General features: G+C 71.5%; 61 protein-coding genes. 29 read left to right on the forward strand and 32 right to left on the reverse strand.

Annotated features, from left to right (window positions below; translation table 11 throughout):
* Positions 1-359: 359 nt before the first annotated feature.
* Positions 360-1,001, reverse strand: coding sequence for a DNA-3-methyladenine glycosylase (locus IE178_RS24045; RefSeq protein ID WP_184763672.1), 642 nt, complete (start codon positions 999-1,001; stop codon positions 360-362).
* A 189-nt stretch (positions 1,002-1,190) separates the two neighbouring features.
* Between IE178_RS24045 and IE178_RS24050 the strand changes: the two genes are divergently transcribed.
* From IE178_RS24050 to IE178_RS24060, 3 genes are all read left to right on the forward strand, one after another.
* Positions 1,191-1,973 carry a sporulation protein gene (locus tag IE178_RS24050; RefSeq protein WP_184763671.1) on the forward strand — a complete coding sequence of 261 codons (783 nt, stop codon included), beginning with the start codon at positions 1,191-1,193 and terminating at the stop codon, positions 1,971-1,973.
* Positions 1,974-2,014: 41 nt separating this feature from the next.
* Positions 2,015-2,554 (forward strand): YbhB/YbcL family Raf kinase inhibitor-like protein, encoded by a 540-nt coding sequence (locus tag IE178_RS24055; protein ID WP_184763670.1) that lies wholly within the window; start codon positions 2,015-2,017, stop codon positions 2,552-2,554.
* Positions 2,555-2,763: 209 nt separating this feature from the next.
* Positions 2,764-3,270: an HNH endonuclease gene (locus IE178_RS24060; RefSeq protein ID WP_184763669.1), complete on the forward strand. Its 507-nt coding sequence runs from the start codon at positions 2,764-2,766 to the stop codon at positions 3,268-3,270.
* A 111-nt stretch (positions 3,271-3,381) separates the two neighbouring features.
* Here the strand turns inward: IE178_RS24060 and IE178_RS24065 are convergent, their stop codons facing one another.
* The 3 genes from IE178_RS24065 to IE178_RS24075 form a co-directional block, all read right to left on the reverse strand.
* The gene (locus tag IE178_RS24065) at positions 3,382-4,338 is read right to left on the reverse strand and encodes an SPFH domain-containing protein (protein WP_184763668.1); all 957 of its coding nucleotides are present in this window, start codon (positions 4,336-4,338) and stop codon (positions 3,382-3,384) included.
* A gap of 147 nt (positions 4,339-4,485) precedes the next feature.
* On the reverse strand, positions 4,486-4,917 hold the full coding sequence (locus IE178_RS24070) for an NfeD family protein (RefSeq protein WP_184763667.1): 432 nt from the start codon (positions 4,915-4,917) through the stop codon (positions 4,486-4,488).
* A gap of 98 nt (positions 4,918-5,015) precedes the next feature.
* On the reverse strand, positions 5,016-5,813 hold the full coding sequence (locus tag IE178_RS24075; RefSeq protein WP_184763666.1) for an ABC transporter ATP-binding protein: 798 nt from the start codon (positions 5,811-5,813) through the stop codon (positions 5,016-5,018).
* A gap of 162 nt (positions 5,814-5,975) precedes the next feature.
* Between IE178_RS24075 and IE178_RS24080 the strand changes: the two genes are divergently transcribed.
* Complete coding sequence (locus IE178_RS24080) at positions 5,976-6,764, forward strand: Rv1486c family protein (protein WP_318280222.1); 789 nt, start codon at positions 5,976-5,978, stop codon at positions 6,762-6,764.
* A 339-nt stretch (positions 6,765-7,103) separates the two neighbouring features.
* Here IE178_RS24080 and IE178_RS24085 read toward each other — a convergent pair whose 3' ends face one another.
* The 3 genes from IE178_RS24085 to IE178_RS24095 form a co-directional block, all read right to left on the reverse strand.
* On the reverse strand, positions 7,104-7,349 hold the full coding sequence (locus IE178_RS24085; protein WP_184763664.1) for a chaplin: 246 nt from the start codon (positions 7,347-7,349) through the stop codon (positions 7,104-7,106).
* 158 nt (positions 7,350-7,507) lie between these two features.
* Positions 7,508-8,149 (reverse strand): response regulator, encoded by a 642-nt coding sequence (locus IE178_RS24090; RefSeq protein ID WP_193513761.1) that lies wholly within the window; start codon positions 8,147-8,149, stop codon positions 7,508-7,510.
* Positions 8,142-9,287, reverse strand: coding sequence for a GAF domain-containing sensor histidine kinase (locus IE178_RS24095; protein WP_184763662.1), 1,146 nt, complete (start codon positions 9,285-9,287; stop codon positions 8,142-8,144). The genes IE178_RS24090 and IE178_RS24095 overlap by 8 nt, the downstream gene beginning before the upstream one ends.
* A gap of 256 nt (positions 9,288-9,543) precedes the next feature.
* Between IE178_RS24095 and IE178_RS24100 the strand changes: the two genes are divergently transcribed.
* The 3 genes from IE178_RS24100 (at position 9,544) to IE178_RS24110 (ending at position 12,362) form a co-directional block, all read left to right on the forward strand.
* Positions 9,544-10,242 carry an SDR family NAD(P)-dependent oxidoreductase gene (locus IE178_RS24100; RefSeq protein WP_193513762.1) on the forward strand — a complete coding sequence of 233 codons (699 nt, stop codon included), beginning with the start codon at positions 9,544-9,546 and terminating at the stop codon, positions 10,240-10,242.
* A complete protein-coding gene (locus tag IE178_RS24105) occupies positions 10,239-11,282 on the forward strand; it encodes an S-adenosylmethionine:tRNA ribosyltransferase-isomerase (RefSeq protein WP_193513763.1) in 1,044 nt (347 codons plus the stop codon). The genes IE178_RS24100 and IE178_RS24105 overlap by 4 nt, the downstream gene beginning before the upstream one ends.
* 345 nt (positions 11,283-11,627) lie before the next feature.
* Entirely contained in the window at positions 11,628-12,362 is a 735-nt protein-coding gene (locus IE178_RS24110) for a transglycosylase SLT domain-containing protein (RefSeq protein ID WP_184763659.1), read from the forward strand.
* Between the two features lie 90 nt (positions 12,363-12,452).
* On the opposite strand, the gene IE178_RS24115 is transcribed toward IE178_RS24110, so the two are convergent.
* Positions 12,453-14,999, reverse strand: coding sequence for an ABC transporter ATP-binding protein/permease (locus tag IE178_RS24115; protein ID WP_184763658.1), 2,547 nt, complete (start codon positions 14,997-14,999; stop codon positions 12,453-12,455).
* 241 nt (positions 15,000-15,240) lie between these two features.
* Between IE178_RS24115 and IE178_RS24120 the strand changes: the two genes are divergently transcribed.
* Complete coding sequence (locus IE178_RS24120; protein ID WP_193513764.1) at positions 15,241-17,232, forward strand: streptophobe family protein; 1,992 nt, start codon at positions 15,241-15,243, stop codon at positions 17,230-17,232.
* Between the two features lie 324 nt (positions 17,233-17,556).
* Positions 17,557-18,765, forward strand: a complete 1,209-nt coding sequence (gene serB / locus IE178_RS24125) for a phosphoserine phosphatase SerB (protein WP_193513765.1) — start codon at positions 17,557-17,559, stop codon at positions 18,763-18,765.
* Positions 18,766-18,891: 126 nt separating this feature from the next.
* Here the strand turns inward: serB and IE178_RS24130 are convergent, their stop codons facing one another.
* The 4 genes from IE178_RS24130 to IE178_RS24140 all read right to left on the reverse strand — a co-directional run bounded on the left by IE178_RS24130 (position 18,892) and on the right by IE178_RS24140 (position 21,619).
* Complete coding sequence (locus IE178_RS24130) at positions 18,892-19,410, reverse strand: SixA phosphatase family protein (protein WP_184763655.1); 519 nt, start codon at positions 19,408-19,410, stop codon at positions 18,892-18,894.
* 65 nt (positions 19,411-19,475) lie between these two features.
* Entirely contained in the window at positions 19,476-19,682 is a 207-nt protein-coding gene (locus IE178_RS24135) for a hypothetical protein (protein ID WP_184763654.1), read from the reverse strand.
* Positions 19,683-19,851: 169 nt separating this feature from the next.
* A complete protein-coding gene (locus tag IE178_RS36170; protein ID WP_268250119.1) occupies positions 19,852-19,968 on the reverse strand; it encodes an SGM_5486 family transporter-associated protein in 117 nt (38 codons plus the stop codon).
* Between the two features lie 301 nt (positions 19,969-20,269).
* On the reverse strand, positions 20,270-21,619 hold the full coding sequence (locus IE178_RS24140) for a CynX/NimT family MFS transporter (RefSeq protein ID WP_318280224.1): 1,350 nt from the start codon (positions 21,617-21,619) through the stop codon (positions 20,270-20,272).
* Positions 21,620-21,701: 82 nt separating this feature from the next.
* On the opposite strand from IE178_RS24140, the gene IE178_RS24145 reads away from it, so the two are divergent.
* The gene (locus IE178_RS24145) at positions 21,702-22,394 is read left to right on the forward strand and encodes a FadR/GntR family transcriptional regulator (protein WP_184763652.1); all 693 of its coding nucleotides are present in this window, start codon (positions 21,702-21,704) and stop codon (positions 22,392-22,394) included.
* On the opposite strand, the gene IE178_RS24150 is transcribed toward IE178_RS24145, so the two are convergent.
* The 8 genes from IE178_RS24150 to IE178_RS24180 form a co-directional block, all read right to left on the reverse strand.
* Positions 22,372-22,719, reverse strand: coding sequence for a hypothetical protein (locus tag IE178_RS24150; protein ID WP_184763651.1), 348 nt, complete (start codon positions 22,717-22,719; stop codon positions 22,372-22,374). The two genes, IE178_RS24145 and IE178_RS24150, sit on opposite strands and share 23 nt — an antisense overlap.
* A 173-nt stretch (positions 22,720-22,892) precedes the next feature.
* On the reverse strand, positions 22,893-23,660 hold the full coding sequence (fabI, locus tag IE178_RS24155) for an enoyl-ACP reductase FabI (RefSeq protein ID WP_193513767.1): 768 nt from the start codon (positions 23,658-23,660) through the stop codon (positions 22,893-22,895).
* A 6-nt stretch (positions 23,661-23,666) separates the two neighbouring features.
* Positions 23,667-24,371 (reverse strand): 3-oxoacyl-[acyl-carrier-protein] reductase, encoded by a 705-nt coding sequence (gene fabG / locus IE178_RS24160; RefSeq protein WP_184763649.1) that lies wholly within the window; start codon positions 24,369-24,371, stop codon positions 23,667-23,669.
* A 160-nt stretch (positions 24,372-24,531) separates the two neighbouring features.
* Positions 24,532-24,918, reverse strand: a complete 387-nt coding sequence (locus IE178_RS24165; protein WP_318280226.1) for a PIN domain-containing protein — start codon at positions 24,916-24,918, stop codon at positions 24,532-24,534.
* Positions 24,919-24,923: 5 nt separating this feature from the next.
* Positions 24,924-25,208, reverse strand: a complete 285-nt coding sequence (locus IE178_RS24170; RefSeq protein ID WP_185009723.1) for a type II toxin-antitoxin system Phd/YefM family antitoxin — start codon at positions 25,206-25,208, stop codon at positions 24,924-24,926.
* A gap of 77 nt (positions 25,209-25,285) precedes the next feature.
* Positions 25,286-25,414, reverse strand: a complete 129-nt coding sequence (locus tag IE178_RS36175; protein ID WP_268250117.1) for a hypothetical protein — start codon at positions 25,412-25,414, stop codon at positions 25,286-25,288.
* A 19-nt stretch (positions 25,415-25,433) separates the two neighbouring features.
* Entirely contained in the window at positions 25,434-26,348 is a 915-nt protein-coding gene (locus IE178_RS24175) for a helix-turn-helix transcriptional regulator (protein WP_184763647.1), read from the reverse strand.
* A gap of 549 nt (positions 26,349-26,897) precedes the next feature.
* Complete coding sequence (locus IE178_RS24180; RefSeq protein WP_193513769.1) at positions 26,898-27,371, reverse strand: ATP-binding protein; 474 nt, start codon at positions 27,369-27,371, stop codon at positions 26,898-26,900.
* A gap of 167 nt (positions 27,372-27,538) precedes the next feature.
* Between IE178_RS24180 and IE178_RS24185 the strand changes: the two genes are divergently transcribed.
* Both IE178_RS24185 and IE178_RS24190 read left to right on the forward strand, forming a co-directional pair.
* On the forward strand, positions 27,539-28,399 hold the full coding sequence (locus IE178_RS24185; RefSeq protein WP_193513770.1) for a helix-turn-helix domain-containing protein: 861 nt from the start codon (positions 27,539-27,541) through the stop codon (positions 28,397-28,399).
* Positions 28,396-28,596 (forward strand): DUF397 domain-containing protein, encoded by a 201-nt coding sequence (locus IE178_RS24190; RefSeq protein ID WP_193513771.1) that lies wholly within the window; start codon positions 28,396-28,398, stop codon positions 28,594-28,596. The genes IE178_RS24185 and IE178_RS24190 overlap by 4 nt, the downstream gene beginning before the upstream one ends.
* Positions 28,597-28,672: 76 nt before the next feature.
* On the opposite strand, the gene IE178_RS24195 is transcribed toward IE178_RS24190, so the two are convergent.
* The gene (locus IE178_RS24195; protein ID WP_193513772.1) at positions 28,673-28,861 is read right to left on the reverse strand and encodes a hypothetical protein; all 189 of its coding nucleotides are present in this window, start codon (positions 28,859-28,861) and stop codon (positions 28,673-28,675) included.
* A gap of 367 nt (positions 28,862-29,228) precedes the next feature.
* Between IE178_RS24195 and IE178_RS24200 the strand changes: the two genes are divergently transcribed.
* From IE178_RS24200 to tyrS, 3 genes are all read left to right on the forward strand, one after another.
* The gene (locus tag IE178_RS24200) at positions 29,229-30,752 is read left to right on the forward strand and encodes a TldD/PmbA family protein (protein ID WP_184763641.1); all 1,524 of its coding nucleotides are present in this window, start codon (positions 29,229-29,231) and stop codon (positions 30,750-30,752) included.
* Positions 30,749-32,143: a metallopeptidase TldD-related protein gene (locus IE178_RS24205; RefSeq protein WP_193513773.1), complete on the forward strand. Its 1,395-nt coding sequence runs from the start codon at positions 30,749-30,751 to the stop codon at positions 32,141-32,143. Before IE178_RS24200 ends, IE178_RS24205 begins: the two co-directional genes overlap by 4 nt.
* A 66-nt stretch (positions 32,144-32,209) precedes the next feature.
* Complete coding sequence (gene tyrS / locus IE178_RS24210) at positions 32,210-33,478, forward strand: tyrosine--tRNA ligase (protein WP_184763639.1); 1,269 nt, start codon at positions 32,210-32,212, stop codon at positions 33,476-33,478.
* Between the two features lie 116 nt (positions 33,479-33,594).
* Here tyrS and IE178_RS24215 read toward each other — a convergent pair whose 3' ends face one another.
* Complete coding sequence (locus IE178_RS24215) at positions 33,595-33,873, reverse strand: GlsB/YeaQ/YmgE family stress response membrane protein (protein ID WP_193513774.1); 279 nt, start codon at positions 33,871-33,873, stop codon at positions 33,595-33,597.
* A gap of 244 nt (positions 33,874-34,117) precedes the next feature.
* Between IE178_RS24215 and IE178_RS24220 the strand changes: the two genes are divergently transcribed.
* Positions 34,118-34,516, forward strand: coding sequence for a DUF3099 domain-containing protein (locus tag IE178_RS24220; RefSeq protein WP_184763637.1), 399 nt, complete (start codon positions 34,118-34,120; stop codon positions 34,514-34,516).
* Between the two features lie 245 nt (positions 34,517-34,761).
* A complete protein-coding gene (locus tag IE178_RS24225) occupies positions 34,762-34,983 on the forward strand; it encodes a hypothetical protein (RefSeq protein ID WP_193513839.1) in 222 nt (73 codons plus the stop codon).
* 71 nt (positions 34,984-35,054) lie between these two features.
* Here IE178_RS24225 and moaA read toward each other — a convergent pair whose 3' ends face one another.
* The 3 genes from moaA to IE178_RS24240 all read right to left on the reverse strand — a co-directional run bounded on the left by moaA (position 35,055) and on the right by IE178_RS24240 (position 38,231).
* Positions 35,055-36,044, reverse strand: coding sequence for a GTP 3',8-cyclase MoaA (gene moaA / locus IE178_RS24230; protein ID WP_184763636.1), 990 nt, complete (start codon positions 36,042-36,044; stop codon positions 35,055-35,057).
* A 205-nt stretch (positions 36,045-36,249) separates the two neighbouring features.
* Positions 36,250-37,878 (reverse strand): monocarboxylic acid transporter, encoded by a 1,629-nt coding sequence (locus tag IE178_RS24235; RefSeq protein ID WP_184763635.1) that lies wholly within the window; start codon positions 37,876-37,878, stop codon positions 36,250-36,252.
* The gene (locus IE178_RS24240) at positions 37,875-38,231 is read right to left on the reverse strand and encodes a DUF485 domain-containing protein (RefSeq protein ID WP_184763634.1); all 357 of its coding nucleotides are present in this window, start codon (positions 38,229-38,231) and stop codon (positions 37,875-37,877) included. Before IE178_RS24240 ends, IE178_RS24235 begins: the two co-directional genes overlap by 4 nt.
* Before the next feature lie 272 nt (positions 38,232-38,503).
* On the opposite strand from IE178_RS24240, the gene IE178_RS24245 reads away from it, so the two are divergent.
* From IE178_RS24245 to IE178_RS24295, 11 genes are all read left to right on the forward strand, one after another.
* Entirely contained in the window at positions 38,504-40,036 is a 1,533-nt protein-coding gene (locus tag IE178_RS24245; protein ID WP_193513775.1) for a S8 family peptidase, read from the forward strand.
* Between the two features lie 62 nt (positions 40,037-40,098).
* The gene (locus IE178_RS24250) at positions 40,099-41,625 is read left to right on the forward strand and encodes a S8 family peptidase (RefSeq protein WP_193513776.1); all 1,527 of its coding nucleotides are present in this window, start codon (positions 40,099-40,101) and stop codon (positions 41,623-41,625) included.
* A gap of 161 nt (positions 41,626-41,786) precedes the next feature.
* Positions 41,787-42,785, forward strand: coding sequence for a CopD family protein (locus IE178_RS24255; RefSeq protein ID WP_193513777.1), 999 nt, complete (start codon positions 41,787-41,789; stop codon positions 42,783-42,785).
* A gap of 100 nt (positions 42,786-42,885) precedes the next feature.
* On the forward strand, positions 42,886-43,875 hold the full coding sequence (locus IE178_RS24260; RefSeq protein WP_184763630.1) for a DEDDh family exonuclease: 990 nt from the start codon (positions 42,886-42,888) through the stop codon (positions 43,873-43,875).
* Between the two features lie 63 nt (positions 43,876-43,938).
* Positions 43,939-44,172 (forward strand): metallothionein, encoded by a 234-nt coding sequence (locus IE178_RS24265; protein WP_193513778.1) that lies wholly within the window; start codon positions 43,939-43,941, stop codon positions 44,170-44,172.
* A 51-nt stretch (positions 44,173-44,223) separates the two neighbouring features.
* Entirely contained in the window at positions 44,224-45,054 is an 831-nt protein-coding gene (locus IE178_RS24270; RefSeq protein WP_193513779.1) for an SURF1 family cytochrome oxidase biogenesis protein, read from the forward strand.
* A 207-nt stretch (positions 45,055-45,261) separates the two neighbouring features.
* Positions 45,262-46,824, forward strand: a complete 1,563-nt coding sequence (locus tag IE178_RS24275; protein ID WP_193513780.1) for a sodium:solute symporter family protein — start codon at positions 45,262-45,264, stop codon at positions 46,822-46,824.
* Entirely contained in the window at positions 46,821-47,432 is a 612-nt protein-coding gene (locus IE178_RS24280; RefSeq protein ID WP_193513781.1) for an RNA polymerase sigma factor, read from the forward strand. The genes IE178_RS24275 and IE178_RS24280 overlap by 4 nt, the downstream gene beginning before the upstream one ends.
* Positions 47,429-47,764 (forward strand): hypothetical protein, encoded by a 336-nt coding sequence (locus tag IE178_RS24285; RefSeq protein ID WP_184763625.1) that lies wholly within the window; start codon positions 47,429-47,431, stop codon positions 47,762-47,764. The genes IE178_RS24280 and IE178_RS24285 overlap by 4 nt, the downstream gene beginning before the upstream one ends.
* A 33-nt stretch (positions 47,765-47,797) precedes the next feature.
* A complete protein-coding gene (locus IE178_RS24290; RefSeq protein WP_193513782.1) occupies positions 47,798-49,579 on the forward strand; it encodes a glycoside hydrolase family 15 protein in 1,782 nt (593 codons plus the stop codon).
* Positions 49,580-49,584: 5 nt separating this feature from the next.
* Entirely contained in the window at positions 49,585-50,340 is a 756-nt protein-coding gene (locus IE178_RS24295) for an SDR family oxidoreductase (protein WP_184763623.1), read from the forward strand.
* 228 nt (positions 50,341-50,568) lie between these two features.
* Here the strand turns inward: IE178_RS24295 and amaP are convergent, their stop codons facing one another.
* Genes amaP through IE178_RS24320 form a run of 5 tightly spaced genes read right to left on the reverse strand, consistent with a single transcriptional unit; the run spans position 50,569 to position 52,870 of the window.
* Positions 50,569-51,147 carry an alkaline shock response membrane anchor protein AmaP gene (amaP, locus tag IE178_RS24300; RefSeq protein ID WP_184763622.1) on the reverse strand — a complete coding sequence of 193 codons (579 nt, stop codon included), beginning with the start codon at positions 51,145-51,147 and terminating at the stop codon, positions 50,569-50,571.
* A 2-nt stretch (positions 51,148-51,149) separates the two neighbouring features.
* Positions 51,150-51,794, reverse strand: coding sequence for a DUF6286 domain-containing protein (locus IE178_RS24305; RefSeq protein WP_184763621.1), 645 nt, complete (start codon positions 51,792-51,794; stop codon positions 51,150-51,152).
* Complete coding sequence (locus IE178_RS24310) at positions 51,791-52,174, reverse strand: hypothetical protein (RefSeq protein ID WP_184763620.1); 384 nt, start codon at positions 52,172-52,174, stop codon at positions 51,791-51,793. Before IE178_RS24310 ends, IE178_RS24305 begins: the two co-directional genes overlap by 4 nt.
* Positions 52,171-52,356, reverse strand: a complete 186-nt coding sequence (locus IE178_RS24315) for a hypothetical protein (RefSeq protein ID WP_184763619.1) — start codon at positions 52,354-52,356, stop codon at positions 52,171-52,173. The genes IE178_RS24310 and IE178_RS24315 overlap by 4 nt, the downstream gene beginning before the upstream one ends.
* 25 nt (positions 52,357-52,381) lie before the next feature.
* Positions 52,382-52,870 carry an Asp23/Gls24 family envelope stress response protein gene (locus IE178_RS24320; RefSeq protein ID WP_184763618.1) on the reverse strand — a complete coding sequence of 163 codons (489 nt, stop codon included), beginning with the start codon at positions 52,868-52,870 and terminating at the stop codon, positions 52,382-52,384.
* A gap of 85 nt (positions 52,871-52,955) precedes the next feature.
* Here IE178_RS24320 and IE178_RS24325 point away from each other — a divergent pair, with 85 nt between their 5' ends.
* Positions 52,956-53,681: a nucleopolyhedrovirus P10 family protein gene (locus tag IE178_RS24325; RefSeq protein WP_229876280.1), complete on the forward strand. Its 726-nt coding sequence runs from the start codon at positions 52,956-52,958 to the stop codon at positions 53,679-53,681.
* An 83-nt stretch (positions 53,682-53,764) separates the two neighbouring features.
* On the opposite strand, the gene IE178_RS24330 is transcribed toward IE178_RS24325, so the two are convergent.
* Positions 53,765-54,568 (reverse strand): enoyl-CoA hydratase/isomerase family protein, encoded by an 804-nt coding sequence (locus IE178_RS24330; RefSeq protein ID WP_184763616.1) that lies wholly within the window; start codon positions 54,566-54,568, stop codon positions 53,765-53,767.
* 106 nt (positions 54,569-54,674) lie between these two features.
* Positions 54,675-54,896 carry a helix-turn-helix domain-containing protein gene (locus IE178_RS24335; protein WP_029385158.1) on the reverse strand — a complete coding sequence of 74 codons (222 nt, stop codon included), beginning with the start codon at positions 54,894-54,896 and terminating at the stop codon, positions 54,675-54,677.
* Positions 54,897-54,905 lie beyond the last annotated feature (9 nt).

Below are 54,905 nucleotides of genomic sequence, written 5' to 3' on the forward strand. Positions count from 1 at the left end.
TTCTCAAGGAACGGACGCTTCCTTTGTACTCACCCTCTCGGGCTTTCCTCCGGGCGCTTCCCTTCGGTCTTGCGTTTCCGACTCTATCAGATCCTTTCGGGCCCGATTCCCAGTCGGTGGGATTTGCCGTCGAGCCTTTGGCTTTCGCCTGTCGGCCTTTCGACATTCACTACGTTAACCGATTCCCCCGCTCGATTCATAATCGGGCGCTGCGGTTCAGAATTCAGACATGCGGACACGCCGAATCCAACCCTGCTGAGGGGTGATCGTAGGTAGTGGGTTGGCCGCTTCCGGCTGCAGGCGATCGCCGTACCCGGTTCAAGCGGCTCGGGCTACATTACGCACCTTCCCAAGCCGAGTCAACTTTGCCGACGCCGCGGCACATGGGCCCGATAGGGGCTCACCGTCGGGTCGTTGGCGACCCAGTAGCGCCAGGGATGGACGCCTCCGTCGCCGGAGACCCCGGTGCGCGGGCCGTTGCGCACCTGGTCGGAGGGCACGGAGGCGCCGGTCAGGATCCGGAGCGGGGTGTCGCCGGCGGCGCAGGCGTCCGTGCCGTTGAGTGCGCGGTCCACGTCCAGGGCCGTGGCGAGGCGGGCCGGGCCTTTGGCCAGTTCCTTGTCGTTGCGCGCCGCGAGTCGGCGGGTGCGGGCCAGTTCGGCGCCCTCGATGATCTCGCCGGCCCGCAGCAGTACCGCGCTCGCCCTGCCTTCGGGACCGCAGACCAGGTTCATGCAGAACCACATGCCGTAAGTGAAGTAGACGTACACATGGCCGGGCGCACCGAACATCACGTCATTGCGGGCGGTGCGACCGCGATAGGCGTGGGAGCCGGGGTCGTTCGGGCCGTCGTAGGCCTCGACCTCGGTCAGGCGGAGGGCGATCGGACCGTCCGGGGTGCTGCGCACCAGGATGCGGCCGAGGAGATCGGGGGCGACCTCGAGTACGGGGCGGTCGAAGAACTTCCTGGGAAGGGGCGTACGGTCAGGGGTCGCGATCATGGCGTCCGAGGGTACTGGAGACGGACCGGCCCACAGGGTGGTCACCGGGCACCGGCCTTGCCAGGGTGTGGGACACGGAACCGGCCACGGCCGGGTCGCGTTGTTAGGGACCAAGGGTCCATACGCACGAGTCGATGCGGGACGACGGATCAGGTGTGGCCCACGGGGGTCGCCTGGAGAGGGAGAGACATGGCGTTCAAGAAGCTGCTGGCGAGTCTGGGAGCCGGCGGGGCCTCGGTCGAGACGGTGCTCAACGAGGTCAACGTCGTTCCGGGCGGCGTCGTCCAGGGCGAGGTACGGATCCAGGGCGGGTCCGTGAACCAGCAGATCGAGGGTCTGTCGGTCGGGCTGCAGGCCAAGGTCGAGGTGGAGAGCGGCGACCAGGAGGTCAAGCAGGACATCGAGTTCACGAAGTCGCGGCTGGGCGGCGCCTTCGAGATCCAGGCCGGTGCGGTGCACGCGGTGCAGTTCGGGCTGGAGATCCCGTGGGAGACGCCGATCACGATGATCGACGGGCAGCCGCTGCGCGGGATGGACATCGGTGTGACCACCGAGCTGGACATCGCGCGGGCCGTGGACTCCGGCGACCTGGACCCGATCAACGTGCACCCGCTGCCGGCGCAGAAGGCGATCCTGGACGCGTTCATCCAGCTGGGCTTCCGGTTCAAGAACGCGGACATGGAACGCGGGCACATCCGGGGCACCCGGCAGAAGCTGCCCTTCTACCAGGAGATCGAGTTCCTGCCGCCGCAGCAGTACCGGGGGCTGCACCAGGTCGAGCTGAGCTTCGTCGCCGATGAGCAGGCCATGGACGTGGTGCTGGAGATGGACAAGAAGCCGGGTCTGTTCAGCGAGGGCAGCGACACCTTCCGGTCCTTCAAGGTGGGGCTCAACGACTACCAGGGGACCGATTGGACGGCGTACCTGAACCAGTGGCTGTCGGAGGTCGGCAGCAAGCGCAACTGGTTCTAGGCTCGGTTCGCACCGAACGTAAACGATCAGGAGGTACCGAGGTGACCGAGCTCAAGCGGCGGCCGCTCCCCCACGACTTCCATCCGCCCGTGCCGTCGTTCACGGTGACGAGCGACGATGTGAAGGAGGGGGCGACGCTCAAGGAGGCTCAGGTCCACGCGGCCGGCAACACCTCGCCGCACCTGCGGTGGGAGGGCTTCCCGCCGGAGACCAAGAGCTTCGCCGTGACCTGCTACGACCCCGATGCCCCGACGGGCAGCGGGTTCTGGCACTGGGTGGTGTTCGACATCCCCGCCTCGGTGACCGAACTGTCGGCGGGTGCGGGCAGCGGCAGCTTCGAGGGCCTGCCGGCGGGCGCGGTCCAGGCGCGCAACGACTACGGAAGCAAGGACTTCGGTGGTGCCGCGCCGCCGCCCGGGGACGGGCCGCACCGATATGTGTTCACGGTGTACGCCGTGGACCAGGAGAAGCTCGGTCCGGACGCGGACGCGTCTCCTGCCGTCGTGGGCTTCAACCTGCGGTTCCACACGCTCGCGCGCGCCCAGCTGATCGGTGAGTACGAGGTGCCCGCGGATTCCTGAGCGGCTTCTCGCGGTCCCCGGCGTTCATGGAACGTTTGCCCGCCCCTGGTCTTGGAATTGATCAGGGGCGGGCATTTTTGTTGCCGGGGGTCGCGGGGGTCACCTCCCGCAGGAGCAGCAGATATTGCGTTGTCCATCTCGGCGTGCCCGGCCAGAGTTGATCCCAGCCCGCCGAGGGGTGGGCCGGTGCACACGGGAGGTGGGCTGGTATGCGGGACACGCTGGTACTGAACGCTAGCTTCGAGCCGTTGTCGACGGTGACGCTGAACCGAGCCGTCGTTCTGGTGCTTCAGGACAAGGCCGTCGTCGAGCAGGCCCACCCCGAGCTGCGGATGCGTGGAGCCGCGGTCGACATACCGGCGCCCCGGGTGATCAGGCTCTGCCACTACGTCAGGGTGCCGTTCCGAAGACAAGCACCGTGGTCGAGGCGGGGCGTCCTGGTGCGGGACCGGCACCGGTGCGCGTACTGCGGGCGGCGGGCGACGACCGTGGACCACGTGGTGCCGCGTTCGCACGGCGGTCAGGACTCGTGGCTGAACACGGTGGCCTCGTGCGCGGAGGACAATCACCGCAAGGCGAACCGGACTCCGGAGCAGGCGGGGATGCCGCTGTTGCGTGAGCCGTTCGAGCCGACGCCGGCCGATGCGATGTTGCTGGCGCTGGCCAGGGATGATCTTGAGGCGCTGCCGGAGTGGTTGGCACGGGACGCTGCGTGAGGCCTTCGCCCTCAGGCTTGGGGGTTCCCCGGCTGCGGGTGGGGTGTGGTTGGTCGCGCAGTTCCCCGCGCCCCTTGAGGGGGTGCGGGGAACGGGGTTTCACCGGTGCCGTCAGTCGATGGAGGGCTTTTCGCGGCGCTCCTGGGATGGGACGGTGCCTCCCGAGTTTCCGTTGCCGCCCGAACCGCCGCCCAGGCCGCCGAAGTTGCCCATGGCGCCGGAGAGGCCCTTGAGGGCGTCGCCGATTTCGCTGGGGACGATCCAGAGCTTGTTGGCGTCGCCTTCGGCGATCTTGGGGAGCATCTGGAGGTACTGGTAGGAGAGCAGCTTCTGGTCCGGGTCGCCGGCGTGGATCGCCTCGAAGACCGTACGGACCGCCTGGGCCTCGCCCTCGGCCCGCAGGGCGGCTGCCTTGGCCTCGCCCTCGGCGCGCAGGATCTGGGACTGCTTCTCGCCCTCGGCGCGCAGGATCTCGGACTGCCGGACACCTTCGGCCTGGAGGATGGCGGCGCGCTTGTCGCGGTCGGCGCGCATCTGCTTCTCCATCGAGTCCTGGATGGAGGTGGGCGGTTCGATGGCCTTCAGCTCGACGCGGTTGACGCGGATGCCCCACTTGCCGGTGGCCTCGTCGAGGACGCCGCGCAGGGCCGCGTTGATCTCCTCGCGGGAGGTGAGGGTCCGCTCCAGGTCCATGCCGCCGATGATGTTGCGGAGCGTGGTGACGGTGAGCTGCTCGATCGCCTGGATGTAGCTGGCCACTTCGTAGGTGGCCGCGCGGGCGTCGGTGACCTGGTAGTAGATGACCGTGTCGATGTTGACGACCAGGTTGTCCTGGGTGATCACCGGCTGCGGCGGGAACGGGACGACCTGTTCACGCAGGTCGATGCGGTTGCGGATGGTGTCGATGAACGGGACCACGATGTTGAGGCCCGCGTTGAGTGTCCGCGTGTAGCGGCCGAAGCGCTCGACGATGGCGGCGCTCGCCTGCGGGATGACTTGGATCGTCTTGATCAGGGCGATGAAGACCAACACCACCAGGATGATCAGGACGATGATGATCGGCTGCATCGTCGGTTCCCCGTACCCTTCTTCGCCTCGGCGCCTTCGGCAGATCCTATGGCTGTTCGAGATCTTGTCATTGAGGATCTTGCTGGTCGAGTCTGACAGACCGTCGTGCAACTGGGGAGTTGTTCCCGCCAGTTGTGTCGCGGGACGTCACATGATGATCGCTGTGGCTCCCTCGATGTCCACGACGTCCACTTCCTGGCCTACTTCATAGGCGCGTCCGGTGTCGAGGGCGCGTGCCGACCAGACCTCCCCGGCCAGCTTGATCCGGCCGCCGGCGCCGTCGACGCGCTCCAGCACGATGGCCTGTTTCCCCTTCAGGGCGTCCACGCCGGTGACGAGTTGGGGTCGCTGGGCGCGATGTCTGTTGGCGATGGGCCGTACGACGGCGATGAGGGCGGTCGAGACGACGGCGAAGACCGCCACCTGCGCGACGGCGCCGCCGCCGAAGATGCCGGAGACCACGGCCGCGGCGACGGCGCCCACCGCGAGCATGCCGAGTTCGGGCATCGCGGTGATCACCAGCCCGATGCCGAGAGCCGCCGCGCCGATCAGCCACCACAGCCATGCGTCGATGTCCACGTGGTCATCGTAGGACCGCGCACCCGGTCGCGGACAGGGCGCCGATCAGTTTGAACCGGCCTTGCCACTGCGGAGTTCGGCTCTCGCTCGCCGGGAAGTCAGGACATCGGGAGGCCCTGCGCGGTCCAGCGGTCGCCGACCTGCTCGACGACGAGCGGCAGGCCGAAGCAGAGGGAGAGGTTGCGGGAGGTGAGTTCGAGCTCCAGCGGCCCGGCCGCGAGGACCTTGCCCTGGCGGATCATCAGGACGTGGGTGAAGCCCGGGGCGATTTCCTCGACATGGTGCGTGACCATGATCATGGAGGGGGCGATCGGGTCGCGGGCGAGCCGGCCGAGGCGGCGTACGAGGTCCTCGCGGCCGCCGAGGTCGAGACCGGCGGCGGGCTCGTCGAGGAGCAGCAGCTCGGGGTCGGTCATCAGAGCGCGGGCGATGAGAGTGCGCTTGCGCTCGCCCTCGGAGAGGGTGCCGAACTTGCGGTCCAGGTACTCGGACATGCCGAGGCGGTCGAGGAAGGCGCGGGCGCGCTGCTCGTCGATCTCCTCGTAGTCCTCGTGCCAGCCGGCGGTCATGCCGTAGGCGGCTGTGAGCACGGTCTGCAGGACCGTCTGGCGCTTGGGGAGCTTGTCGGCCAGGGCGATTCCGGCGACGCCGATGCGCGGGCGCAGCTCGAAGACGTCGGTGCCGGGTGTGCCGAGGGTCTCGCCGAGGATGGAGGCGGTGCCCTTGCTGGGGTAGAGGTAGCTGGACGCGATGTTGAGGAGGGTGGTCTTGCCGGCGCCGTTGGGGCCGAGGATGACCCAGCGCTCGCCCTCCTTGACCGACCAGGAGACCTGGTCCACCAGAGCCCGGCCCTCACGGACCACGGATACGTCCTGAAGCTCCAGAACATCGCTCATGAGCGCGTTGTCTCCCCTTGCAGTGTGGCCGGTCTCGGCTGTCGCGTACGCCTGTGGGTCGGTCCGCCGCACCCGCGGGCGCAGCCCTTCATGAAATCTACGCCACCGGTCGGCCCGGGCATTCCATCGGTCCGGTTCTTGGGCTCTGTCTAGGGTGGAGGCATGCTCTCGGAACCTCGCTCTGGACGCCTTGCCGCTTGGGGAAATGCCCTACTTGCCGGACTTGTCTCACCGGACGACGCCGTGCTCGCCGTCGTCGGTGCGGACGCGGTGCACCGGGTGGAGGGGCTGCCGGGTGAGTCCGCTCCCGTGGGGCTCACGCTGGCGCTGGGGCGGTTGCGGACGCTCGGGGTGACCGGGCTGCGGGTGGCGCTGCCGGCGCCGGGGCATCCGCTGGGGCTGAGCGGGCCGCCGGAGTTCAACGCGCGGGCGCTGGAGGCCGAGGAGGCGGTGGTCTGTCACGGGGCCGCGTTCGGGCTGGTGCCGGAGGTGTACGAGGCCGGGCCCGAGGGTGATGTGCACGTGGAGGTGGTGTGGCACTGCCTGCCGGTGCGGGAGGCGCCGCCCGCCGATGTGCCCTCGCTCGGTGAGGCGGAGCGGGAGCTGGCGGAGGCGCTCAGGGAGGCGACCGAGGTGCTGACGCGGCTGGACGTGGCCGGGTCGGGGCCGGTGGCGGAGGCGGCGATCGACGCGTACCGGGCTCGGGCGGAGCGGGGGCGGGAGGTGCTGGCGCCGGGGTATCCGCCGCGGGCGGTGCGGGTGCTGGAGCTGGCGCAGCGGGTGGGGGTGCTGGTTTCGCTGGCGGGGGCTCAGGGGGACGGGGGTGCGGTGAGTGCCTCCGAGATGGCGGCGCGGGGTGCCGCGTTGCGGCCGGTGGAGCGGACGGCTCGGCGGGCGCAGGTCGCTGCGTACAACTCCGTTGTGGAGGAGCGGGAGCGGGGGGTGCGGTGACGGCGTTGGTCCGGTGGCCGATGTCGGGGCTGGACGGGGGTGGGTCGCGCTGCCGGCGCTGACGGGTGCCGCTGCGCCCACCCGTGCCGCCCCAGCGGCACGAATGCCCGCAGCTGGGGCGGTATGACTGGCCGCGCTGGGGCGGTGCGGATGACGGCAGCTCGGGCGGGGCGACCGCCCGCGCAGGGGCGGTACGGATGCCGCAGCTCGGGCGGGGCGACTGGCCGCGCAGGGGCGGTGCGGATGACGGCAGCTCGGGCGGGGCGGTTGGTGGCGGTTGCGCCTCGGCCTCCCGGGTGGGGCCGGGAGGCCGGGGGTTCACCGGTGTCGTGACAGGCGTCAGTCGTTGACGGCCACGTTTCCGAAGGCCGGGTTCAGCACGCCGATGACGTTGACGCTGTTGCCGGACACGTTGACCGGTACGTCGACCGGGACCTGGATGACGTTGCCGGAGACGACACCCGGGGAGCCCACGGCCGTACCGTCGGCGTGGCTGCCGTCGGTGGCGGAGGCCATTCCCGCGCCGGCGGCGAGCAGGCCGCCGGCCACCATCGTCACGGCCGCTGCCTTCTTCAGGTTCTTCACTTTCCGAGCCCTCCTTGCGATGACCGCGGCAGGCGCCGCGGCACGCACTGGAGAACGGTGAACGCCGACGATGGATACGGCCATCCGGGGGACATTCCCACGACGGTATGAATCTCGGATCGGAGGGGAACCTTCCGTCCGGTGCGTGGCGTCGCGGGTCAGCCGCTCACGCCGTGGCGTACGGCCCACAGGGCGGCCTGGGTGCGGTCCGCCAGGTCGAGTTTCATCAGGATGTTCGAAACGTGGGTCTTCACGGTCTTCTCGGAGAGCACCAGGGCGCGGGCGATCTCCCGGTTGGCGCGGCCGTCCGCTATCAGGCCGAGCACCTCGCGTTCCCGTTCGGTGAGGGATCCCGCGCGCCCCGCGCCGGAGTTGGTCTCCTCCTGGGACAGCAGCGCGCCGGCCACCTCGGCTTGAAGGAGGACGTGCCCGGCGTGCACGGAACGGATGGCGCCGGCAAGCGCGTCGGGGTCGACGTCCTTGTACACGTAACCGGCGGCGCCCGCGCGCAGGGCGGGGACCACGGTGCGCTGTTCGGTGAAGCTGGTGACGATCAGCACGCGCGCGGGGTGGTCCAGTTCGCGGAGCCTGCGCAGCGCGTCCACGCCGTCCATGCCCGGCATCTTGACGTCCATGAGGATGACGTCGGGCTGCAACTCCGCCGCCAGGGCGACCCCTTCGGCGCCGTCCGCCGCCTCGCCGACGACCACGATGTCGTCCTGCACCTCGAGAAAGGTGCGCAGACCCCGGCGTACCACCTGGTGATCGTCGACCAGCAGCACCTTGATTGCGTCAGCCACCGGGGACCTCCATCTCGATCGTGGTGCCCTTGCCGGGCGCCGATTCCACGGTCAGCCTGCCGCCGACCCCGCTTGCCCGGTCCCGCATGGAGACCAGGCCCAGATGGCGCCCCGCGCGGCGGACGAGCCGCGGGTCGAAGCCGCTGCCGTCGTCGCTGACGCGCAGGACCGCGCCGCCGCCGCGGCGGTCCAGGGTGACGTCGACGTGGTCGCCGCCGGAGTGCCGCAGGGCGTTGTGCAGTGCCTCCTGGGCGACGCGCAGCACCGCCTCCTCCTGGGCGGCGGGCAGGGCGCGTACGCCGTGGCCGGTGAAGGTCACGCGCGCGCTGTGTGCCCGGTCGAGGACCTGGATCTGCGTGCGGAGCGTGGCGACCAGGCCGTCCTCGTCGAGGGCCGCGGGGCGCAGTTCGACGACCGCCGCGCGCAGTTCGTCGGCGGCCTCCGCGGCCAGGGCGGCCACCTGCTGCAGCTCGCCCTTGGCCCGTGAGGGGTCGCGGTCGACGAGGCGGGCGGCGGCCTGGGCCGTGAGCCGCAGGGAGAAGAGTTTCTGGCTGACGGCGTCGTGGAGCTCGTGGGCGAGACGGGAGCGTTCCTCGGCGATGGTCAGTTCACGGCTGCGTTCGTAGAGCCGGGCGTTGGTGAGGGCGATCGCCGCGTGCTGGGCGAGGATGCCGAGCAGTTCCTCGTCGTCCTCGGTGAAGCCGCAGGTGCCCTCGGGTTTGGGGCACCTCTTGTTGGCGAGGAACAGGGCGCCGATGACCTCGTCGCCGTCGCGGATGGGCAGCCCCAGGAAGTCGGCCAGGTCGGGGTGGGCGCTCGGCCAGCCCTCGAAGCGGGGGTCCCGGCGCACGTCGGCGAGGCGCTGGGGGGTGGCCTCGCGGAGCATGGCGGCGAGGATGCCGTGCTGGCGCGGGAGGGGCCCGATGGCCTTCCACTGGTCGTCGCTGACGCCGTCGACCACGAACTGGGCGAAGCCGCCGTGGTCGTCGGGCACGCCGAGCGCGGCGTACTGCGCGTCGAGGAGTTCGCGGGCCGAGGCGACGATCGTCTTGAGGACGTCGCGTACCTCGAGGTGCCTGCTCATGGCCAGCAACGCGGAACTCACCGCGGCGAGGCCGGACCGGGGGCCGTGGCTCATGTCCTCACGGTACCGGCGGGCCGGGGCGACGTGGATCGGACGTGTGGCGGTCCCTGCCCGGGCGGTGGTCCTAGGTCCGGGGTCCCGCGTCGCGGCCGGCGTCGTAGGACCGGCGCAGGACCACGGGCGGGGGACGGTGGCGTAGGCCGAAGGGACCCGTGTCCCTGCGTCCGGGGCCCGAAGCGGGGGCGAGGGGCCGGTCCCTAGGTTGAGGGCACGCCGATCGAGCGGCGTCGACGACGAAGGGACGGTTGCCATGCCGGTCGCGATCATCACGGGGGCTTCGAAGGGGCTCGGAGAGGCGCTCGCCCATGCGCTGGCGGCGCGCGGCTGGGATCTGGTGATCGACGCGCGGGACGCGGTTCCCCTCGCGGAGGCGGCGGGGCTGATGTCGGCGCACGGCACGCGCGTGACGGCGCTGCCGGGGGACGTCACGGACGCCGCGCACCGCGCGGAGCTGGTGGCGGCGGCGTGGCGGCTGGGCGGGGTGGACCTGGTGGTGCACAACGCGAGCGCGCTGGGCGCCGAGCCGCTGGTGCCTCTGGAGGAGCTGCCGCTGGAGGGGTTGCGGCGGGCGCTGGAGGTGAACGTGGTGGCGGCGCTGGGCCTGGTGCAGGAGGCGCTGCCGTTGCTGCGGACCGGCGCGGCGGGCGCGGTGCTCGTGGTCAGCTCGGACGCCGCCGCTGAGGCCTATCCGACCTGGGGCGGGTACGGGGCGTCCAAGGCGGCCCTGGACCAGCTGGCGGCGGTGCTGGCGGTGGAGGAACCGCGGCTGCGGGTGTGGGCGGTCGACCCGGGGGACATGGCCACGGACCTGTACGCGGCGGCCGTACCGGACGACGACGATCCGCGGCCGGAGCCGGCCGGTGTGGTGCCGGCCTTCCTCCGGCTGCTGGACGAGCGGCCGGCGAGCGGCCGCTACGGCGCCACGGCACTGCTGGAGGAGCGGCGGTGACGCCGACCGTTCGGGTGCCGGAGGAACTGTCGGCGCGGATACCGGTCGAGCAGCGCGGGCCGGGTCTCGACCGGGACTCGGTGCGGCTGCTGGTGTCGCGGGGCACGGCGGTGTCGCATCACGCCTTCGTGGAGCTGCCCCGGCTGCTGCGGGCCGGGGACCTGCTGGTGGTGAACACCTCGCCCACCCTGGCGGCGGCCGTCGACGGGTGGCTCGGGCACGCGCGCGTGGTGGTGCATTTCTCCACGCGCGGCGACGACGGCCGCTGGGCGGTCGAGCTGCGGGATCCCGACGGACGGGGCACCACGCGTGCGCGCGCGGGAGCGCCCGCGGGCAGTGAGGTGCGGCTGGTGGGTGGTACGCGGCTGGTGCTGGAGGAGCCGCTGAGCGCGCGGGGGGAGCGGCTGTGGCGGGCGCGCGTGACCCGGGACGTTCTCGGGGTGCTGCGGGAGCACGGGCGGCCCATTCGGTACGCCTATACGGAGCGGGATCAGCCGTTGTCGGCGTACCAGACGGTGTTCGCGCTGCCGTCGCCGGACGGTGCGGGGAGTGCGGAGATGCCGAGTGCGGGGCGCCCGTTCACCGCGCGGATGGTGGCGGAGCTGGTGAGCCGGGGGGTGCAGTTCGCGCCGGTCGCGCTGCACGCCGGGGTGGCCTCGGGTGAGGCGCACGAGCCGCCGTATCCGGAGCGGTTCGTGGTGCCGGAGGCGTCGGCGCGGCTGGTCGGGGCGGCGCGGGCGGGCGGCGGCCGGGTGATCGCGGTGGGGACGACGGCCGTGCGGGCGGTGGAGTCGGCGGCCGGCGCGGACGCGGTGGTGCGGGCCCGCGCGGGGTGGACCGATCTGGTGGTGACCCCCGAGCGCGGGGTGCGGGTGGTGGACGGGCTGCTGACCGGGCTGCACGAGCCGGAGGCCTCGCATCTGCTGATGCTGGAGGCGGTCGCGGGGCGTGCGGCGGTCGACCGCGGTTATGAGGAGGCGCTGCGTGGGCGCTATCTCTGGCACGAGTTCGGGGACGTGCACCTCGTGCTGCCGGAATGACTCCCCACGCACCCTCACACAGAGCATTGCTCGCGCAACTAATGGTGAGACCGATGAGGGGCCGGTGTGAGGCCGAGCATAGGGCGCACATCACGTACGAAGGGGATTAGGAGCGACATACCACCCACATGAGCGGTACGTACGGTCTAATCTGTCCTGATTTACCCCTCCCTGATCCACTACCCAGCTTCGTACGTCACACCTTTGCGCTGCCATTTTGCGGCCGCTAAGAATGGCTGCGTCGCTCAGCGCCGTGGGTTTCCGCCCGCGGCGTTTGTGCCGGAAGCACCCGTCCCCCACCGGACGTTGAGCGACCTCCGCGCTATTCGAAGAGGTCCATTCCGCATGTCGAAGAACTTCCTCACCCGTGGTCATAGTCGTGCCCTGACCCGTCACCACAAGATCGCCGCCGCCGGTGTCGCCGCCCTCGGTGCCGCCGCGATCGGTTTCTCGGCGGTCCCCAGCGACGCGTCCACGACCACCACGACCGAGGCCGCCGCCCCCACGGCGCAGGTCGCGTACAGCACCGAGCAGATCAACGACGTCAAGGCCAGCGTCACCGACCAGCTCGCCGGCGCCAGCGTCAAGGCCGAGCAGATCGCCGCGAAGAAGCAGGCCGCTGCCGAGGCCGCCGCCCAGCAGAAGGCCGCCGCTGCCGCCGCGAAGGCCAAGGCCGAGAAGGCCCGCCAGGCCAAGGAGGCCGCCAGCCGTGCCGCCGAGCGCACCGTGGTGAAGAAGGCCGTCGCCAAGACGTCCTACGGCAACAACCTGGACGGCTGGATCCGTGAGTCCCTGGACATCATGAAGAAGCACGGCATCCCCGGCTCCTACGAGGGCATCCACCGCAACGTCATGCGGGAGTCCTCCGGCAACCCCAAGGCGATCAACCTCTGGGACATCAACGCCCAGAACGGCATCCCGTCCAAGGGCCTGCTGCAGGTGATCCCGCCGACGTTCGAGGCGTACCACGTCCCGGGCACCTCGAAGAACATCTACGACCCGGTCGCCAACATCACCGCCGCCTGCAACTACGCGGCCGACAAGTACGGCACCATGGACAACGTCGACAGCGCGTACTGAGGTCGGCGCGGACCTCTTCTCGCGAACACAGACGCCGAAGGGCGGCACCCTCCTGACGGGGTGCCGCCCTTCGGGGTCGTACGGCGCGGGTTACTTGCGCATGACCTCGGGCTCGTGCCGGCGCAGGAAGCGGGCCACGAAGAAGCCGCACACCACGCCGAGGGCGAGCAGCGCGCCCATGTCCATCGCCCAGGCCCCGACCGTGTGCTCCCACAGCGGGTCGGTGTCACCGGCCGACTCCGGCGGGCTGATCTTGTTGAAGTCCAGCGTGGCGCCCGACGCGGCGACCGCCCAGCGCGACGGCATCAGGAACGAGAACTGGTTCACGCCGATCGAGCCGTGCAGGGCGAACAGGCAGCCGGTGAAGACGACCTGGATGATCGCGAACATCACCAGCAGCGGCATGGTCTTCTCGGCGGTCTTCACCAGCGCGGAGATGATCAGGCCGAACATCATCGAGGTGAAGCCGAGCGCCATGATCGGCAGGGAGAGCTCCAGCAGCGTGAAGCCGCCGAGGACCAGCCCCTCCTCCGGGATCTCCCGGCTGGAGAAGCCGATCACGCCGACCAGCAGGCCCTGGAGCACGGTGATCATGCCGAGCACGAACACCTTGGACATCAGGTACGCCGAGCGGGACAGGCCGGTGGCGCGCTCCCGCTCGTAGATGACGCGTTCCTTGATCAGCTCACGCACGGAGTTGGCCGCGCCCGCGAAACAGGCGCCCACCGCGAGGATCAGCAGCACCGTGGTCGCCGTGCCGTTCGGGATGATCCGGCCGGTCTGCGGGTTGGGCGGATTGGGCAGCAGACCCTTGTCCGCGTCGATGAGCAGGCTGACCGCGCCGAGGACGGCCGGAAGGATCACCATCAGGGCGAGGAAGCCCTTGTCGGAGACGATCACGGAGATGTAGCGGCGCACCAGCGTGACGAACTGCGACATCCAGCCCTGCGGCTTCGGCGGCTTCATCGCCTGCATCGCCGGGACCTGTACGGACTGCGGCGCGACGGCGTCGATGTCCGCGGCGTACATCTGGTAGTGCTGCGAGCCCTTCCAGCGGCCCGCCCAGTCGTAGTCGCGGTAGTTCTCGAAGGCGGAGAAGACGTCGGCCCAGGTGTCGTAGCCGAAGAAGTTCAGCGCCTCCTCGGGCGGGCCGAAGTAGGCGACCGAGCCGCCCGGCGCCATCACCAGGAGCTTGTCGCAGATCGCCAGCTCGGCCACCGAGTGGGTGACGACGAGGACCGTACGGCCGTCGTCGGCCAGGCCGCGCAGCAGCTGCATCACGTCGCGGTCCATGCCCGGGTCGAGACCGGAGGTGGGCTCGTCGAGGAAGATCAGTGACGGCTTGGTCAGCAGTTCCAGGGCCACGGAGACGCGCTTGCGCTGGCCGCCGGACAGGGAGGTGACCTTCTTGTCCTTGTGGATGTCCAGCTTGAGCTCGCGCAGCACCTCGTCGATACGGGCGTCGCGCTCGGCGGCCGTGGTGTCGGAGGGGAAGCGGAGCTTGGCCGCGTACTTCAGGGCCTTCTTGACGGTCAGTTCCTTGTGCAGGATGTCGTCCTGCGGAACCAGACCGATGCGCTGGCGCAGCTCGGCGAACTGCTTGTAGAGGTTCCGGTTGTCGTAGAGGACCTCGCCCTGGTTCGCCGGGCGGTAGCCGGTGAGCGCCTTGAGCAGGGTCGACTTGCCGGAGCCGGACGGGCCGATGACCGCGATCAGCGACTTCTCCGGGACGCCGAAGGAGACGTCCTTGAGGATCTGCTTGCCGCCGTCGACCGTGACGGTCAGGTGACGGGCGGAGAAGGACACCTCACCGGTGTCGACGAACTCCTCGAGCCGGTCGCCGACGATCCGGAACGTCGAGTGGCCGACGCCCACGACGTCGGTGGGGCCGAGCAGTTGCGCGCCGCCCTTGGCGATCGGCTGGCCGTTGACGTACGTGCCGTTGTGCGAGCCGAGGTCGCGGATCTCCATGCGCCCGTCGGGCGTCGAGTGGAACTCGGCGTGGTTGCGGGAGACCTGGAGGTCGGAGACGACCAGATCGTTCTCCAGGGCACGGCCGATGCGCATCACGCGGCCGAGCGAGAACTGGTGGAACGTGGTGGGGCTGCGGTCGCCGTAGACCGGCGGCGCCCCCGCGCCGCCGCCGGGTCCCTGCTGCTGCGGGATGTGCGGCGCGGACTGCTGCGGAGCCGCCGCCTGATGCGGTGCCGCCTGATGCGGCTGCTGCCAGCCGGGCTGCTGGGCGGGCTGCTGCTGTGGCTGCGCCTGCTGAGCCCAGCCCGCGTTCGCCCCCTGGGCGGCGTACGGCTGCTGCGGCTGAGCCTGCGGCGTGGCGGCCGGTGCCGCGGCGCCGGACAGGGTCACGCGCGGCCCGTCGGTAGCGTTGCCCAGATTCAGCACCGTGTCGGAGCCGAACTCCAGGTGGTGGATCCGCTGCCCCTGCACGAATGTGCCGTTGGTGCTGCCGTGGTCCTCGATGACCCAACTGCGGCCGTTGAAGCTGATCGTGGCGTGGCGCCAGGAAACCCTGGCGTCGTCCAGCACGACGTCCCCCTGCGGATCGCGTCCGAGGGTGTAAGACCTGGACGGATCGAGCGTCCAGGTCCGTCCGTTTGATTCCAGTACGAGTTCCGGCACTCCATGCCCCACTGAGTTGTCCCCCGAATTTCCCCCATCGCAGGGAGTCTAGGGATGTCGAACATCGGGGGGAACTATTTCAGGCTCGGCCCTCTGACCGAAAGTCGGGCCTTGTCACGACCGCGCACCAAGGCGTTCACGGTGTTTCGTCGGCGGGGTTGAAATCGGCTCGGAGAGTGGTAAACCACGCGAGGGGGACACGCGCGGCCGTTTCGCCGCGCCGCGGATCGGGGGGTCTGCCATGAGTGCTGCCACAGGCGTCGGAGCCGCGGGGCACGGTGCGCGCGTGCCATGGGCCGACGTGGTGATGTCCGCGGTCGCCGCGGTGAGCTGGGCGTTGATCGGGATGGCGGGGACGGCGGCGCTCGGGCTGCATCTGCTGGGCGCGGACGCGGCCGGTTCCCTGGGGCCGATGACCGCTGCCGTGGTGGCGTTGGCTGCCGGTGGTTCGGTCACGCCCTCCGGTGATGTGTCCGCCTTCGGACTGTCGGGCGCGGAGGCCGACACGGCCATCCATATCGCGCCACTGGGCGTGAGCCTGGTGGGCGCGCTGCTGCTGTCGTACTTCTTCCTGCGGTCCCTGCGGGCGGCGGGAGTTGTGGTCCCGGCCGCGGAACTCCTCGCGCGGGCGGGCGCGGTGGTCGGGCTGTTCGTGGCGATGACGGGCGGGCTGGTCCGGGCCGGGCATGACGTCATCACCATCGACGGGGGATCGCTGGGGCTGGACGAGCTGCCGGGCGGGGGTGAGATTCCGGGGCTGGGCGATCTCGGTGACGTCGGGGAGCTGTTGCCGGACCGGATCGGTGATCTCGTCGACGCGGAGGCGGCGGTCGGGTTCACCGTCGACACGGTGCCGACGCTGCTGGGTGGCCTCGGCTGGTCGGCCGGCATCCTGCTGGTCGCGCTGCTGGCGTCGCGCCGCACTCCCCTGCCGCGCGGCTGGGACGCCGTGCACCGGGTCGTACGGCCGACGGTGTCGGCCCTCGTCGCGGTGGGGCTGGTGGCGGTGGCTGCGGGGCTCGCCGCGGCGGGCTACGCGGCGATCGGCGACGACCATCCGCGGCGGATCGCGGGGGCGGCGCTGCTGGGGGCGCCGAACGGCGTGTGGCTGGGCATACCGGTCGGCCTGTTCGTGCCGTGGGACGGGCGGGCGAGTGGAGCGCTGCTCGGGGTGCTGCCCCATCCCGTGGACGACCTCCTTCGGGTCGGCTCCGACCGGACGGTCACGCTGGCGCGGCTGGCCGAGCTCGACCGGCGGGTGTGGCTGCTGGGGGTGGCCGCCGCGCTGATGATGCTGCTGGCGGGGGTGCTGGCGGGTGTCCGGACGCCGGTGGCGGGGGTGGAGGCGGAGGCGGAGGCGGAGGCGCGGGATCGGGGAACGTCGGGGAGGATCACGGCACGGCGTCCGCGAGGGATGGGTGGCGTCGCGGGGCGGCGTCCGGGAGCGGTCGGCTTCGCGGGGCGGTGTGCGCTGCGGCTGGGGGCGGCTACGGCTCTGGCCCTGCCGTTGCTGGCTCGGCTGACGGGGGTGTCCGTGAACGCCTCGCTGTCCGTGCTGGGCTTCGACGCCTTCGGCGCAGGGATCGAGTTGCGCGGTCGTCTCGGCATGGCGTTCCTGCTGGGTGCGGTGTGGGGCGCGGGGGCCGGCGCGGCGGGGGCGCTGCTGGCGTGGGCGAGCGGTGCGGCGGGGACGCGGGCGGCCCCCCTGGCACGGGGTGACATGAGGGCTGAGAGAGCCGAGGGGCCCGAGGCGTGGCGGCGGGCGGAGAGCTCCGGGGTCGGGGAGCACGGAGCGGAATCCGGGCCGTACACACCGGGGGTCCCTCACCGGCCGCCGAACCCGGACACCAATCCCTATCTGCGGGTGGGGCGGGAGTCGTGGACGGTGCAGGAGGGGCGGGAGCCGCAGGGCCGGTGGGGGTCACAGGACTCACGGGGGCCGCAGGACTCGCGAGGGCCCGAGGACGCGCCGCGGGCGCCCGGTGGTCCCACGGGCTCCGATGGTGGCCCCACGGGCGACGGCGGTCCGGGGACGCCCGGCGAAGGGGACGACGGGCACGGCGACGTCTACGGTGCGCCCACCGTGGCCCGGCCGATCGGGCCGCCGCCCGGGCGTGGACCCCGGCGGGGTCCCGGGCCCCGGGGTGGCAGGCCGTCGTCGTGGTGGCCGGACGAGGTGCCGCCGCCTCCGCCGCCTCCCCCGGCACCGCGCAGGCCGGACAGTGACCGCTGATCGGCTCCCCCGGCGGCAGGAACGGCGGAGGGCCGCGACCAGGGACCGGTCCGCGGACGGCCGACGGCCGGGCGCGACGGACGGCCGCCGGCGCGGTCCGACGGCCGCCGACGGCTGCCTGCTCCGGCGGACGAGTGGCCGGAGCGCGGCTGCCGGCCCCGCCCGGGAGCCCGGGGACGACGAGCGGGCCGGGGACGGAACAGAGCAGGTCGGACCCGGCCTGTACGTAAGGTCCGGGACATCCCGGCGACGCCCAGTGTTCGCTGTCCGCCAGACGGACCTCGGAGGCGCGAGGCACTGCGTGCCGGATACGGTGGAAGCACCATGGACGCATCGCAGACCTCCGACGTTCCCACTCTCCTTGTCAAGATCTTCGGCAAGGACAGGCCGGGCATCACGGCCGGCCTCTTCGACACCCTCGCCGCCTACTCGGTCGACGTGGTCGACATCGAGCAGGTCGTCACCCGTGGCCGCATCGTGCTCTGCGCGCTCGTGACCGAGCCCCCCAAGGGGCTGGAAGGGGATCTGCGGGCGACCGTCCACACCTGGGCGGAGTCGATGAAGATGCAGGCGGAGATCATCTCCGGCATCGGCGACAACCGTCCGCGCGGGCTCGGCCGTTCCCTGGTCACGGTGCTGGGGCACCCCCTGACCTCGGAGGCGACGGCGGCGATCGCCTCACGGATCACGAAGACCGGCGGCAACATCGACCGCATCTTCCGGCTCGCCAAGTACCCGGTGACGGCCGTGGAGTTCGCGGTGTCCGGTGTGGCGACGGAACCGCTGCGGACCGCCCTGGTGACCGACGCCGCGCGGCTCGGGGTCGACGTGGCCGTGGTCGCGGCGGGACTGTACCGGCGGGCGCAGCGCCTGGTCGTCATGGACGTGGACTCCACGCTCATCCAGGACGAGGTGATCGAGCTCTTCGCCGCACACGCCGGCTGCGAGGACAAGGTCGCCGAGGTGACGGCGGCCGCCATGCGCGGGGAGCTGGACTTCGAGCAGTCGCTGCACGCGCGCGTGGCGCTGCTCGAGGGGCTGGACGCCTCCGTGGTGGACAAGGTGCGCAGTGAGGTGCGGCTGACGCCGGGCGCCCGCACCCTGATCCGCACCCTGAAGCGCCTCGGTTATCAAGTGGGTGTGGTGTCCGGCGGGTTCACCCAGGTCACGGATGATCTGAAGGAGCGGCTGGGGCTGGACTTCGCCCAGGCCAACACCCTGGAGATCGTCGACGGGAAGCTGACCGGACGGGTCACCGGCGAGATCGTGGACAGGGCGGGCAAGGCCCGGCTGCTGCGCCGGTTCGCGGCCGAGGCGGGGGTTCCGTTGTCGCAGACCGTGGCGATCGGTGACGGGGCGAACGACCTGGACATGCTGAACGCGGCGGGTCTCGGTGTCGCCTTCAACGCCAAGCCGGTGGTGCGCGAGGCGGCCCACACGGCGGTGAACTTCCCCTTCCTGGACACGGTCCTTTATCTGCTGGGCGTCACGCGCGAAGAGGTCGAGGCGGCGGACACGCTCGACGTGGGCTGAGCCGCGTGCCGCCGCCCGGACCGTGGTGCGGCCAGGGGCGGGCCCGGCACCGACGGACGTCGTGACGGACGTCGGATACCGGGCCCCTGTCCGGCCGGGTGTGTCACCCGGGTGTCGCTCAGGGTGTCACTCGGTCGGCGCCCAGTAGTCGACCAGCGTGCCGGCGCCGGGCTCGAGGGACTTCCAGGATCCGGTGAAGGACAGGACGGCGAAGGCGGCGGCCGGGTAGCCGCGGCGGCTCATTCGCTCGCGGGCGTCGCCCTCGGCCGCGCCGGCCAGGATGTCGGCGAGTCCCTGGATGCCCGGGTTGTGGCCGACCAGGAGGATGTTCTGCGCGTCGTCGGGCGTTTCGTTGAGCAGGGCGATCAGCTCGCCGGGCGAGGCCTCGTAGATCCGCTCCTCGTAGACGGTTTTCGGCCGCTGGGGGAACTCCTGGACCGCGAGCTTCCAGGTCTCTCGGGTCCGGACCGCGGTGGAGCACAGGGCCAGGTCGAAGGCGACGCCGGTGTCGGCCAGCTTGCGTCCGGCGACCGCTGCATCCATGCGGCCCCGCTCGGCGAGTGGGCGCTCGTGGTCGGGCACCGGGGGCCAGTCGGCCTTCGCATGCCGGAAAAGGACAATCCTGCGGGGTTCTGCGACGCTCATGTGACCCAGCTTCGCATGAAACAGGCCACGGGGCGCAGGGAGTTGACCGGCGCTTTCAGGGGTTTTCAGCGGGCTATGAGCTGCTGCGCGCGCTCCACGAGGTGGGTGATCGCGGGTTCCCCGGCGGTCGCGTGTGCGTCGGAGGGGTTCAGGACCAGGGCGAGCAGTGCGAGGAAGGCGAGTGTGGGCAGAGCCAGGGCCCACCACGGCAGCCGGGTGTCGACGCCGCCCCGGGGGGCCGGGTGGGGCCGGGTGTGCGTGCGCGCCGACATGGGGGCCTCCGCTCTTCGCATGGTCCGTGGCACGCCGTCGCGGCCACATCTCGAAGGTACGGAGTGTCCGGGCCTCAACCCATCCGGTGACCCACCCACTTGACCCTGAGCCTGGCCCCCTAGGGGATGGGGGTGCCGGCACCACCATGGGCCCCGGGCGCGGGTGCCGTCACGGCGCGAGGATGGTCGCGACCACGCCGATGACGATGAAGATGGCGAAGAACGCGCCGAAGACGAGCAGCATCTTCTTCTGGCCGTTCTGCGGGTTCGGGTCGAGGACTGGCATACGGCAAGTCTCGCACCCTCCTCGCCCGCGACGGGCCTCGGGGTCGCACGGGCGGTCGCAGGTGGCCCGCGGCGGACACAGGGCTGCACGAACGGCCGGACAGGGCTGCACGACGGCCGGCGCGGGCCACACACGGCGGCACAGGCGGCGAGGGTGGCAAGGGCCGCGCGGACGCGGCATCGGATCCCGCCGTGCCCATGCTGCACGGCCGCACCACCCTGCGGCGGGCCCGGGCCGCCATCGCCGGGCGACACGCTCCGCCGCGCCGGGCATCGGGGCGCCGGAGCCCGCTCAGCCCGTGTCAGCCCGCCGCCTCCTCCTCCACCGTGCGGTCGCGGCCCGCCAGGACGCCCACGGCCATCTGCGGGATCATCAGGCCGGCCATCAGCGCGATCGGCAGCCCCCAGCCGCCGCTGTGCTGGTAGAGCACGCCCACCAGGAGCGGTCCGGGGATGGAGAGCAGATACCCGGTGCTCTGCGCGAAGGCCGACAGCTGGGCCACGCCCGCGCCGGTCCTGGCCCGCATCCCGACCATGGTGAGCGCCAGTGGGAAGGCGCAGTTGGCGACGCCCAGCAGCAGCGCCCAGGCCCAGGCGCCGGCGGCCGGCGCGAGGTACAGACCGGCGTATCCGACGAGGCCGCTCACGCCCAGCGCGAGCACGATCGGACCCTGTTGGGGCAGCCTCGTGGCGAGGCGGGGTATGACGAAGGCCAGCGGGACGCCCATCACCATGGTGACCGCGAGGAGCAGCCCGGCCGTGCCCGCGGGGACGCCCGCGTCCCGGAAGATCTGGGGCATCCAGCCCATGGTGATGTAGGCGGCGGTGGCCTGGAGACCGAAGAAGACGGCCAGCGCCCAGGCGGTACGGCTGCGGGTGATGCGCAGCGCGGGCGCCTCCGCGGGGGCCCGCCCGGCCCGTGCGGGGTCAGCGTCCTCCCGCGCGGGCGTGCGCTCGCCCGGCGCACCGCCCCGTTCCCGTACGTCGCCCGGCGCCCCGCCCCGTTCCCGTACGAAGGGGATCCACGGCAGTACGGCGGCGGCGGCCAGGGCCGCCCACACGGCGAGGCCGGACTGCCAGTTCCCGCCCAGCGCGTCGGTCAGCGGCACGGTCGCCGCCGCCGCCGTGGCGGTGCCCAGGGCGAGGGCCATGGAGTACAGGCCGGTCATGGAGCCGACCCGGTCGGGGAACCAGCGCTTGACGATGACCGGCATCAGGACGTTGCTGACGGCGATGCCCATCAGCGCGAGGGCGCTGGTGGCCAGGAAGGCCGCCGTGCCCCCGGCGTACGGGCGTATCAGCAGGCCGGCGCCGATGGCGACCATGCCGGCGCACACCACCGCGCCCGCCCCGAAACGGCGGGCCAGGCGGGGCGCGGTGACGCCGAAGACGGCGAAGCACAGCGGGGGCACGGAGGTGAGCAGTCCGGCCACGCTCCCGCTCATGCCGAGCCCGTCGCGGACCTCTTCGAGCAGCGCGCCCAGGCTGGTGATGGCCGGGCGGAGGTTCAGCGCGGCCAGCACGATGCCGACGACGATCAGCCGCGTCCGCCACGCGCGCGCGAAAGCGCCCCCGGGGGATTCCCGGGCTTCGGGCGTGGCCGGTGTGCGTACGGTCGTGGACGTGAGCGTCCGGGTTTCCTCGCTAGCCATGAAACCCATCATAGAATCATGGGATGATTGGGTGTCCATGCCGAGGTCGCCGCGCGGCGCCCCTGTCGTGCGAAGGTGTGTCATGCCTCTGAGCCATCCCCGCCGTTCGGCGCTTTCCGAGCAGGTCATCGCCGCCCTGCGGGCCCAGATCACCTCGGGCGAGTGGCCGGTCGGCGCACGCATTCCCACCGAGCCGGAGCTGGTGGAGCAGCTGGGGGTGGCCCGGAACACGGTCCGTGAGGCCGTCCGTGCGCTGGCGCACAACGGGCTGCTGGACATCCGCCAGGGTTCGGGCACGTACGTGGTGGCCACGAGCGAGCTGGCGGGCGTGATGCACCGCCGCTTCGCCGACGCGGACCCCCGGCACATCGCCGAGCTGCGTTCGACCATGGAGTCGGCCGCGGCACGGCTGGCCGCCGAGCGGCGCACGGAGCGGGACCTCAAGCAGCTCGACACCCTGCTGCTGCGCCGGGAGGAGGCCTGGGAGTCGGGTGAGACGGAGGCCTTCGTGGCGGCGGACGCGACGTTCCACCTGGCCGTCGTGGCCGCCTCGCACAACGACGTGATGACCGCGATGTACGCGGACCTGAGCGAGGTGCTGCGGGACTGGCTGCGCGACGACGTGGGCGAGGAGCTGACCCCGGAGACGCACATGGACCACGGGCGGCTGGTGGACGCCATCCGCGCGGGTGACGCGGCCACGGCGGCCGAGGAGGCCGCCGCCTATCCGTTCGTGTGCCGTCCGGGGCGGTTCAGTCCGTCCTCCGGTGACTGACCCACGCCGAGCCGACCTCGCTCCAGCAGCGTCCGGTCAGTCGTACGGTCTGCGCCGGCCACGCGTCCACCGGGGAGCCGTCACTGTCCAGGTCCCACCAGTGGACGCACTCGACGTGCAGGCCGACCCGGTCGATGTCGGGATAGGGGTTGTGGCAGAACGCCGTCACCTTGGAGCCGTCGACACTGATCCGGCACGCGGCACCGAACAGCCCGCCGGCATCCGCCTCGCCGGGGTGCACGCGCGCGTGCGCCATCGCCTCGTACGGCAGGGCCAGCGCGAGAAGGACGGCTGCGGTCGCTGAGGCCGGGCGGGACAAGCGCACAAGGGAACCTCCTCGGCCGTGCTGGGGAGGGGGATCACGCGGTGACGCGTACTCCACAGTGCCCCTCGACCCGCGGCCCCGCCCGCGCGGCTGAGCCGAACGGGTGAGCCGAACGGGTGACAGCGCCGAGGGCCCGCATCCCTTGGGGACGCGGGCCCTCGCGAGGCGCTGGATCAGGCGCCGATGGCGTGCAGACCGCCGTCCACGTGGATGATCTCGCCCGTGGTCTTCGGGAACCAGTCGCTCAGCAGGGCGATGACACCGCGGCCGGCCGGCTCCGGGTCCTTGAGGTCCCACTCCAGGGGCGCGCGGCTGTCCCACACGGAGGCCAGCTCGCTGAAGCCCGGGATGGACTTGGCGGCCATGGAGCCGATCGGGCCGGCCGAGATGAGGTTGCAGCGGATGTTCTGCTTGCCCAGGTCACGGGCCATGTAGCGGCTGGTGGCCTCCAGGGCGGCCTTGGCCGGGCCCATCCAGTCGTACTGCGGCCAGGCGTACTGGGCGTCGAAGGTGAGGCCGACGACCGAGCCGCCGTTCTGCATCAGCGGCAGGCAGGCCATGGTCAGCGACTTCAGGGAGTACGCCGAGACGTGCATGGCCGTGGCGACCGACTCGAAGGGCGTGTTGAGGAAGTTTCCGCCGAGCGCGTCCTGTGGCGCGAAGCCGATGGAGTGCACGACGCCGTCGAGGCCGCCGAGCTCCTCGCCGACCACGTCGGCCAAGCGGCCCAGGTGCTCGTCGTTGGTGACGTCGAGTTCGATGACCTTGGTGGGCTTGGGGAGCTTCCTGGCGATGCGCTCGGTCAGGGTGGGCCGCGGGAACGCGGTCAGGATGATCTCAGCGCCCTGCTCCTGGGCCAGCTTGGCGGTGTGGAAGGCGATGGAGGACTCCATCAGCACACCGGTGATCAGGACGCGCTTGCCCTCGAGAATTCCGCTCATGGTGTTTCAGTGACCCATTCCCAGTCCGCCGTCAACGGGAATGACGGCTCCAGTGATGTACGAGGCGTCGTCCGAGGCGAGGAACCGCACCGCCGCGGCGATCTCCTCCGGCCTCGCGTACCGGCCGAGCGGCACCTGCGACACGATCGACGACCGCTGCTCGTCGGTGAGCACCTTGGTCATGTCGGTGTCGACGAAGCCGGGCGCGACGACGTTGAAGGTGATGTTGCGCGAGCCCAGCTCACGGGCGAGGGAGCGCGCGAAGCCGACCAGGGCGGCCTTGGAGGCGGCGTAGTTCGCCTGCCCTGCGGAGCCGAGCAGCCCGACGACCGAGGAGATCAGGACGACACGGCCCTTCTTGGCGCGCAGCATGCCGCGATTGGCGCGCTTGACGACCCGGAAGGTGCCGGTGAGGTTGGTGTCGATGACCGAGGTGAAGTCCTCCTCGGACATGCGCATGAGGAGCTGGTCCTTGGTGACTCCGGCGTTGGCCACGAGCACCTCGACGGGACCGTGCGCCTCCTCGATCTCCTTGTAGGCCTGCTCCACCTGCTCGGGGTCGGTGATGTCGCACTTGACCCCGAGGAGACCGGCCGGCGGCTCACCCGAGCGGTACGTGATGGCGACCTTGTCGCCGGCGTCGGCGAACGCGCGGGCGATGGCGAGGCCGATGCCCCGGTTGCCTCCGGTGACGAGAACCGAGCGGCTCAACGGATCACCCTTTCGATAGCGGTCTTGACACACCGCCCGGGTCCGTGGACGGGAGGCGGCTTCCCCGAAAACCTATCGGTCCGCATTCCTCCCGGGACATTGGGGCACCGACAGTGGCTCCCGTGGCCTCCTGTCGGGTTCCTACAGTCCAGACCCCGGGTCAGTCCGCCCTACCCGGTGCGTGAGCCGACAGCCCCTCGGCGCGAGCGGTCCCGAGCACCCTGCGGTCGTAGGTCACCAGGGCGGTCAGGTCGTCCCTCAGGGACAGGGCGCTGGCCACGTGAATCGCGTCCAACGTCCTCAGGCGCCCGACCAGCGGAGCCGCCGCATCGCGCACCTCCCGGGTGAGGAGGATCTCGGTGATCCGGGCGTCCAGGTCCTCCATGGCCTTCGGGAAGTGCCCCATGAGGTCCAGGGTCCGTACGGTCTCCAGGAAGCCGAGCGTGCTGGTGGCGAGCGGCTCCGTGGCCCGTTCCTGGAGGAAGGCATCCAGCGCGCCCCAGTGGCTGCGCCGAGTCATCCAGGTGACCAGCGCGGACGTGTCCATGTAGATCAACGGTCGTCCTCTTCGCGCTCGGCCAGCAGCAGCGCGACGGGGTCGACGTCTTCCGGCACCTCGTAGTGCGGCATGCTGTGGCGTTCGGCGGCGGTGACCGGCTTCAGCTTGATCTTCCCCTGTGCCACCAGGTGCGCGTACCGCTCCATGGGGCTGCCGGCCGGTGACAGTATCGCGATCACGTTGCCGTGCCGGGTGACCTCGATCGACTCGCCCTTCTCGACGCGGGCGAAGACGGCGCTGGGGTTGTACGAGAACTCGCGTACGGAAATGGTGCTCATGCCGCGCTCCCCTCATGGCAGGCAGGTTGTGCGTACATGTCCCTGGGGTACCTACATCCGGCCCGCCGTGGTCGTCTTCACAGGGTGCCGCTGCCACGCGCGGTGTCGACCGACTCGGCGAGGGCGGCGATGTCCGCGGCCAGGTCCCGCCAGGGACGGGCCAGGTCGACGACGTGCCGCCAGATCCTCAGCCGCCCCTCCCCCACCGGACGGCCGCGTCCGGACTCAGTCCAGGCCGACCGGGGTGATCGGCGTGACCGGGATGTCGTCGGGGCCGTTCGTCTGAACGAGCAGAAGGTCGCCGACCGTGGCGTCGCGCCCGAGACCGAGGCGGGAGACCGGAACCGCGCCCGGGGCGTCCGCCGTGCCGACGGGCTGGAGACGCAGCTCGCTCTCCGCGCCCTGGAAGGCGAGGACCGCCCACACCTCGTCGTGGCCGATGCGGGACACCACGCCGCTCAGCCGGTCGGTGAGGACCGCGCACACGACGGTGAGCCGTTGCCGCTCCGTCCTGGGGACAGGGAACGCGGCGATCCGCTCCAATACGCCGGGAAGCGCCAGCGTGCCCTCCAGCAGCCGCTGGACGGTCTCGCGCTCCCCCTCCCGGCCGTCCCCGGACTCGGCGGCGACGAAGTGGACCAGGGGAAGGCCGTCGTCCAGGGTGCGTTGCCACTTGGGCAGCAGGAAGTCGATGGTCAGGGCCTCTTCGCGGGTGGGTGGGTGCACCTCGTCGCCCTCGCCGAACTGGGCGAGCCAGGCGTTGACGTCCCCCCAGCGCCACACCGGCGAGCGTCCGGTGATCCCCTCGGGGTCCGGGAAGGGCAGCTTGTCCTGCCGCCGCTCACCGCTCACCCACTGCTGGACGTTCTGGCGTGAGCGCTCGACACGCTCCGCGATGTCCGAGACGCCCACGAGGTCGGGGTCGGTACGCAGCAGTCTCAGGGCGGGCAGGGACTTGCGCAGCCGTACGACGATGCGGTGGGCCGCGTCGATCGCGTTGACCCCGCTCTCGGAGACGTCCAGGAAGTGCCGACCGCGATGACGGGTCAGTACCCCGTCAAAGGTCTCGTGGACGATCGCGACAGCCTTGTCGTCGTCCACCTCGATCCCGTCCACGACGAAGTGAAACTCGTACTCCATGACGCCCCAGTCCCCCATGCGTATGCCTGTTCGCTCTTCCTGGTTCCGGTATCCGCGGCCTTTCACTGAAAGGGGATCCATCACGGACACGGCTCCCCTTTTGGTCCCAAGCTTCGCGGAGCCCGACAGTGTTGTCAATTGCCAACGCCGCCGCGGAGGGCCGTACGGGGGTCGTCCGGAGGCAGGGGGCACAACTTCGCCCTGCGGGCTATTCGACGGGCCTCCTGGCTGGGATTCTTCGGCGTGCCACCCACACGGATCACCGTGCAGCCACTATCGGGGCACGGGCAGTACAGCGTGCCCCAGTGGGCCTCCGACGCAAGCGTCCACCCATCGGCGACGAGCCGCTTGAGGACCGCCCTGACCTCCTTGCTCGGATGGTCCGCCGCAGCAATCTCGCGTCCGACCACGTACGCCTCCACAAGCTTTCGCCCGTCGCAGAGCTGACCGTCAACTCGGGCAGGCCGACAACCCTACCCGGCACTACTGACACTGACCGAAATCACAACTCGGCACGCGTAGCGGGTCGTTGCGGAAGATGATCGTCAACTACGGCCGAACGGGACATGGGTCGTCCGGGACGCGTACTTCGCACTCGGCCCACACGGTCTTGCCCGGCCCCGTCCGCCCCTTCACGCCCCAGCGGTCGGCGACGGCTTCCACCAGGAGCAGGCCCCTCCCGCCGTCGGTGTCCGCGGACGGCCGGCCCGCCGACTCGGGAATCCCCGGGTGCCCCGGGTGGGTGTCGGACACCTCGACGCGGACGAGGCCCGCGGTCCGGTCGTACGTGAGCCTCAGCTCGAAGTCGCGCCCCGGGACGTGGCCGTGGAGGGCCGCGTTGGCGGCGAGTTCGGCCACGACGAGGGTGACGGTGTCGGAGGCCGGGCTGCCGTAGGGCAGGTCCCACAAGTCGAGCCGGTGGGTGGCGAGTCTGCGGGCGAGGCGTGCGCCGCGGCGGGTGGCGGAGAAGCGCTGGGCGAACACACTTACGGTTACGGCCTCTTGGGCCCGTGGTGCTGGCATGCCGCCAGCGTTCCGGGCCGCTCCCGGCCCTCAACAGGGACGACACCCATACAGGCGTGTCTGTATCGGTGCACACTCTGGACTGGGTGGGTAACTCCCCGTGACCCTGGGCGGGCCGGGCGGGGTTGAGCAAGGCGTGAGAACGCGGACACGGGAGGCACGCGGCGATGAGGGCGGACCACGGCGGAGGCGGGAACGGCGGCGCGAACGGCACGGAGGCGGAGCTCTCCGACAGTCTCAAGACCTTCGGCGCTGTCCTCAAGGCCCTGCGGGAGGAATCCGGCCTGACACAGGAGGAGTTCGCGGTGCGAGTACGGTACTCGGCCGCGTACGTCGCCAAGATCGAGCAGGGGAAGCGGTTCCCGCCGGCGGACCTGCCGGGGCGGGCGGAGGAGGTGTTGGGAGCGGTCGCGGCCAAGGTCCTTACTGCGGCGGCGAAGAGTCTGACGCGGAGGGCGGTGTTGGCTTCCTGGTTTCGACAGTGGGCGGAGATCGAGGAGGATGCGGTCTCTCTGTACGCCTACGAGTGCCGAGCGATTCCAGGGTTGCTGCAACCTGAGCCGTACATCCGGGCCATCTTCGACCGGCGACTGCCACCGGCGTCCGAGGAACAGATCGAACGTGAGGTCGCGTCTCGGCTGGAACGGCAGCAGCTCATCTCCGCCAATCAGAACACAGCGTTCAGCTTCGTCATCGAGCAGAGCGTCGTAGCCCGGCGCATGGGAGGGCGCGATGTCACCAGGCAAGTCATCGATCGCCTTCTCGACATGAGCGCGCGGCGCAATGTCGAGATTCAGATCATGGCAACTGTCCAAGAGGATCACTGCGGCATCGACGGTCAGATGTACCTCGCGGAGACAACTGCTCACCAGTGGCTCGGCTACACCGAAGGCCAGCGGTCGAGCAGCCTGATCTCCGCACCCAAGGATGTAAGTGTCCTGCTTCAGCGCTATGGCAAGCTGCGTTCCCAAGCCCTGGACTGTCGGGCTACCGTGACGCTGCTGGAACAGATGCGAGGAGCGCTATGACTACCGCCAACGAGCTCAGCTGGTTCAAGAGCAGCTACAGCGGCAGCGAGAACGACAACTGCGTCGAGGTCGCCGTGCGCCCCGGGGCCGTCCACATCCGCGACTCCAAGGACAAGCGCATCCGTCCTCTCATCGTCACGCCGAAGGCCTGGGCGGCGTTCGCGGCACTCGCGGCCGACATGTCTCTGGACGGCTGAGTCCGCGTCGTACATGACGTCAACGGGCGGGTACGGGAGTTGTCCCCGTACCCGCCCGCTGGTCTGCGCCCACGAGCTACTCCTGCTCGGCCTCACCGAACATGTTGAGCATGTCGAGCTGAACGTCGCCGCCCTCGACCTCATCCAAGCCGAACAGGCCTCCGCCCAGTTGGTCGGGTGCGGACTTGCCCCGACGCTTCTTGTTGGCCGCCGGTGCGGTCGGGTTTTTCGGCGGGCCTTCTCGTGCCGAAAGTACTCCCGGCACATCGGATGCAGCAGACCGTCGTCGCACAGCGAGGCGACCGTTCCGCCGCTGCGGAAGGTGGGATTCAGCGCCAGCTTGGGGTCGGGCCAACGGGTTTTACGCTCACGCTCGCCGGCCAGGTGACTCTCGATGTCCGGGTCCCGCACGGCGACGAGGGAGCTGGTGAACACCTCGTAGGCGATGAGGTCGAGATGGACACCGAAAACGTCCATAGATCGGTCGGCCCCCTTGATCACATACGTCTGCTTGGTCGCACCGGTGATTTGTCGTCCTCACTCTCCGTTCTTTTCAGGAGAGCCCGAGGAGTGAGACATGGTTCACTGCCTCCGATGGTCACTGCAGGCAAGCCCCGAAGGGATCTCCACCCGTGCCCCATGACATCGATCAGTCGTTCCTGGCACTCCCCCTACGCGCCCTCGCCGACGCCGCGCTCGCCCGCGCGCGGGCGCTCGGGGCCGAGCACGCGGACTTCCGCCTGGAGCGGGTGCGCAGCGCGTCCTGGCGGTTCCGGGACGCCAAGCCCGCCGGGTCGTCGGACACCACCGACCTCGGGTACGCGGTGCGCGTGGTGCACGGCGGGACGTGGGGGTTCGCGTCCGGGGTGGATCTCACCCTCGACGCCGCCGCCAAGGTCGCCTCGCAGGCCGTGGCGATGGCGAAGCTGTCCGCCCAGGTGATCCGGGCGGCCGGGTCCGACGAACGTGTCGAGCTGGCCGACGAGCCGGTGCACGCCGAGAAGACCTGGGTGTCGTCGTACGAGATCGATCCGTTCGCCGTGCCCGACGAGGAGAAGGCCGGGCTGCTGGCCGAGTGGAGCGCGCGGCTGCTCGCGGCGGGCGGGGTGGACCATGTCGACGCCTCGCTGCTCACCGTGCACGAGAACAAGTTCTACGCCGACACGGCCGGGACCGTGACCACGCAGCAGCGGGTGCGGCTGCATCCGGTGTTCACGGCCGTGTCCGTCGACGGCTCCAGCGGTGAGTTCGACTCCATGCGCACCCTCGCGCCGCCCGTCGGCCGTGGCTGGGAGTACCTGAGGGGCACCGGCTGGGACTGGGACGACGAGCTGGAGCGGATTCCGGAGCTGCTCGCCGAGAAGATGCGCGCGCCGAGCGTCGAGCCGGGGCTGTACGACCTGGTCGTGGACCCGTCCAACCTGTGGCTGACCATCCACGAGTCCATCGGGCACGCCACCGAGCTGGACCGCGCCCTCGGCTACGAGGCCGCCTACGCCGGTACCTCCTTCGCCACCTTCGACCTGCTGGGCAAGCTGCGCTACGGCTCCGAGCCGATGAACGTCACCGGGGACCGCACCGCCGAGCACGGCCTGGCCACCGTCGGCTACGACGACGAGGGCGTCGAGGCGCAGTCCTGGGACCTGGTGAAGGACGGCACGCTGGTCGGCTACCAGCTGGACCGGCGGATCGCGAAGCTCACCGGGTTCGAGCGGTCCAACGGGTGCGCCTACGCGGACTCCCCCGGACACGTGCCGGTGCAGCGCATGGCCAATGTGTCGCTGCGACCTGATCCGGCGGGGATGTCGACGGAGGATCTGATCGGGGGCGTGGACCGGGGCATCTATGTGGTCGGTGACCGGTCGTGGAGCATCGACATGCAGAGGTACAACTTCCAGTTCACCGGGCAGCGCTTCTACCGGATCGAGAACGGCCGGCTCGCGGGGCAGCTGCGGGACGTCGCCTACCAGGCCACGACCACCGACTTCTGGGGTTCCATGGCGGCGGTCGGCGGTCCGCAGACGTACGTCCTGGGCGGTGCCTTCAACTGCGGCAAGGCGCAGCCGGGGCAGGTCGCGGCGGTCTCGCACGGCTGCCCGTCCGCCCTCTTCAAGGGAGTCAACATTCTGAACACCACGCAGGAGGCCGGTCGATGAGCGCGCGTACCACCAAGCCGCACGAGATCGTCGAGCGCGCTCTCGGACTGTCCCGGGCCGACGGCTGTGTCGTGATCGCCGACGAGCACTCGAGCGCCAATCTGCGCTGGGCGGGCAACGCGCTCACCACGAACGGTGTCACGCGCGGGCGCACCCTCACCGTCGTCGCCACGGTGGACGGCAAGGAGGGCACGGCCTCCGGGGTGGTGTCCCGTTCCGCGGTGACCGTGGACGAGCTGGAGCCGCTGGTGCGGGCCGCCGAGGCCGCCGCGCGGGGTGCGGGGCCGGCCGAGGACGCCCAGCCGCTGGTGACGGGCGTGGAGCCCTCGCCCGAGTTCACCGAGGCGCCCGCCGAGACCTCCTCCGCGGTGTTCGCCGACTTCGCCCCGGCGCTCGGCGAGGCGTTCGCCCGCGCGCGTGCGGGCGGCCGGGAGCTGTACGGGTTCGCCAACCACGAGCTGGTCTCCAGCTACCTCGGCACCTCGGCGGGGCTGCGGCTGCGGCACGACCAGCCGAACGGCACGCTGGAGCTCAACGCCAAGTCGCCGGACCGTACGCGTTCGGCGTGGGCGGGGCGCTCCACCCGGGACTTCAAGGACGTCGACCCAGCGGCCCTCGACGCCGAGCTGGCCGTACGGCTCGGCTGGGCCGAGCGGCGCCTGGAGCTGCCCGCGGGCCGGTACGAGACGCTGCTGCCGCCGACCGCCGTGGCGGACCTGCTGATCTACCAGATGTGGTCGGCCTCGGGGCGGGACGCGGCCGAGGGCCGCACCGTGTTCTCCAGGCCGGGCGGCGGCACCCGGGTCGGGGAGAAGCTGACCGAGCTGCCGTTGACCCTGCGCAGCGACCCGAACGCGCCGGGCCTTCAGTCCGCGCCGTTCGTGATCGCGCACTCCTCCGGCGGCGACCAGTCGGTGTTCGACAATGGACTGCCGCTGGCGGCCACGGAGTGGGTGCGTGAGGGCGAGCTGAACCGGCTGACGACCAGCAGGCACAGCGCCGGCCTGACCGGGCTGCCGACGGCGCCCGGGATCGACAACCTGATCCTGGACGGCGGCGACGACCGCTCCCTGGAGGACATGGTCGCGGCCACCGGGCGCGGGCTGCTGCTGACCTGCCTGTGGTACATCCGCGAGGTCGATCCGGCGACGCTGCTGCTCACGGGGCTGACCCGGGACGGCGTCTACCTCGTCGAGAACGGCGAGGTCACCGGCGAGGTCAACAACTTCCGGTTCAACGAGTCGCCGGTGAGCCTGCTGGGTCGGGCCGCGGAGGCGGGCCGTACGGAGAAGACGCTGCCCAGGGAGTGGGGCGACTGGTTCACCCGGGCCGCGATGCCCGCGCTGCGCATCCCCGATTTCCATATGAGCTCTGTCAGCCAGGGCGTATAACCTCGTAGGCGTTCCCGGTCGGCTGTCATCCGACCGGCCGAAGATCATCAAGGAGACACGAGAACCGTGACGGACATCGTCGACGAGCTGAAGTGGCGCGGGCTGTTCGCCCAGTCCACTGACGAGGACGCTTTGCGCAAGGCGCTCGCGGACGGTCCCGTCACGTTCTATTGCGGCTTCGACCCGACCGCGCCGTCCCTGCACGTGGGACACCTGGTGCAGGTGCTCACCGTGCGCCGGCTCCAGCAGGCCGGGCACCGGCCGCTGGCGCTGGTCGGCGGGGCCACGGGACAGATCGGTGACCCGCGGCCGACCGCCGAGCGCACGCTGAACTCACCGGAGACGGTCGCGGGCTGGGTCGAGCGGCTGCGTGGCCAGATCGAGCCGTTCCTGTCCTTCGAGGGCGAGAACGCGGCCGTGATGGTCAACAACCTCGACTGGACGCAGAACCTCTCCGCGATCGAGTTCCTGCGGGACATCGGCAAGCACTTCCGCGTCAACAAGATGCTGACGAAGGACTCCGTCGCCCGGCGCCTGGAGTCCTCCGAGGGCATCAGCTACACCGAGTTCAGCTACCAGCTGCTCCAGGCCATGGACTTCCTCCAGCTGTTCCGGAGGTACGGCTGCACGCTCCAGCAGGGCGGCAGCGACCAGTGGGGCAACCTCACGGCCGGCCTGGACCTGCTGCACCGGCTGGAGCCGGACGCCACGGTCCATGCCTACGCGACGCCGCTGATGACCAAGGCGGACGGCACCAAGTTCGGCAAGACCGAGGGCGGGGCCGTCTGGCTCGACCCGGAGATGACGACGCCGTACGCGTTCTACCAGTTCTGGCTGAACGTGGACGACCGGGACATCTCGGGCTACATGCGCATTCTGTCCTTCCGCTCCCGCGAGGAGTTGGAGGAGCTGGAGCGGCAGACCGAGGAGCGGCCGCAGGCCCGCGCCGCCCAGCGCGCGCTGGCGGAGGAGCTGACGACCCTGGTGCACGGCGCCGACCAGACGGCCGCCGTGATCGCCGCGTCCAAGGCCCTCTTCGGCCAGGGCGAGCTGGCGGAGCTGGACGAGAAGACGCTGGCGGCGGCGCTCTCCGAGGTGCCGCACGTCCAGGTGACCGCGCTCGGTCCGGTCGTCGACCTGTTCGCCGAGGTCGGCCTGGTCCCGAGCAAGTCGGCCGCGCGGCGCACGGTGAAGGAGGGCGGTGCGTACGTGAACAACGTCAAGGTCACCGCCGAGGACGCCGTCCCCGCGAAGGAGGACCTGCTGCACGGACGCTGGCTGGTGCTGCGCCGGGGCAAGAAGAACCTGGCGGCGGTGGAGGTCACGGCGGGCTGAGCGGGCGGTTCCTGCGGGGCGGTTTTCGGCGGGGCGGTTTTCGGCGGGTGCCGGAAGCCGCCCCTTCGCCGTGCATCGCGGTTCAGCCGTCGCCGTCACCGCCGTACGCGCGGGCGTCAGGCCCGCTGGGCGCGCTTGCGCTTCATCGCGGTGTACAGCATGTCCACGAAGAAGACGATCACGATCGCCGCGACCAGCTGGAAGATGTGCCGGCTCCAGTCGATGCCACGCGTCTCGTCCACGCCGAAGCCTCGCGCTATGGCGTTGCCCGCGATGGCGCCGAGGATGCCGCAGATGGTGGTCAGCCACAGGGGACTGTGCTGCTTGCCCGGGATCACCGCTTTGGCGATCAGACCGAGCACGAACCCCACGATGATCGCCCACAACCAGCCCATGACTGCCTCCTCGTACGGCTCGACGCGAGCATTACGGCCAGTGTCGGCCGAGACGCGGTACGCCGCATGTCGGGTATGCCGTACGTGCCGGGGCGCAGATCGTGCGCTCCGTGCCGGTGCGGACCCGGTCTCGTGACCGGTGCGGGCCCGGCGTAACGTGGACATGTCCGGACCCTGTGTCCCCGACGGGTCACGGGACGGTCAGGGGCGGGGAAGGTCCGATACGGGCGGATGGTGGAATGTGATGCGGAAGCAGCATGGTGGCGGCAGCGTCCAGGTGTTCCGGATCACCGGCGCCCGGACCGGCCTCCAGGAGGATGTACGCGGGCGGCAGCGCCGGTACGTGATCTCGATGGTCGTCCGTACGATCTCGGTCATCCTCGCGGCGACGCTGTGGAACGTGGAGCGGCATGTCGCGATCGTGGCGCTGGTACTCGGAGCGGTCCTGCCGTACATCGCGGTGGTGATCGCCAACGCCGGGCGTGAGAACGCGCCGTCACTGCCGTCGACGTTCGTGACGACGCCGATGAGGCCGATGATCACGCCGCCGCGGACGAATGACGGTTCCGCGGAATCCGATACGGAAGATATGTCGTCACAGCCCGCGCCGGACGCACGAACGGAGCGGCCGGAACGGTCGTGAAGATCGGGGTGTGCGGGGAAACGGCGCCAAGCGGAAGGCAATTCCCCGCCAAGTCGAAGAAATCCTCAGATCAATCACGTTGTTCCGGTGCCGGGGGCCGGGTGACCCGTGACATACTTCGTACGCGCTCCGCATCCCCCGTCGGAGCGACGGACCGACGCCGGGCAGCTCCCCCCGTGGCTGCTCGGCGTCGCCTTTTCCCGGGGCGTTCGGCCTGCGCCGATCGGGTTAGGGTCGGCGGTGTGATGGTCCCCGAACCCGAGACGCCGATCTGTTCCGCCAAGGGCTGCCGAAGCGCTGCCGCTTGGGTGCTGGCGTGGAACAACCCGAAGCTGCATACCCCCGAGCGGCGGAAGACGTGGCTCGCCTGCGAGGAGCATCGGGAGCATCTTTCGCAGTTTCTCGGGGTGCGGGGGTTCCTGAAAGACGTCGTGCCGTTCTCCGAGTGGGAGTCACCCGGAGGCTGACCCCGAACCTGGAACCTGCCGGGGCCGCCGTGCCGGGGGCGAGGGTCCTGCCCGTGCCGGGGTCGGGGGCCCTAGCCGCCGATGGCCGACATCGGGCGGTCGGGCTGGACGAAGGACGGGTCGTCCAGGCCCGCGCCCGCCTTCTTGCCCCACATGGCCAGCTTCCAGATGCGGGCGATCTCCTCGTCGGAGGCGCCGGAGCGCAGGGCCGCGCGCAGATCGGTCTCCTCGGTGGCGAACAGACAGGTGCGGACCTGTCCGTCGGCGGTGAGGCGGGTGCGGTCGCAGGCGGCGCAGAAGGGGCGGGTGACGGAGGCTATGACGCCGACCCGGTGCGGCCCGCCGTCGACCAGCCAGCGCTCGGCCGGTGCGGAGCCGCGCGCCTGGTCGCCCTCGGCGGTCAGCTCGAAGCGGGTGCGCAGGGAGGCCAGGATGTCCCCGGCGGTGATCATGCCCTCGCGCTTCCAGCCGTGCTGGGCGTCCAGCGGCATCTGCTCGATGAAGCGCAGTTCGTAGTCGTGCTCCACGGCCCAGGCGAGCAGGTCGGGGGCCTCGTCGTCGTTGAGCCCCGGCATCAGGACCGAGTTGACCTTGACCGGGGTCAGTCCGGCCTCGCGGGCCGCGTACAGGCCGTCGATGACGTCCTGGTGGCGGTTGCGGCGGGTGAGGGTCTTGAAGACGTCCGGGCGCAGCGTGTCCAGGGAGACGTTGACCCGGTCCAGGCCCGCCGCCTTCAGCGCGGACGCGGTGCGCCCGAGCCCGATGCCGTTGGTGGTGAGGGACATCTGCGGGCGGGGCTCCAGGGCGGCGACGCGCTCGACGATGCCGACCAGACCGGGGCGGAGCAGGGGCTCACCGCCGGTGAAGCGGACCTCTTCGATGCCGAGGGAGGTGACGGCGATGTCGATGAGGCGGACGATCTCGTCGTCGGTGAGCAGGTCGGGCTTGGCCAGCCACTGCAGGCCCTCCTCGGGCATGCAGTACGTGCAGCGCAGATTGCACCGGTCGGTCAGCGAGACCCTCAGGTCGGTGGCCACTCGGCCGTAGGTGTCGATGAGCACGTGGGCCCCCTCCCTCGACGCGGACCGCTGGGCGTCCGCGTAGCTGGGGACAGCGGATCACTCGGCGTCCGCATACCTGCGAGACACCTGCGAGCCTACGTGACGTCACCGACAACCACAGCGGCCCGATAGGACGAGATGGCGAACGGCCGCGTCGCAGGGACCCCCGCAGAGGTCCGTACGACGCGGCCGTGCGCGGTGTGGATCAGTGGGCGCCGGTTCCGGTGAGGGACCGGACCTCCAGCTCCGCGAACTTCTTGGCGTCGGGCTCCTCCTTGGACAGGACCGTGCCGAGCCAGCCCATCGCGAAGCCGAACGGGATGGAGATGATGCCCGGGTTCTTCAGCGGGAACCAGGCGAAGTCGACGTCCGGGAACATCGCCTTGGGGTCGCCGGAGACCACGGGCGAGAACAGCACCAGGCCGACGGCGACGATGAGACCGCCGTAGATCGACCACAGGGCGCCCTGGGTGGTGAACCGCTTCCAGAAGAGGCTGTAGAGGATGGTCGGCAGGTTGGCGGACGCGGCGACCGCGAAGGCCAGCGCGACCAGGCCGGCCACGTTCAGGTCACGGGCGAGGGCGCCGAGCGCGATGGAGACGATGCCGATGAGGACGGTCGCCCAGCGGGCCGCCCTCATCTCCTCCTTCTCCGTGGCCTTCCCCTTGCGGATGACGTTGGCGTAGATGTCGTGCGCGAAGGAGGACGACGAGGCGAGAGTGAGCCCGGCGACCACGGCGAGGATCGTCGCGAAGGCGACCGCCGAGATGGTGGCGAGCAGGATCGCGCCCCACGCCGAGTCGACGCCGCCGAGGTGCAGCGCGAGCAGCGGTGCGGCCGTGTTGCCGGACGGGTTGGACGCGATGATCTCGTCCTGGGAGATGAGCGCCGCGGCACCGAAGCCGAGGGCGATGGTCATCAGGTAGAAGCCGCCGATGATGCCGATCGCCCAGTTCACGGACTTACGGGCGGCCTTGGCGTTGGGCACCGTGTAGAAGCGGATCAGGATGTGCGGCAGGCCGGCGGTGCCGAGCACCAGGGCGATGCCGAGGGAGAGGAAGTCCAGCTTGGTGGTGCCGTCGGCGCCGTACTGCAGGCCGGGTTCCAGGAAGGCGTCGCCCTTGCCGCTGTTCTCGGCGGCGCTGCCCAGCAGGTCGGAGATGTTGAAGTTGAACTTCAGCAGCACCAGGAAGGTGATCAGGATCGTGCCGCCGATCAGCAGCACGGCCTTGACCATCTGGACCCAGGTGGTGCCCTTCATGCCGCCGATGGAGACGTACACGATCATCAGGACGCCGACGAGGGCGACGATGAGGATCTTGCCCGCGTCGGACGTGATGCCGAGCAGCAGCGAGACGAGGACACCCGCGCCCGCCATCTGGGCCAGCAGGTAGAAGATCGACACGACGATGGTGGAGGTGCCCGCGGCGGTGCGCACCGGGCGCTGGCGCATGCGGTAGGCGAGGACGTCACCCATCGTGTAGCGGCCGGAGTTCCGCAGCGGCTCGGCCACCAGGAGGAGGGCGACGAGCCAGGCGACCAGGAAGCCGATCGAGTACAGGAAGCCGTCGTAGCCGAAGAGGGCGATGGCGCCCGCGATGCCGAGGAAGGACGCGGCCGACATGTAGTCGCCGGAGACCGCGAGCCCGTTCTGGAAGGCGCTGAACTGGCGTCCGCCCGCGTAGAAGTCGGCGGCGTCCTTGGTCTGCCGGCCGGCCCAGATGGTGATGCCGAGGGTCGCGAGGACGAAGAGCGCGAACAGCGTGATGATGAGCCCGCGGTGTTCGCTGGCCTCGTTCGCGGCGAGGTGGACATGGGTGATCGCGGGGCTCATGCGCCGCCCTCCATACGGGTCTTGATGGCCTCGGCCTTGGGGTCGAGCTCGGCGGCGGCGTGCCGGGAGTACCACCACGCGATGAGGAACGTGGTGAGGAACTGCAGGACGCCGAAGACGAGGGCGACGTTGATGTTGCCGAACAGCTTGGTGCCCATGAAGCCGCCCGCGTAGTTGGAGAGCAGCACGTACAGCAGGTACCAGGCGATGAAGGCGACGGTCAGCGGAAAGGCGAAGGAGCGGTAGGAACGGCGCAGCTCACCGAACTCAGCGCTCTCCTGCACCTCGGTGAACTCCTCGGGTGAGGGGAGTTTGTGTTGCTCCTTCGAGGGGGGCGGTGCTTCGGCGGCCACGGGGTCTCCTCGCGGTGCGGGTGCGGTTCGGACGGGGACGAAAAGCGAGTGTTCTCGCGCTTCCTGCCCAAGGGCACGGCGCCACGCGAGGACCGGTTCACCTGTCGGCCCCTTTTTTTTCCCGTAGCCGTTTTCCGAAGACGTTCCCGGCAAAACATTGCTGGCCAGCGAGAGCGCGGGATAGCTTCACCCTGCACCACCCCGTCATGTACCTGCCCGAGCACCACCCTGTGCCTCGGGCCGGTTTCGTTTCCGGATGATGTGGAGACCCCATGGCTCATCTGCGTTCCAGACGCCGGCTCGCCCTTGCCGTGCCCGTCGTGCTGTCCCTGACCGCCTCGCTCGGCTTCCTGCCGGCGGCGGCCTCGGCGGCCCCGCAGACGGCGTCGGCGGCCGAGCGGGTGGCGGACGCCCCCTCCCTGGCGTACGTCGTCAACACCAAGGCCGACCGCCGCACGATCGCCTCGGTGAAGAGGGCGATCGCCGCGGCCGGCGGGACCGTCGTGGTCACCTACGACCGGATCGGCGTGATCGTCGTCCACTCGGCGAACCCGGACTTCGGCAAGGAGATCCGTGAGGCGCGCGGAGTCGAGTCCGCCGGCGCCACCCGCACCGCGCCGCTGACCGCCGCCGGGACGACCGACGAGGGCGCCGCCGACCACCTGACGGCCTCCGAGGCCGCCCGGACGAAGGCCGCCTCCGCCGAGACCCCGGGCAGCGAGCCGCTCGAGGCCGACCAGTGGGACCTGCGGGCGATCGGTGCCGACGAGGCCGCGCGGATCAACCCGGGCAGCCGCGAGGTGACCGTCGCCGTGATCGACACCGGCGTCGACGACACCCACCCCGATCTCGCCCCGAACTTCTCCGCCTCCCAGTCGGCCAACTGTGTCGGCGGCAAGGCGGACACCAGTGAGGGCGCCTGGCGGCCGTACACGGACGAGGACTACCACGGCACCCATGTGGCCGGTGAGATAGCCGCGGCCCGCAACGGCATCGGCGTCGCCGGTGTCGCGCCCGGCGTCAAGGTGGCCGGCATCAAGGTCAGCGACCCGGACAACGGTCTGTTCTACCCGGAGAACGTCGTCTGCGCCTTCGTGTTCGCCGCCGACCACGGCGTGGAGATCACGAACAACAGCTACTACGTCGACCCGTGGCTGTACAACTGCATGGACGACCCGGACCAGAAGGCGATCGTCGACGCGGTCAACCGGGCGCAGTTGTACGCGCAGAAGAAGGGCACCCTGCACCTGGCGTCGGCCGGCAACTCCAACCACGACCTGGCGTCCGACGCGATCGTCGACGACTCCAGCCCCGACGACTCCACGCCGGTGACGCGGACCATCGACCCGAGCGAGTGCTTCGACGTGCCGACCCAGCTCCCGGGTGTGGTCACGGTCAGCGCGACGGGCGTGCAGAACCTCAAGTCGTACTACTCCACGTACGGCCACGGCGTCGTCGACATCGCCGCGCCGGGCGGCGACCGCCGCTACCAGCTGCCGGACACGCCGTCGAAGGACGGGCGCATCCTGTCCACCATGCCGAACGGCGAGTACGCCTTCCTGCAGGGCACCTCGATGGCCTCGCCGCACGCCGCCGGTGTCGCCGCGCTGCTGAAGTCCAAGCACCCGCGGGCCACCCCTGCCCAGCTGCAGGCGCTGCTGAAGGCGCAGGCGGACAACCCGGGCTGCCCGGAATCGTACGACCAGGACGGCGACGGGGTGCAGGACGCGACGTGCGAGGGCGGCAGCCGGGTCAACGGCTTCTACGGCTTCGGCATCGTCAACGCGCTGCGCGCCGTCAAGTGAGCGCCGCCCTTCCGACAATTTTCCGCCCGTAGGCCCGCAATCGTGAACGAACTGGAGACTTCATGACAGCGTCTCACCCGCGCCACCGCCGTGCGCTGGTCATCCCGGCCGGGATGGCCATGGCGACGGCGCTCGCGTTCCTGCCCAACACGGCGGCCACCGCCGCGCCGGCCGACGACCGGCCCGCCGCGGCCGCCGCCGACGCGACGTCGCTCAGCTACGTGGTCAACGTCCGGGGCGGGCACGGCGCGCCGGCCCATGTGAAGAAGGCGATCGGCGAGGCCGGCGGCACGATCGTGACGTCGTACGACAAGATCGGCGTCATAGTCGTCCACTCGTCGAACCCGGACTTCGCGAAGACCGTCCGCGCGGTGCGCGGGGTGCAGTCGGCCGGTGCCACCCGCACCGCGCCGCTGCCGTCGGCGGCCACCACGGACATGGGCACCCCGAAGGTGCTCAGCGCCGCCGAGGTCGCCGGCGCCGAGGCCGCCGAGGGGCAGGACCCGCTCCAGGGGCTGCAGTGGGACCTGCCCGCCATCAAGGCGGACCAGGCGCACGAGAAGTCGCTGGGCAGTTCCAGGGTGACCGTCGCCGTCATCGACACCGGCGTCGACGACACCCACCCGGACATCGCGCCCAACTTCGACCGGGCCGCGTCGGTCAACTGTGTGTCGGGCAAGCCGGACACCAGCGACGGTGCCTGGCGGCCGGGCGCGTCGGAGAGCCCGCACGGCACGCATGTCGCGGGTGAGATCGCCGCCGCCAAGAACGGTGTCGGCATGACCGGTGTCGCCCCCGGCGTGAAGGTCTCGGGCATCAAGGTGTCCAACCCGGACGGCTTCTTCTACACCGAGGCCGTGGTGTGCGGCTTCATGTGGGCGGCCGAGCACGGGGTCGACGTCACCAACAACAGCTATTACACCGACCCCTGGTACTTCAACTGCAAGAACGACCCGGACCAGAAGGCGCTCGTCGAGGCCGTCACCCGGGCCTCGGGGTATGCGGAGCGCAAGGGCGCGGTCAACGTGGCCGCGGCCGGCAACGAGAACTACGACCTCGCGGCCGACGAGATCACCGACCCGGTCTCCCCCAACGACTCCACGCCGTCGGACCGGGTGATCGACCCGTCCGAGTGCTACGACATCCCGACCCAGCTGCCGGGTGTCGTGACGGTCGCGGCGACCGGCGCCAAGGGCCTGAAGTCGTCCTTCTCCAACCACGGCCGCGGTGTCATCGACATCGCCGCGCCCGGCGGCGACTCGACGGCCTACCAGAAGCCGGAGCCGCCCGCCACCAGCGGCCTGATCCTGGGCACGATGCCCGGCGGCACGTGGGGCTACATGGCGGGTACGTCGATGGCGTCCCCGCATGTCGCGGGCGTCGCCGCGCTGATCAAGTCGACGCACCCGCACGCCTCCCCGGCGCTGGTGAAGGCCCTGCTGTACGCGCAGGCCGACGCCACCGCGTGCACGGACCCGTACGACATCGACGGCGACGGCAAGGCCGACGCGGTGTGCGAGGGCCCGAAGAACCGCAACGGCTTCTACGGCTGGGGCATGGCCGACGCGCTGGACGCGGTGACGCGGTAGTCCCGCGGGAGCGGTGAGAGCGGAAGGGCCGGGCGCATCGCCCGGCCCTTCCGCTGTCCGGCCGCGCGCGGGCGGCGTTCGCGTGTCACCCCGTACTTGCCCGTGTCACCCCGTACTTGCCCGGTTCTGCGCGGCCTTGTGAAGATCCTGGGGTGACAGTGATGAAACCCAGGTCCGGGGCGGCCCGTGCGCCCCGGGCCTCACGGACTCCCGGCGCCGGGCGGGTCGCTGCCGTGCTCGTGCTGGTGGCGCTGGCCGCGCTGATACCGCTCCTCGGCCCGTCCCCCGCGCTGCGCGGCACCGGGGAGGCCGCGGCGCCCGGCACCGGCGGCATAGCCCTGCTGCGCGCGGTGCTGTTCGCCGCGCTGTCCGTGTCCGTCGGCGAGCTGTTCGTGACACGGCTGGTCCGTTCCGTGCCCGGTGCTCCCCCTGCCGTCCCCCGGAGTTGGTCGGCCGCGGCGAACTCCGCCGGCTTCCTGGCCGCCCTCGGACTCGCCTCCGTCGTGGCCACCGGCAACCTGGTGCCGGACAGCCTCGCCGACATCGACGTCGGCGGCCTCTACGGCACCCGGGACGGCAAACTCGCCCTCCTGGAGGTCAACGCCTTTCTCGCGGCGGCCCTGTGCGCGACGTCCGGCCGACCGGGCACCCAGGTGTGGCCCCTGGCGGCGGTGCTGGTCGCGGAGGCCCTGCGCGCGCATCCGACGACCGAGTACGGCCCGTTGACCGGCTCCGGGCTGACGCTGGTGCACCTGATCTGCGCGTCGCTCTGGGCGGGCGGTCTGCTCCAGGTGCTGCGCACGCTGCGACGGTGGCGGGGGGCGGAGGCGGGCGGCGCGCTGCTGGGGTGCTACGCGCGCGTGGCGCTCGTCCTGCTGGTCGCCATCACCGCGACGGGAGTGTGCAGTTCGCTGCGCCGGATGCCGCCGGAGACGATCCTGGAGCAGCTGACGGACACCGCGTACGGGCGCGTGCTGCTCGCCAAGGTGGTCCTGATGGCGGGTGTCGCCGCGCTCGCCCTGTGGGCGCGGATCCGGCTGGCCCGCGCGGCCGACCCGCTGACCGCCGGCACACCCGCGCGGGCGGAGGTGTACGCGCTCGGCGTGGTGGTCGCGGTGTCGGGGCTGCTGACGGCACTGCCGGTGCCGATCCGTTGGTGAAACGAGCCGGCGGGGAACCGGTCACGGCATCCGAACGGGCGGGCCGCGTCGGGCACCTGACGGACGGGGCTGTCAGTCGCGGCCCGTATCCTCATGAACCATGCTCGAAGACCTCACGACCCAGGCGTCCTCCCCCACCGCGTGGCCGGCCGCGTATCCCCGGGGATACGCGGTCGTTGACGTGGAGACCACGGGGCTGGCCCGGGACGACCGCATCATCTCCGCGGCCGTCTACCGGCTGGACGCGCGCGGCGAGGTCGAGGACCACTGGTACACGGTGGTCAATCCGGAGCGGGATCCGGGCCCGGTGTGGATCCACGGTCTGACGAGCGACGTGCTGGAGGGGGCGCCCCTCTTCCAGGACATCGCCGCGGAGTTCGCGACCCGGCTGGAGGGCCGGGTGCTCGTCGCGCACAACGCCGTCTTCGACTGGCAGATGATCGCCCGGGAGTACGCCCGCGCGCGGAGCGAGGCGCCGGTGAGGCAGCGGTTGTGCACCATCGCCCTCGCCAAGGAGTTGGGGCTGCCGCTGCCCAACCACAAGCTGGAGTCGCTCGCCGCGCACTTCGGTGTCGTGCAGCAGCGGGCGCACCACGCGCTGGACGACGCGCGCGTGCTGGCGGAGGCGTTCCGGCCGAGTCTGCGGGCCGCGGCGGCGGGCGGCGTACGGCTGCCGTTGCACGAGTGCCGGCCGCTGACCGAGTGGACGGACCGGCCCCGCATCGGGCAGCAGGCGGGGTACGGCGGCCACCGGCCGGCCAGTTGGCGTCCCTCCCGCAAGCGGCCCGCGTGCCCCTACCCCAACCCGGGTCGGTACGAAGCGGGCAAGCGGCTCAAGCAGGGCATGCGGGTGGCGTTCTCCGGCGACACCTCCGTCGAGCGGGACCTGCTGGAGGACCGCGCGACCGAGGCGGGCCTGCATGTCGCGACCAGCCTGTCCCGGCTGACCAGTCTCCTCGTCACCAACGACCCCGATTCGGGCACCTCCAAGGTGGTCAAGGCCCGTCAGTACGGCACGCCGGTCGTCGACGAGGCCGCGTTCGGCCAGCTGCTCGGGGACGTGGAGCCGGCGGACCGCGCGGACGGGTGATTGGCGGGCGACTCGCCCGCCGCCCGCTCGCCCGTGCCGGGCCGACGGCTCACGCTGTGGCGCATGGCGACATGTGAAGTTTGCGGCAACAGCTACGGAATGACCTTCGAGGTGCACGCGCAGGGCGTGGTGCACGTCTTCGACTGCTTCTCCTGTGCGATCCACCGCATGGCCCCGATCTGCGAGCACTGCCGGGTGCAGATCATCGGCCAGGGCGTCGAGGCCGACGGTCACTGGTACTGCGGGGCCCACTGCGCCCGCTCGGAGGGAAGAGTGGGGATCGTCGACCGGGTGTGAATGGACGTACCCACCTGAATGCACCCCGCGAACGGGTTGTACGGTCGTGGGGTGCACCGCTTTCTGTTGTCCCGGCAATGGGTGATCATCACCCTGGTCGCCCTGCTTCTCGTCCCGACGATGATCAGGCTGGGCATCTGGCAGATGGACCGCTACGGGGAGCGCTCGGCCCGCAACCAGCTGGTGACCGACGCGCTGGCCGCCGAGCCGGTGCCCGTGGAGCGGCTGGCCGCCCCGGGACACGCCGTGACCCGCGACGAGCGGTACCGCACCGTGACCGCGCGGGGTCACTTCGTCACGGACGACGAGGTCGTCGTCCGCCGCCGCACCAACGCCGACGACGAGGTGGGCTTCCACGTCCTGACCCCGTTCGTCCTCGACGACGGCAAGGTCCTGCTCGTCAACCGGGGCTGGATCCCGGCGGACGGACCGAGCCAGACCGCGTTCCCGGAGGTCCCCGCACCGCCCCGCGGCGAGATCACGATCAAGGGCCGGCTCATGCCCGACGAGACGACCGAGGCGAGCGGCATCAAGGACCTCCAGGGTCTGCCGGACCGGCAGATCATGCTGATCAACAGTGAGCGGGAGGCGAAGCGCCTCGGGGCCCGCGTGCTCGGCGGCTACGTGGCGCAGACGGCGCCCGAGGCGAAGGGCGCCATCCCGGAACGGCTCGGGAGCCCGGGCGAGGAGAACGCGGCGCTGAACTACGCGTACGCCGTCCAGTGGTGGCTGTTCGCGGCGGCCGTGCCGGTCGGCTGGGTCGTGCTGGTCCGCCGCGAGGCCCGGGAGCGGGCCCGGGCGGCGGCCGAGAAGGCCGCTCCCGAGAACCCCGGTGAGACCGGGGAGACCGGCGCCGCGGCGGCGAAGTCGGCCTCGGTGTAACCGGCCAGGGGACACGCGCCGTAGTGACCGGTGCGTGCCGTGACCTGCGTTCCTCTCCCGGTGCGGGGTGGTCTGTGCGAGAGTGGCGCACCGGTCGGAGGTGCTGACGCGGCGTTCCGGACGGATGTCCCACCGGTTCGGTGTCATCCGGACGGGTGGTCCGCGCGACTCTCCCCCGAGGGCACAGCACACCAAGGACGGTGATTCATGGCCGACGGCGCCATGACCGCGACGTTCCTCGCCGTGATCGGCGGGGCGTCGCTGCTCGCCGTCACCGCGCGGCGGCTCCGGCCCAGCGAGCAGCTGCCCTCGCTGGAGGGCTGGGCGCTGGCCGACCGCGGTCTGGGCCCGGGCTGGACCTGGCTGCTGCTCGGCGGGACGGTCTACACGGCGTACACGTTCACCGCCGTACCGGGCCTGGCGTACGGCAACGGCGCGCCCGCCTTCTTCGCGGTGCCGTACACCGTGATCGTCTGTCCGCTCGCGTTCGTGCTGCTCAGCCGGCTGTGGAGCGTGGCCCGGCGGCACGGCTACGTCACGGCCGCCGACTTCGTACGCGGCCGGTACGGCTCCCCGCCGCTGGCCCTGGTCGTCGCGCTGACCGGAATCCTGGCGACGATGCCGTACCTGGCGCTCCAGCTGCTCGGCATCCGCGCGGTGCTCACCGCCGGCGGGCTGTATCCGCGCGGTGCGACCGGGGATCTGGTGATGGTGGCGGTGTTCGCGGGGCTGGCGGTGGCCACCTACCGGCACGGGCTGCGGGCGCCCGCGGTGATCTCGGCGCTGAAGGCGGTGGCGGTGTTCCTCTCGCTCACCGCCGTGTGCTGGCTGGTGCTGCGGCGCTTCGGCGGGCCGGGCGCGGTCTTCGACGGGGCCGGGCGCGCGCTCGGCGGCACGGACGCGGCCCACTCCCCGCTGCTGCTGTCGCCGGAGCAGCAGCCCGCGTACGCCACGCTCGCCCTCGGTTCCGCGCTGGCGCTGCTGATGTACCCGCACGTCCTCACCGCCGGGTTCGCCGCCGACGGGACGCGCACCCTGCGCAAGGTGTCGGCGGGGCTGCCCGCCTGGACGGCGCTGCTGGCGCTCTTCGGGTTCCTCGGCATCGCGGCCCTGGCGGCGGGGGTGCGGGCCCCCGAGGGCGGCGCCGAGGCGGCGGTGCCGATGCTGGTCGACCGGGTGATGCCGGCCCCGCTGGCCGGGCTGGTGTTCGGTTCGATCGTGGTGGGCGCGCTGGTCCCGGCGGCGGTGATGTCGATCGCCGCGGCGACCAGCTTCGTACGGAACGTGTACGTCGAGTACGTCCATCCGACGGCCACGCCGAAACGTCAGGTGCGCGTCGCCAAGGCGGTGTCGCTGACCGCGAAGCTCGGGGCCGTGGCGTTCGTGTTCGGGCTGCGCGACCAGGACGCGATCAACCTCCAGCTGCTCGGCGGGGTGTGGATCCTGCAGATCTTCCCGGCCGTGGCGGTCGGGCTGTACACACGGTGGCTGCATCCGCGGGCGCTGCTCGCCGGGTGGGCCGTGGGCATGGTCGCCGGGACGTACTTGGTGGTCCGCGAGGGATTCTCGTCGATCGTGCCGCTCGACACCGGCGCCGGACCGCTGGAGATCTACGCCGGGATCGCCGCCCTGCTGCTCAATCTGACCGTCGCGGTGGCCGGCACCGCGGCCCTCGCACGCCTCGGCGTCCCGCGCGGCGCCGACGCCACCGACCTGCCGTCCCGCCTGATGGTCAGGCGAGGCCCTCAGACGGGAGCGGACAACCCGTGAGACGCAGACAGCACCCCCAGGCCACCCTGCCGGCGACCCCGGCCCCGCCGCCGCCCCCTGCGGCGGTCCCGCCGGGACCGCTCGGGCCCGGCCTCACCGATCCGGCCGACCTGGAGCGGGAGGCCGGTGTCGCCCGCCTCTTCGAGCTGCACTACTCCTCGATGCTGCGCCTCGCCGTGCTGCTCGGCGCCGACGACCCGGAGAACGTGGTGGCCGAGGCGTATTACCAGATCTACCGCAAGTGGCGGCGGCTGAAGGACGTGGCCGCGGCGGAGGCGTATCTGCGCTCCACCGTCTGCCATCTGACCCGGATGCGGATACGCCACCTCCAGGTCGCCCGCCGGCACGAGGAACACCCGGCGCCCCCGTCGGACGAGACCGTGGCCTCCGCCGAGAACACCGCGCTGCTCCGCGACGACCAGCGGGTGCTGATCGGCGCGCTCCAGCAGTTGCCGGCCCGGCAGCGCGAGGCGCTGGTGCTGCGCCACTGGCTCGGTCTGAAGGAGAGCGAGATAGCCGCCGCGATGGGAATCACCCGTGGTTCCGTCAAGACCCACACCTCGCGCGGCATCGCCGCGCTGACCCAGGCGATGGAGGCCCGGCGATGAACGACACCGGCCCGGACCGCACGGGCCCCGAGCGGGCCGAGCCCCGTCCGCCGGGCGCGGACCGCACCGAACGGGAACTGCGCGACGCCCTCCAGGCCCTGGCCGGCGGGGTGTTGCCGGACCCCGACGCGTATCGCACGGCGCGCGGCGAGTGGCTGCGCCGCGAGCGCCGCCGGCGGCTCGTCCTCGCCGTGCTCGTCGCCGTCGTCTTCGCGTTGGCGACGCTGATCGGTCTGTGGGTGCTCAACCATGCCCCCTCGGGCCCCGGTGTCATCTTCTCCGGCGACGGCGCCGCGGCCGACGGCCCGTCACTCCCCCGGCTCCTCCCCTGATTGCCGCCCCCGGTGGCCGGGAACCCGCACCCCGTGCACCGCATCGAGGACTACGCGCTCATCGGCGACGAACAGACCGCTGCCCTGGTGGGCGCGGACGGCTCGGTCGACTGGCTCTGTCTGCCCCGCTTCGACTCGGCGGCCTGCTTCGCGCGGCTGCTCGGGGACGAGAGCAACGGCCACTGGCGTGTCGCCCCGGTCGGGGCCGACCGGTACACGCGCCGTTCCTACCGCCGGGACACCTTGGTCCTGGACACCGAGTGGGAGACCTCTCAGGGGGCGGTGCGGGTCACCGACCTGATGCCGCAGCGCGACCGCGCGCCCGATCTGGTGCGGATCGTGCAGGGCGTGCGCGGCGAGGTGACCGTGCGCAGCACGCTGCGGCTGCGTTTCGACTACGGCTCGGTGGTGCCCTGGGTGCGCAGGGCCGACGGTCACCGGGTGGCGGTGGCCGGACCGGACTCGACGTGGCTGCGCAGCGTGCCGGAGGTGCCCACCTGGGGCGAGGACCTGGGCACCGTCTCGGAGTTCACGGTGAAGGAGGGTGAGCGGGTCGCGTTCGTGCTCACCTGGCACCCCTCCCACGAGCCCCGTCCCCCACTGATCGACCCGTACTCCGCGCTGCGGCACAGTGTCGCGGACTGGCGTGCCTGGGCGGCCCGCTGCCGTTACGAGGGCCCGCACCGGGACGCCGTCGTCCGGTCGCTGATCACGCTCAAGGCGCTCACCTACGCCCCCACCGGCGGCATCGTGGCCGCGCCCACCACCTCGCTGCCGGAGGAGCCGGGCGGGGTACGCAACTGGGACTACCGCTTCTGCTGGCTGCGTGACGCCACGCTGACCCTGAACGCGCTGCTGGCCGCCGGGTACCAGGACGAGGCGGAGGCGTGGCGCAACTGGCTGCTCCGCGCGGTCGCGGGCGATCCGGCGGACCTCCAGATCATGTACGGGCTCGCGGGCGAGCGGCGGCTGCCGGAGTTCGAACTGCCGTGGCTGTCCGGCTTCGGCGGTGCCACGCCCGTACGGGTCGGCAACGACGCCGTGAACCAGCTCCAGCTGGACGTGTACGGCGAGGTCATGGACTGTCTGGCGCTGGGCCGGCGTTCGGGGCTGTCCCCGCAGCCGGACGTGTGGGCGCTGCAGTCGGTGCTGATGGACTTCGTGCGCACCGCCTGGCGGCAGCCGGACGAGGGACTGTGGGAGGTGCGCGGCGGGCGGCGCCACTTCGTGCACTCCAAGGTGATGGTGTGGGTGGCCGCCGACCGCGCGGTGCGCACGCTGGAGGAGCACCCGGACTTCGAGGGAGACCTCGACGGCTGGCGGGAGCTGCGCGAGGAGGTGCACCGGGAGGTGTGCGAGAAGGGGTACGACGCGGAGCGGAACACCTTCACGCAGTCCTACGGCTCGCGCGAACTCGACGCCGCGCTGCTGCTGATCCCCCGGGTCGGTTTCCTGCCGCCCGACGATCCCCGGGTGCTCGGCACCATCGAGGCGGTCCGTGCGGAGCTGGGGCAGAGCGGTTTCCTGCACCGCTACACCCCGGACGCCACGACCGTCGACGGGCTGCCCGGGGAGGAGGGCACGTTCCTGGTGTGCTCGTTCTGGCTGGCCGACGCCCTGCACATGACGGGCCGGCGACAGGAGGCGCGCGAGCTGTTCGAACGGCTGCTGGGACTCGCCAACGACGTGGGTCTGCTGGCGGAGGAGTACGACTCGGTGGGCGGCCGGCAGCTGGGCAACTTCCCGCAGGCGTTCAGCCACATCGGACTGGTGAACACCGCCCTCGCCCTGTTCGGGAGCGAGGAGGCAGGATAGGGGCCATGGATCTTGGACTGAAGGACCGGGTGTTCGTCGTCACCGGGGCGACCCGCGGGCTGGGCCACGCCTCCGCGCGGGAGCTCGTCGCCGACGGCGCGAAGGTGGTCGTCACGGGGCGGGAGGAGGAGGCCGTCGCGGAAGCGGCGTCCGCGCTGGGACCGGACGCGGTGGGCGTGGCCGTCGACAACGCCGACCCGGAGGCGCCCGCGCGGCTGATCGCGACCGCGCGGGAGCGGTTCGGCCGCTTCGACGGCATCCTCGTCAGCGTGGGCGGGCCGCCGCCGGGGTTCGTCGCCGACACCACCGACGAGCAGTGGCAGTCGGCGTTCGAGTCGGTGTTCCTGGGCGCGGTGCGGATGGCCCGGGCCGCCGCGGCGGAGCTGGGCGCGGGCGGTGTCATCGGCTTCGTGCTGTCCGGCTCGGTGCACGAGCCGATTCCCGGTCTGACCATCTCCAACGGTCTGCGCCCGGGGCTTGCCGGTTTCGCCAAGTCCCTCGCGGACGAGCTGGGTCCGCGTGGCATCCGCGTGGTCGGACTGCTCCCCGGCCGCATCGACACGGACCGGGTCCGTGAGCTGGACTCCCTCTCCGCCGACCCGGAGGCCACGCGCCGGGCCGCCGAGTCCCGCATTCCGCTGCGCCGCTACGGCACCCCGGAGGAGTTCGGCCGCACGGCGGCGTTCCTTCTCTCCCCGGCGGCGTCCTATCTGTCCGGCGTGATGCTGCCGGTGGACGGCGGGGTACGGCACGGGTTCTGACGACCCGCCGTACGGCGAGGGTTCCGGCGAAGCCCGACCGTCGGCCTGCGGGCAGCATGCTGTGCGGGTGGGTTCGCAGGCACCCGTACCGGGGCGGGAGGGGGCGCGCGGCCCAGCGCTTGCGGGGTGCCGTCGCGCCCACCCGTGCCGCCCCAGCGGCACGACTGCCCGCGGGAGCGGGAGTGATGAGGGCCGGGGCTGCCCGCGGGAGCGGTGGGCCGGCCGGGGTCAGGTGACTCGCTCCGGGCGGTGTTTGACGCCGCGTAGGCGCACCTCCGTCGGCAGGACCGTCACGCCGGCCGAGTCGCGGGCGTGGGTGAGGGGCCCGGTGGTGAGGGCGTGCAGGGTGGTTCCGGGGTCGACGTGGGGTTCCAGGCGGAGCAGTACCCGGGTGCTCGGGGTGCCGCGGCGGCCGCCGAGCAGGACGCGCGCCCGTTCGACGCCGTCGAGGTGGTTCGCCTCCTCGGCGAGGGCCTGTTCCAGGGTCCGGCCGCGCAGTGTCGCGCCCTCGCCGTCGCCCGTGTCGACCATCACCTCGGCCAGTCGCCGCCTGCGCACCACCGCGAGCAGCCACCACAGGCAGAGCAGGACCAGGACGGCGAGCACGGCGAGGACGACCGGCCACCACCAGCCCTCGCCCCGCCATCGGGTTCGCTCGGCCTCGTCCAGCAGCACGTCGTCCCGGCCGTCGTGGAGCCACCAGGAGGGCGCCGGCGCCCCCAGCCCGATCGCCAGCACGGACCCGCCGAGGGCGGTCAGCACCAGCCCCACAAGTGCGAGCAGTACGCGGTTGACGCCCTTGGGCACGGCTACCGCCCCTTCCGTCCGGGCCGCCGTACGCGCAGCGACAGCGTGGGTGGCCGGGCCAGGCCCAGCCCTCGGACCGCGTCGTCCAGTACCGCGTCCAGGTCGGCCTGTACGTCGTCCAGTTCGCGGAAGTGCGACACCGCGCGGACGTCGGCCCGGGAGCGGGTGACCCGGACCCGCACCGTCCGCACGCCGGCCACCTCCATGGCCCGGTCCCGCAGCACCATCGCGGCGGCGTCCCGGTGCAGTCCCGCGCGGACGTCGGGATGGGTGCGGCGCATCGGGAGCAGGGAGCGCAGACCGGGCGTCAGGGCGAGCAGGAGCAACCAGAGCCCCAGCGCGGTGGCGAGGCCGGCGCCGGTCAGCACCCAGGTGTCGTCCAGGGGCCGTTCGGCGAGTTGCCGGGCCAGCTCGCGGCGCCATTGCATCGCGTTCCGGTCGGCGCGCACCGCGGCGATGTCGTAGAGGAAAGCGCCCGCGATCACCAGGATCACCAGCGCGAGCAGGGCCGCGGGGACGCGGCGGGCCGACCAGAAGCGCCGGTGCCCGCCGGTTCCACCGGCAGCGCCCTGCTCCACGGGTGGCGGACTCTGTTCCATGACGGTGCCCGGGGCGGAAGTGGCCCCGGTGCCCTGGGGTTCGCTCATCGCGTCCTCCCTCGCGCGGCGCCGAACGCGGCCGCCAGGTGCAGGCGTTCCACCTGCACCACGACCTCCGGAACGTGCATGCCCGCCAAGGTGCTCACCCGTTCGACCACCTGGCGACGGACCCGGCCGCAACGGCCGCCGATGTCGCCGGGGTAGTCGAGTTCGATGTGCACCCGGATCCGTGCGGCGTCGTGGCGGACGACCACCGTGGCGTGCGGTGGCGCGGCGCCCGGGGGCGGCTGCCCGATCGCCTCGCGGGCCGCCTGCGAGGCGATCTTCGCGACCACCCGGTCGGCGATCCCGGTCACCCCGCGCTCGCCCGGCGCGACGGCGGCCGGACTCCCGACCGGCTCGGCGGCCCCCGTGCTCACCGTCGTCACCGCCGCCGTTCGTCACGGCGGCGGAAGAAGTCGCCGGGTTCCAGGTCCCCCTCGAGGAAGCGGCCGACGACGAACCCGACGGCGCCCAGGGCCGCCACCAGCACGAAAGCCCCGAATCCGCCGAAGTATCCGGCGAATCCCAGCGCCATACCGGCGATCATGCCGACCACGGCCATGTTCATGGTGCGCTCCTCCGCTCGCCGGGCCTCACTGGAGGCGACTCTCCGGCTCTTCGTCCTCCTCGTCGGGCAGCTTCACGTCGCTCACCGCGATGTTGACCTCGACCACCTCCAGGCCGGTCATCCGCTCGACCGCCGCGACGACGTTCTCCCGCACGGCCCTGGCGACGTCGCCGATGGACACGCCGTAGTCGACGACGATCTCCAGGTCGAGCGCGGTCTGCACCTCGCCCACCTCGGCCTTCACGCCGCGCGTCACCGATTTCTGGCCGCCCGGCACCCGGTCGCGTACGGCTCCGAAGGTCCGGGACAGCCCGCTGCCCATGGCGTGCACGCCGGGCACGTCCCGCGCGGCCAGCCCGGCGATCTTCTCCACCACGCCGTCGGCGATGGTGGTCCGGCCGCGCGTGGAAGGGTCACCGCCGCCACGCCGGGTTCCCCTGCGCGAGGTGGGGTCCAAGAGGGTCTTCTCGGAATCGGGGGCCCTTACCGAGCCTCCCTCGGTCATGTCGGTCATCGCCGTTCATCCCTTCGATCGTCCTCTTTGCCCACGGTATGCGCGGTTGCCGGGTTTCGCCCCAGGAATGCGGCAGGCTGGAGGAGTGACGGTGGACCGGTGGACCCAAGCGGTACGGCAACAGGTGGGGCTGGGCAGGTTCCTGCCCCTGGGAGGAGCGCGCGACGGCGCCTGGATCGCCGAGCGGGCGGTGGAGGCGGTGCTGCGGCGCGTGGCGGCTCACGGTGCGCCCGGCGTACGCCTGGACGGCCTGCGGATCGGGCTCGCCGACCCGGAGGACGTGGGCGAGCCTGCCGTACCGCCGCCGCCGAGCGCCCTGCCGCCGGGGCCGCTGCGGCTGACCGCGGAGTTCGCGGCGACGGCGGCGCAGCCGCTGCCGGTGGTGGCGGCCCTCCTGCGCACGGCGCTGGCCGAGGCCGCGGCGGAACGGATCGGGCTCGAGGTCGCGGAGGTGGATCTGCGGGCGACGGAGCTGCTGGAGGCGGAGCCGCCCGGTGCGCCCGCCGCGTCCCCCGTGTCGCAGGCGGAACCCGAGGCGGCCCCGGAGCCCGTCGACTCGGAGACGGGCCGTGTCGCGGCCGCGGCGCTCGCCGTCCCGGGGGTCACCCGCCTGACGGGCACGCTGGGCCGCCCGGTCCATCTCACCGAGCTCCGGGGCGGCACCGCCCTGCCCCGCCGCCACGCGCGCGTGGACCTCGCGGTCCGGGCGGACGCCCGGCCTCTGGACGTGGCCCGAGCGGTCCGTTCGGCCGTGGCGGCGTCACTGCCGGACCGCCCGACGGTGGCCGTGCTGGTCACGGCGCTCGACTGACCGGCCGCCGGCGGGTCGGCGTGGGTGCGGCGCCGTGCCGGCCGTCGGCCGGCCGGCACCGGAGTCGGGGCGCCGCCCGTGTGCTATTCGCCGAGGCCGGCCAGGTCGCGCAGGCGGCGGGCCTGGGCGGCGCGTTCGGCGACGCGCTGCTCGGCGTAGGTGCGGTCCTGGGCGCCGCGCAGGAGGGCCTTGGTCTCGATCAGGGCGTCCCGGGGGGCGGCCAGCAGGGCGCCGGCGAGGTCCCGGACGGTCGCGTCCAGGTCGGCCGCGGGCACGGCGAGGTTGGCCAGGCCGGTGTGCACGGACTCCTCGGCCGTCACGAAGCGCCCGGTCGCGCAGATCTCCAGCGCGCGGGCGTATCCCACGAGCCCGACCAGGGGATGCGTGCCGGTCAGGTCGGGGACGAGGCCGAGGCTGGTCTCGCGCATGGCGAACTGCACGTCGTCCGCGACGACGCGCAGGTCACAGGCGAGGGCCAGCTGGAAACCGGCCCCGATGGCGTGTCCTTGCACCGCCGCGATGGACACGATGTCGCTGCGCCGCCACCAGGTGAACGCCTCCTGGTACTCGGCGATGGTCGCGTCCAGCTCGGCGTCGCCGCCGCGCGCCAGGTCGACGAACGACGGCTCGCCGTCGAAGCCCTCGGGCGTGAACGCCTGCCGGTCGAGCCCCGCGGAGAAGGACTTGCCCTCCCCGCGCAGCACCACGACCCGGACGGAGCCGGGCAGCAGCCGACCCGCCTCGGTCAGCGCCCGCCACAGAGCGGGGCTCTGCGCGTTGCGCTTGGTGGGGTTGGTCAGCGTCACCGTGGCGATCGCGTCGTCGACGGTGAGCCGTACGCCGTCCTTGTCGAGTACCGGACCGAGGTCCTGGGCGGATGAAGCCATGGGGCGCCTCCGATGGGTGCGGTCATCCAAGTGACTGCACAGTAACCACCCGGCCGGTCGGTCGGCCGACCGGGTGGCCACCATCGGGATCGCGGGGCGCCCGGGGTCAGGCCGAAGGGGCCTTTTTGCCCCGTGTCGCCCCGCCACGCCCTCGCAGCGTCACGCCCGATTCGCTGAGCATGCGGTGCACGAAGCCATACGAGCGGCCGGTCTCCTCGGCCAGCGCCCGGATGCTCGCACCGGCGTCGTACTTCTTCTTCAGGTCTGCCGCGAGCTTGTCGCGCGCGGCGCCGGTCACCCGGCTGCCCTTCTTCAGAGTCTCGGCCACCCGTGCCTC

The organism is Streptomyces griseoloalbus (genome assembly GCA_014650015.1).
In the GTDB taxonomy this organism is placed as follows: domain Bacteria; phylum Actinomycetota; class Actinomycetes; order Streptomycetales; family Streptomycetaceae; genus Streptomyces; species Streptomyces griseoloalbus.

Bases quoted from the DNA above. Each gene is read 5' to 3' on its own strand.
- IE178_RS24045 (WP_184763672.1), bottom strand. From the start codon at position 1,001: ATGATCGCGACCCCTGACCGTACGCCCCTTCCCAGGAAGTTCTTCGAC.
- IE178_RS24050 (WP_184763671.1), top strand. From the start codon at position 1,191: ATGGCGTTCAAGAAGCTGCTGGCGAGTCTGGGAGCCGGCGGGGCCTCG.
- IE178_RS24060 (WP_184763669.1), top strand. From the start codon at position 2,764: ATGCGGGACACGCTGGTACTGAACGCTAGCTTCGAGCCGTTGTCGACG.
- IE178_RS24065 (WP_184763668.1), bottom strand. From the start codon at position 4,338: ATGCAGCCGATCATCATCGTCCTGATCATCCTGGTGGTGTTGGTCTTC.
- IE178_RS24075 (WP_184763666.1), bottom strand. From the start codon at position 5,813: ATGAGCGATGTTCTGGAGCTTCAGGACGTATCCGTGGTCCGTGAGGGC.
- IE178_RS24080 (WP_318280222.1), top strand. From the start codon at position 5,976: ATGCTCTCGGAACCTCGCTCTGGACGCCTTGCCGCTTGGGGAAATGCC.
- IE178_RS24095 (WP_184763662.1), bottom strand. From the start codon at position 9,287: ATGAGCCACGGCCCCCGGTCCGGCCTCGCCGCGGTGAGTTCCGCGTTG.
- IE178_RS24100 (WP_193513762.1), top strand. From the start codon at position 9,544: ATGCCGGTCGCGATCATCACGGGGGCTTCGAAGGGGCTCGGAGAGGCG.
- IE178_RS24110 (WP_184763659.1), top strand. From the start codon at position 11,628: ATGTCGAAGAACTTCCTCACCCGTGGTCATAGTCGTGCCCTGACCCGT.
- IE178_RS24120 (WP_193513764.1), top strand. From the start codon at position 15,241: ATGAGTGCTGCCACAGGCGTCGGAGCCGCGGGGCACGGTGCGCGCGTG.
- serB (WP_193513765.1), top strand. From the start codon at position 17,557: ATGGACGCATCGCAGACCTCCGACGTTCCCACTCTCCTTGTCAAGATC.
- IE178_RS24130 (WP_184763655.1), bottom strand. From the start codon at position 19,410: ATGAGCGTCGCAGAACCCCGCAGGATTGTCCTTTTCCGGCATGCGAAG.
- IE178_RS24135 (WP_184763654.1), bottom strand. From the start codon at position 19,682: ATGTCGGCGCGCACGCACACCCGGCCCCACCCGGCCCCCCGGGGCGGC.
- IE178_RS36170 (WP_268250119.1), bottom strand. From the start codon at position 19,968: ATGCCAGTCCTCGACCCGAACCCGCAGAACGGCCAGAAGAAGATGCTG.
- IE178_RS24140 (WP_318280224.1), bottom strand. From the start codon at position 21,619: ATGGCTAGCGAGGAAACCCGGACGCTCACGTCCACGACCGTACGCACA.
- IE178_RS24145 (WP_184763652.1), top strand. From the start codon at position 21,702: ATGCCTCTGAGCCATCCCCGCCGTTCGGCGCTTTCCGAGCAGGTCATC.
- fabI (WP_193513767.1), bottom strand. From the start codon at position 23,660: ATGAGCGGAATTCTCGAGGGCAAGCGCGTCCTGATCACCGGTGTGCTG.
- IE178_RS24165 (WP_318280226.1), bottom strand. From the start codon at position 24,918: ATGGACACGTCCGCGCTGGTCACCTGGATGACTCGGCGCAGCCACTGG.
- IE178_RS24170 (WP_185009723.1), bottom strand. From the start codon at position 25,208: ATGAGCACCATTTCCGTACGCGAGTTCTCGTACAACCCCAGCGCCGTC.
- IE178_RS24175 (WP_184763647.1), bottom strand. From the start codon at position 26,348: ATGGAGTACGAGTTTCACTTCGTCGTGGACGGGATCGAGGTGGACGAC.
- IE178_RS24180 (WP_193513769.1), bottom strand. From the start codon at position 27,371: ATGCCAGCACCACGGGCCCAAGAGGCCGTAACCGTAAGTGTGTTCGCC.
- IE178_RS24185 (WP_193513770.1), top strand. From the start codon at position 27,539: ATGAGGGCGGACCACGGCGGAGGCGGGAACGGCGGCGCGAACGGCACG.
- IE178_RS24190 (WP_193513771.1), top strand. From the start codon at position 28,396: ATGACTACCGCCAACGAGCTCAGCTGGTTCAAGAGCAGCTACAGCGGC.
- IE178_RS24205 (WP_193513773.1), top strand. From the start codon at position 30,749: ATGAGCGCGCGTACCACCAAGCCGCACGAGATCGTCGAGCGCGCTCTC.
- IE178_RS24215 (WP_193513774.1), bottom strand. From the start codon at position 33,873: ATGGGCTGGTTGTGGGCGATCATCGTGGGGTTCGTGCTCGGTCTGATC.
- IE178_RS24220 (WP_184763637.1), top strand. From the start codon at position 34,118: ATGCGGAAGCAGCATGGTGGCGGCAGCGTCCAGGTGTTCCGGATCACC.
- IE178_RS24225 (WP_193513839.1), top strand. From the start codon at position 34,762: ATGGTCCCCGAACCCGAGACGCCGATCTGTTCCGCCAAGGGCTGCCGA.
- IE178_RS24235 (WP_184763635.1), bottom strand. From the start codon at position 37,878: ATGAGCCCCGCGATCACCCATGTCCACCTCGCCGCGAACGAGGCCAGC.
- IE178_RS24245 (WP_193513775.1), top strand. From the start codon at position 38,504: ATGGCTCATCTGCGTTCCAGACGCCGGCTCGCCCTTGCCGTGCCCGTC.
- IE178_RS24250 (WP_193513776.1), top strand. From the start codon at position 40,099: ATGACAGCGTCTCACCCGCGCCACCGCCGTGCGCTGGTCATCCCGGCC.
- IE178_RS24255 (WP_193513777.1), top strand. From the start codon at position 41,787: ATGAAACCCAGGTCCGGGGCGGCCCGTGCGCCCCGGGCCTCACGGACT.
- IE178_RS24260 (WP_184763630.1), top strand. From the start codon at position 42,886: ATGCTCGAAGACCTCACGACCCAGGCGTCCTCCCCCACCGCGTGGCCG.
- IE178_RS24265 (WP_193513778.1), top strand. From the start codon at position 43,939: ATGGCGACATGTGAAGTTTGCGGCAACAGCTACGGAATGACCTTCGAG.
- IE178_RS24275 (WP_193513780.1), top strand. From the start codon at position 45,262: ATGGCCGACGGCGCCATGACCGCGACGTTCCTCGCCGTGATCGGCGGG.
- IE178_RS24285 (WP_184763625.1), top strand. From the start codon at position 47,429: ATGAACGACACCGGCCCGGACCGCACGGGCCCCGAGCGGGCCGAGCCC.
- IE178_RS24295 (WP_184763623.1), top strand. From the start codon at position 49,585: ATGGATCTTGGACTGAAGGACCGGGTGTTCGTCGTCACCGGGGCGACC.
- IE178_RS24305 (WP_184763621.1), bottom strand. From the start codon at position 51,794: ATGAGCGAACCCCAGGGCACCGGGGCCACTTCCGCCCCGGGCACCGTC.
- IE178_RS24315 (WP_184763619.1), bottom strand. From the start codon at position 52,356: ATGAACATGGCCGTGGTCGGCATGATCGCCGGTATGGCGCTGGGATTC.
- IE178_RS24320 (WP_184763618.1), bottom strand. From the start codon at position 52,870: ATGACCGACATGACCGAGGGAGGCTCGGTAAGGGCCCCCGATTCCGAG.
- IE178_RS24330 (WP_184763616.1), bottom strand. From the start codon at position 54,568: ATGGCTTCATCCGCCCAGGACCTCGGTCCGGTACTCGACAAGGACGGC.